Annotated in this window: 48 protein-coding genes and 3 pseudogenes (2 of these 51 cut by a window edge); 6 read left to right on the top strand and 45 right to left on the bottom strand. The window is 63.1% G+C overall.

Annotation, left to right across the window (positions count from 1 at the left end; translation table 11 throughout):
* From ABQJ48_RS28375 to ABQJ48_RS28330, 10 genes and pseudogenes are all read right to left on the bottom strand, one after another.
* A protein-coding gene (locus ABQJ48_RS28375) for a cytochrome P450 (RefSeq protein WP_367841275.1) crosses the window boundary here: on the bottom strand, positions 1-1,082 show its 5' portion. Its footprint begins 190 nt before the window's first position; the window shows 1,082 of its 1,272 coding nt (coding positions 1-1,082); the start codon lies at positions 1,080-1,082; the stop codon falls past the left edge of the window.
* Positions 1,079-2,083, bottom strand: a complete 1,005-nt coding sequence (gene bioB / locus ABQJ48_RS28370; protein ID WP_367841274.1) for a biotin synthase BioB — start codon at positions 2,081-2,083, stop codon at positions 1,079-1,081. Before bioB ends, ABQJ48_RS28375 begins: the two co-directional genes overlap by 4 nt.
* A gap of 22 nt (positions 2,084-2,105) precedes the next feature.
* Positions 2,106-3,005, bottom strand: coding sequence for a hydroxymethylglutaryl-CoA lyase (locus tag ABQJ48_RS28365; protein ID WP_367841273.1), 900 nt, complete (start codon positions 3,003-3,005; stop codon positions 2,106-2,108).
* Positions 3,002-5,002, bottom strand: a complete 2,001-nt coding sequence (locus ABQJ48_RS28360; RefSeq protein WP_367841272.1) for an acetyl/propionyl/methylcrotonyl-CoA carboxylase subunit alpha — start codon at positions 5,000-5,002, stop codon at positions 3,002-3,004. Before ABQJ48_RS28360 ends, ABQJ48_RS28365 begins: the two co-directional genes overlap by 4 nt.
* Positions 5,003-5,107: 105 nt before the next feature.
* Entirely contained in the window at positions 5,108-6,715 is a 1,608-nt protein-coding gene (locus tag ABQJ48_RS28355) for a carboxyl transferase domain-containing protein (RefSeq protein WP_367841271.1), read from the bottom strand.
* Between the two features lie 34 nt (positions 6,716-6,749).
* Positions 6,750-7,259 (bottom strand): annotated as a pseudogene (locus ABQJ48_RS28350) (carbonic anhydrase); the annotation flags it as partial.
* Positions 7,260-7,362: 103 nt separating this feature from the next.
* A complete protein-coding gene (locus tag ABQJ48_RS28345; RefSeq protein ID WP_367841270.1) occupies positions 7,363-7,785 on the bottom strand; it encodes a DoxX family protein in 423 nt (140 codons plus the stop codon).
* 212 nt (positions 7,786-7,997) lie between these two features.
* On the bottom strand, positions 7,998-8,441 hold the full coding sequence (locus tag ABQJ48_RS28340) for a BON domain-containing protein (RefSeq protein WP_367841269.1): 444 nt from the start codon (positions 8,439-8,441) through the stop codon (positions 7,998-8,000).
* 83 nt (positions 8,442-8,524) lie between these two features.
* Positions 8,525-8,827: a Dabb family protein gene (locus ABQJ48_RS28335; protein WP_367841295.1), complete on the bottom strand. Its 303-nt coding sequence runs from the start codon at positions 8,825-8,827 to the stop codon at positions 8,525-8,527.
* Positions 8,828-9,087: 260 nt separating this feature from the next.
* On the bottom strand, positions 9,088-10,062 hold the full coding sequence (locus tag ABQJ48_RS28330; protein WP_367841268.1) for a LysR family transcriptional regulator: 975 nt from the start codon (positions 10,060-10,062) through the stop codon (positions 9,088-9,090).
* A 132-nt stretch (positions 10,063-10,194) separates the two neighbouring features.
* Between ABQJ48_RS28330 and ABQJ48_RS28325 the strand changes: the two genes are divergently transcribed.
* Both ABQJ48_RS28325 and ABQJ48_RS28320 read left to right on the top strand, forming a co-directional pair.
* Positions 10,195-11,079 carry an intradiol ring-cleavage dioxygenase gene (locus tag ABQJ48_RS28325; RefSeq protein ID WP_367841267.1) on the top strand — a complete coding sequence of 295 codons (885 nt, stop codon included), beginning with the start codon at positions 10,195-10,197 and terminating at the stop codon, positions 11,077-11,079.
* 98 nt (positions 11,080-11,177) lie between these two features.
* A complete protein-coding gene (locus tag ABQJ48_RS28320; RefSeq protein ID WP_367841266.1) occupies positions 11,178-12,245 on the top strand; it encodes a maleylacetate reductase in 1,068 nt (355 codons plus the stop codon).
* Between the two features lie 52 nt (positions 12,246-12,297).
* On the opposite strand, the gene ABQJ48_RS28315 is transcribed toward ABQJ48_RS28320, so the two are convergent.
* The 7 genes from ABQJ48_RS28315 to ABQJ48_RS28285 all read right to left on the bottom strand — a co-directional run bounded on the left by ABQJ48_RS28315 (position 12,298) and on the right by ABQJ48_RS28285 (position 22,265).
* Positions 12,298-12,963 (bottom strand): TetR/AcrR family transcriptional regulator, encoded by a 666-nt coding sequence (locus tag ABQJ48_RS28315; protein WP_367841265.1) that lies wholly within the window; start codon positions 12,961-12,963, stop codon positions 12,298-12,300.
* A 223-nt stretch (positions 12,964-13,186) separates the two neighbouring features.
* On the bottom strand, positions 13,187-14,941 hold the full coding sequence (locus tag ABQJ48_RS28310; protein ID WP_367841264.1) for an FAD-dependent oxidoreductase: 1,755 nt from the start codon (positions 14,939-14,941) through the stop codon (positions 13,187-13,189).
* 119 nt (positions 14,942-15,060) lie between these two features.
* A complete protein-coding gene (locus ABQJ48_RS28305) occupies positions 15,061-16,782 on the bottom strand; it encodes an AMP-binding protein (RefSeq protein WP_367841263.1) in 1,722 nt (573 codons plus the stop codon).
* A 69-nt stretch (positions 16,783-16,851) separates the two neighbouring features.
* Positions 16,852-17,640, bottom strand: coding sequence for an enoyl-CoA hydratase/isomerase family protein (locus ABQJ48_RS28300; protein WP_367841262.1), 789 nt, complete (start codon positions 17,638-17,640; stop codon positions 16,852-16,854).
* Between the two features lie 71 nt (positions 17,641-17,711).
* Positions 17,712-19,445 carry a CocE/NonD family hydrolase gene (locus ABQJ48_RS28295; RefSeq protein WP_367841261.1) on the bottom strand — a complete coding sequence of 578 codons (1,734 nt, stop codon included), beginning with the start codon at positions 19,443-19,445 and terminating at the stop codon, positions 17,712-17,714.
* 257 nt (positions 19,446-19,702) lie between these two features.
* On the bottom strand, positions 19,703-21,106 hold the full coding sequence (locus ABQJ48_RS28290) for an MFS transporter (RefSeq protein WP_367841260.1): 1,404 nt from the start codon (positions 21,104-21,106) through the stop codon (positions 19,703-19,705).
* Positions 21,107-21,482: 376 nt separating this feature from the next.
* Entirely contained in the window at positions 21,483-22,265 is a 783-nt protein-coding gene (locus tag ABQJ48_RS28285; RefSeq protein WP_367841259.1) for an enoyl-CoA hydratase/isomerase family protein, read from the bottom strand.
* Between the two features lie 417 nt (positions 22,266-22,682).
* On the opposite strand from ABQJ48_RS28285, the gene ABQJ48_RS28280 reads away from it, so the two are divergent.
* On the top strand, positions 22,683-23,450 hold the full coding sequence (locus tag ABQJ48_RS28280; protein ID WP_367841258.1) for a TetR/AcrR family transcriptional regulator: 768 nt from the start codon (positions 22,683-22,685) through the stop codon (positions 23,448-23,450).
* Positions 23,451-23,679: 229 nt separating this feature from the next.
* On the opposite strand, the gene ABQJ48_RS28275 is transcribed toward ABQJ48_RS28280, so the two are convergent.
* Positions 23,680-24,774: a porin gene (locus ABQJ48_RS28275; RefSeq protein ID WP_367841257.1), complete on the bottom strand. Its 1,095-nt coding sequence runs from the start codon at positions 24,772-24,774 to the stop codon at positions 23,680-23,682.
* 341 nt (positions 24,775-25,115) lie between these two features.
* Between ABQJ48_RS28275 and ABQJ48_RS28270 the strand changes: the two genes are divergently transcribed.
* Positions 25,116-26,039, top strand: coding sequence for an amidohydrolase family protein (locus tag ABQJ48_RS28270; protein WP_367841256.1), 924 nt, complete (start codon positions 25,116-25,118; stop codon positions 26,037-26,039).
* 104 nt (positions 26,040-26,143) lie between these two features.
* On the opposite strand, the gene ABQJ48_RS28265 is transcribed toward ABQJ48_RS28270, so the two are convergent.
* The 9 genes and pseudogenes from ABQJ48_RS28265 to ABQJ48_RS28225 form a co-directional block, all read right to left on the bottom strand.
* On the bottom strand, positions 26,144-26,368 hold the full coding sequence (locus ABQJ48_RS28265) for an NAD(P)H-dependent oxidoreductase (RefSeq protein WP_367841255.1): 225 nt from the start codon (positions 26,366-26,368) through the stop codon (positions 26,144-26,146).
* A gap of 583 nt (positions 26,369-26,951) precedes the next feature.
* Positions 26,952-27,080 (bottom strand): hypothetical protein, encoded by a 129-nt coding sequence (locus tag ABQJ48_RS28260; protein ID WP_367841254.1) that lies wholly within the window; start codon positions 27,078-27,080, stop codon positions 26,952-26,954.
* A 35-nt stretch (positions 27,081-27,115) separates the two neighbouring features.
* Positions 27,116-27,196 (bottom strand): annotated as a pseudogene (locus ABQJ48_RS28255) (transposase); the annotation flags it as partial.
* A 279-nt stretch (positions 27,197-27,475) separates the two neighbouring features.
* Positions 27,476-28,729, bottom strand: a complete 1,254-nt coding sequence (locus ABQJ48_RS28250; protein ID WP_367841253.1) for an MFS transporter — start codon at positions 28,727-28,729, stop codon at positions 27,476-27,478.
* Between the two features lie 126 nt (positions 28,730-28,855).
* A complete protein-coding gene (gcvA, locus tag ABQJ48_RS28245; RefSeq protein ID WP_367841252.1) occupies positions 28,856-29,797 on the bottom strand; it encodes a transcriptional regulator GcvA in 942 nt (313 codons plus the stop codon).
* Positions 29,798-29,949: 152 nt separating this feature from the next.
* Positions 29,950-30,180, bottom strand: a complete 231-nt coding sequence (locus ABQJ48_RS28240) for an FmdB family zinc ribbon protein (RefSeq protein WP_367841251.1) — start codon at positions 30,178-30,180, stop codon at positions 29,950-29,952.
* 50 nt (positions 30,181-30,230) lie between these two features.
* Positions 30,231-30,551, bottom strand: a complete 321-nt coding sequence (locus ABQJ48_RS28235; RefSeq protein WP_367841250.1) for an HNH endonuclease — start codon at positions 30,549-30,551, stop codon at positions 30,231-30,233.
* Entirely contained in the window at positions 30,538-30,777 is a 240-nt protein-coding gene (locus ABQJ48_RS28230; RefSeq protein ID WP_367841249.1) for a hypothetical protein, read from the bottom strand. The genes ABQJ48_RS28235 and ABQJ48_RS28230 overlap by 14 nt, the downstream gene beginning before the upstream one ends.
* Positions 30,767-31,129 carry a hypothetical protein gene (locus ABQJ48_RS28225; RefSeq protein WP_367841248.1) on the bottom strand — a complete coding sequence of 121 codons (363 nt, stop codon included), beginning with the start codon at positions 31,127-31,129 and terminating at the stop codon, positions 30,767-30,769. The genes ABQJ48_RS28230 and ABQJ48_RS28225 overlap by 11 nt, the downstream gene beginning before the upstream one ends.
* A gap of 174 nt (positions 31,130-31,303) precedes the next feature.
* Between ABQJ48_RS28225 and ABQJ48_RS28220 the strand changes: the two are divergent.
* Positions 31,304-31,453: pseudogene (locus ABQJ48_RS28220) on the top strand (IS5/IS1182 family transposase); the annotation flags it as partial.
* Positions 31,454-32,035: 582 nt separating this feature from the next.
* Positions 32,036-33,016 carry a M12 family metallopeptidase gene (locus ABQJ48_RS28215; RefSeq protein WP_367841247.1) on the top strand — a complete coding sequence of 327 codons (981 nt, stop codon included), beginning with the start codon at positions 32,036-32,038 and terminating at the stop codon, positions 33,014-33,016.
* A gap of 591 nt (positions 33,017-33,607) precedes the next feature.
* Here the strand turns inward: ABQJ48_RS28215 and ABQJ48_RS28210 are convergent.
* The 18 genes from ABQJ48_RS28210 to ABQJ48_RS28125 form a co-directional block, all read right to left on the bottom strand.
* Complete coding sequence (locus tag ABQJ48_RS28210) at positions 33,608-35,017, bottom strand: serine/threonine-protein kinase (RefSeq protein WP_367841246.1); 1,410 nt, start codon at positions 35,015-35,017, stop codon at positions 33,608-33,610.
* Positions 35,018-35,050: 33 nt separating this feature from the next.
* A complete protein-coding gene (locus ABQJ48_RS28205) occupies positions 35,051-35,929 on the bottom strand; it encodes a c-type heme family protein (RefSeq protein WP_367841245.1) in 879 nt (292 codons plus the stop codon).
* 56 nt (positions 35,930-35,985) lie between these two features.
* Positions 35,986-36,999 carry a FecR family protein gene (locus ABQJ48_RS28200; protein WP_367841244.1) on the bottom strand — a complete coding sequence of 338 codons (1,014 nt, stop codon included), beginning with the start codon at positions 36,997-36,999 and terminating at the stop codon, positions 35,986-35,988.
* A gap of 306 nt (positions 37,000-37,305) precedes the next feature.
* Positions 37,306-37,857, bottom strand: coding sequence for a DNA/RNA non-specific endonuclease (locus ABQJ48_RS28195; RefSeq protein WP_367841243.1), 552 nt, complete (start codon positions 37,855-37,857; stop codon positions 37,306-37,308).
* Between the two features lie 39 nt (positions 37,858-37,896).
* Complete coding sequence (locus ABQJ48_RS28190) at positions 37,897-38,871, bottom strand: hypothetical protein (RefSeq protein ID WP_367841242.1); 975 nt, start codon at positions 38,869-38,871, stop codon at positions 37,897-37,899.
* 20 nt (positions 38,872-38,891) lie between these two features.
* Positions 38,892-39,461 (bottom strand): OmpA family protein, encoded by a 570-nt coding sequence (locus ABQJ48_RS28185; protein WP_367841241.1) that lies wholly within the window; start codon positions 39,459-39,461, stop codon positions 38,892-38,894.
* Positions 39,462-39,665: 204 nt separating this feature from the next.
* Positions 39,666-40,367 carry a type VI secretion system-associated protein TagF gene (tagF, locus tag ABQJ48_RS28180; protein WP_367841240.1) on the bottom strand — a complete coding sequence of 234 codons (702 nt, stop codon included), beginning with the start codon at positions 40,365-40,367 and terminating at the stop codon, positions 39,666-39,668.
* Positions 40,364-43,909: a type VI secretion system membrane subunit TssM gene (tssM, locus tag ABQJ48_RS28175; protein WP_367841239.1), complete on the bottom strand. Its 3,546-nt coding sequence runs from the start codon at positions 43,907-43,909 to the stop codon at positions 40,364-40,366. Before tssM ends, tagF begins: the two co-directional genes overlap by 4 nt.
* A 46-nt stretch (positions 43,910-43,955) precedes the next feature.
* Positions 43,956-45,254 (bottom strand): type VI secretion system protein TssL, long form, encoded by a 1,299-nt coding sequence (gene tssL, locus ABQJ48_RS28170; RefSeq protein ID WP_473094199.1) that lies wholly within the window; start codon positions 45,252-45,254, stop codon positions 43,956-43,958.
* A 15-nt stretch (positions 45,255-45,269) separates the two neighbouring features.
* Positions 45,270-46,604: a type VI secretion system baseplate subunit TssK gene (gene tssK, locus ABQJ48_RS28165; RefSeq protein ID WP_367841237.1), complete on the bottom strand. Its 1,335-nt coding sequence runs from the start codon at positions 46,602-46,604 to the stop codon at positions 45,270-45,272.
* A 20-nt stretch (positions 46,605-46,624) separates the two neighbouring features.
* On the bottom strand, positions 46,625-48,319 hold the full coding sequence (tagH, locus tag ABQJ48_RS28160) for a type VI secretion system-associated FHA domain protein TagH (protein ID WP_367841236.1): 1,695 nt from the start codon (positions 48,317-48,319) through the stop codon (positions 46,625-46,627).
* Between the two features lie 31 nt (positions 48,320-48,350).
* Positions 48,351-50,342: a type VI secretion system Vgr family protein gene (locus ABQJ48_RS28155; RefSeq protein WP_367841235.1), complete on the bottom strand. Its 1,992-nt coding sequence runs from the start codon at positions 50,340-50,342 to the stop codon at positions 48,351-48,353.
* A gap of 1 nt (position 50,343) precedes the next feature.
* Positions 50,344-50,733, bottom strand: a complete 390-nt coding sequence (locus tag ABQJ48_RS28150; protein ID WP_367841234.1) for a DUF4280 domain-containing protein — start codon at positions 50,731-50,733, stop codon at positions 50,344-50,346.
* 26 nt (positions 50,734-50,759) lie between these two features.
* Positions 50,760-53,516 carry a type VI secretion system ATPase TssH gene (tssH, locus tag ABQJ48_RS28145; protein WP_367841233.1) on the bottom strand — a complete coding sequence of 919 codons (2,757 nt, stop codon included), beginning with the start codon at positions 53,514-53,516 and terminating at the stop codon, positions 50,760-50,762.
* Between the two features lie 4 nt (positions 53,517-53,520).
* Entirely contained in the window at positions 53,521-54,594 is a 1,074-nt protein-coding gene (tssG, locus tag ABQJ48_RS28140; RefSeq protein ID WP_367841232.1) for a type VI secretion system baseplate subunit TssG, read from the bottom strand.
* Entirely contained in the window at positions 54,579-56,474 is a 1,896-nt protein-coding gene (gene tssF, locus ABQJ48_RS28135) for a type VI secretion system baseplate subunit TssF (protein ID WP_367841231.1), read from the bottom strand. Before tssF ends, tssG begins: the two co-directional genes overlap by 16 nt.
* Positions 56,475-56,478: 4 nt before the next feature.
* Positions 56,479-56,991 (bottom strand): type VI secretion system baseplate subunit TssE, encoded by a 513-nt coding sequence (tssE, locus tag ABQJ48_RS28130; RefSeq protein WP_367841230.1) that lies wholly within the window; start codon positions 56,989-56,991, stop codon positions 56,479-56,481.
* Positions 56,984-57,671, bottom strand: partial view of a type VI secretion system accessory protein TagJ gene (locus ABQJ48_RS28125; RefSeq protein WP_367841229.1) — the 3' portion only. 149 nt of this gene lie beyond the right edge of the window; only the last 688 of its 837 coding nucleotides appear in the window; the start codon falls outside the window, past its right edge; its stop codon occupies positions 56,984-56,986. The genes tssE and ABQJ48_RS28125 overlap by 8 nt, the downstream gene beginning before the upstream one ends.

The following is a 57,671-nucleotide window of genomic DNA, read 5'->3' as shown; positions in this document are numbered from 1 at the left end:
TGCGGACCGCTGCCGAAAGAGAGCGGCGCGAAGGCGCGGCGCGCGAGGTCGATCTGGTCAGGATGCTCGTAGCGGCGCGGATCGCGATTTGCCGATCCGATCAGCCCAAGCATCAGTTGCCCTTTGCGCAACGGCTGCCCGTGCCACACCAGATCGGTCGTCACGCGGCGCCCCGTGTATTGGACCGGACTGTCGAAGCGCAACAGTTCGCGCACCGCCCCGGTCAACCGCTGTGGCTCGCGTCGAAGCTCGCCCCAGAGCCCGGGCCGTGCCAGCAGGTGATACAAGCCATTGCCCAACAGATTGCGCGTGGTCTCGTGTCCGGCGAACAGCAACATCGCGCACTGCGCGAGCAGCTCCGCATCATCTGCGATCGTTCCATCGTCTTTCGCGCGCACGAAACACCCGACCATGCCCTCCTGCGCGCCGCCACTCGCGAGATATGACTCGAAGTACCGGCTCATGCCAAGCAGGCTCGTCTGGGCACGCCGGGCCTGCTCCAGCGTCGGCCTCGGCGTGCCGATGAATGCGGCGAGATCATCCGACCAGTCGACGAAATGATCGTCTGCGTCCATGGCGACGCCCATCAGCTTCGCAATGACTCGTGCCGGCAACGGCCTCGCAAGCCGCTGCATGAAGTCGAAGCCGCGCGCGGCGTCCACGCCGTCCAGCAGTTCGTCGACGAGGGATTTGACATACGGGCGCAACGCTTGCAGTGCGTCCGGCCGGAAACCCGCTTGCATTACGCGGCGTATCCTCGAATGGTCCGGCGCATCCAGGAACAGCATCGCCCGCGCGAACAGTTGCTGGAACCCCTTGAGTTCGTTTCGCGCACCTTCGCCAATGTTCATCACCCAGCCACCCGTTCGGCGCGCGGAGAAGCGCGGATCGCGCAACATGGCCTCGACGTCCTCATGCCGCGTGAGCAGCCACGCCCCGTCAAAGAACTCGTCGCTCCAGTGGATCGGCCCCGCATCACGCAGCACCTGGTACGTTGGATAGGGATCGTCCAGAAAGTCTTCGTCGATGATTTGTCGATCGAGCGGCGACGTGAATTGCGCCAATGATGGCAATGCGTTCATGCCGCACCCTCGCCCTGAACCCGCAAGTCCAAGCGACGGAGCAACACCCTATCTCGCGCGGCCTGCGGATTTGCCGTGGTCAGCAGCTTGTCGCCATAGAAAATCGAGTTCGCGCCCGCCAGAAAGCACAACGCCTGCACCGCGTCGTCCATCTGCTCACGTCCGGCCGAGAGTCGCACCATCGCCCGCCGCATCGTGATGCGCGCGACCGCGATGGTCCGCACGAATTCGAATCGATCGAGCGGCGCTGTACCGGCCATCGGCGTGCCCTTGACCTGCACCAGATTGTTGATCGGCACCGATTCCGGTTGCGGGTCGAGGTTCGCGAGTTGCGCGATCAGACCAGCCCGGTGCAAACGCGATTCGCCCATGCCGACGATGCCCCCTGAGCAAACATGAATGCCCGCGTCGCGCACATGGGCCAGCGTATCGAGACGATCCTGGTAGGTCCTGGTCCTGACGACGCTGCCATAGAATTCCGGCGCCGTATCGAGATTGTGGTTGTAGTAGTCGAGGCCGGCGTCTTTCAATGCCTCGGCCTGGTCCGCGTCCAGCATCCCGAGCGTCATGCAGGTTTCGAGCCCGAGTGCCTTCACCTGCCGGACCATCTCGGTCACGGCGGCCATGTCCCGTTGCTTGGGGCTGCGCCACGCGGCGCCCATGCAGAAGCGCGTCGCGCCTTGGCCTTGCGCCGTCCGCGCGGCCTCGACGACTTCCACCACCGGCATCAGCTTGCCCGCTTTCACGTCGGTGTCGAAATGCGCCGATTGCGGGCAATAGCCGCAGTCCTCGGCGCAACCGCCAGTCTTGATCGACAACAGCGTCGACAACTGGATCTCGTTCGGGTCGAAATTCTCGCGGTGTACCTGCTGCGCACGATGCAACAGATCCATCAGCGGCAACGCAAACAGTGCGCCGACGTCTTCGACGCTCCAGCGCGCAGCCGCCTGTACAACCGGTTTCCTCAGGGCCGACAGGGGGATGGTGGCGACGGTGCTCATACAGCAACTCCAGGGAAGAAATTCACGATCGTTTAGCCACTACCGCGCGACCCACCCGCGACCCGTTGTCCCGGCCAAGTTGCGCCGAGATCCATGCACCGCAATCGACGAGCGCGTCGAGATCGACGCCAGTGCTCGCCCCGAGCCCGTGCAGCAGATACACGATGTCCTCGGTCGCGACGTTGCCAGTCGCGCCCTTCGCGTACGGGCAGCCGCCCAGCCCGGCGACCGAACTGTCGAACACGCGCAGTCCGAACTCGTACGACGCATGGACATTGGCCGCCGCCATCCCGTAGGTATCGTGGTAATGCCCGGCCAGATGGTCGGCCGGCACCCTCGCTGCGACTGCCTCGAGCATCCGCATCACCGAGGCCGGCGTGCCGACGCCGATCGTGTCGCCGAGCGACACCTCGTGGCACCCGAGCTCGTGAAGCCGCGCGGCGACATGCGCGACCTGCTGTGGGGCGATGGCGCCGTCATACGGGCAGGCCACGACGCACGATACGTAGCCGCGGACCTTGACGCCCTGACGCCTCGCGGCATCGAGCACCGGAACGAAACGGTCGATCGATTCATCGATCGAGCAGTTGATGTTCTTCTGCGAGAACCCTTCCGACGCGGCCGCAAACACCGCCACCTGCTTTGCCCCTTCGGCCACGGCGGCTTCGAATCCCTTCAGATTCGGCGTCAGCACCGGATAGTTCACGTCTTGCCGGCGTTGCAGTCCCCGCATCACGTCGACATGGTCCGCCATCTGCGGGACCCACTTCGGCGACACGAACGAGGTGACCTCGATATCGCGCAGCCCCGCGGTCGCAAGACGCTCGATCAGTTCGAGCTTGACGGCCGTCGCAACGTTCTGCTTTTCGTTCTGCAACCCGTCGCGCGGGCCGACTTCGACAATGCGTACCTGTTCCATCATTCGGCTCCTTCGAAATCCACCAGCTCGGCGCCGTCGGTCACCTGATCGCCAGGCGCGAACCGGTACGCGTTGACCACGCCCTTGCGCGGCGCAACGATCGTGTGCTCCATCTTCATCGCCTCCAGGACGAGCAACGGCGCGCCCTTTTCCACCTGGGTGCCCGGCTCGACCGACAACGCGATGACCTTACCCGGCATCGGCGCGCGCAAGCCGCCCTCGACTTCGTGTCCGGCACCGCCAACGCGCAGCGTATTGACGACCACGAGCGGCCATGCGCGCCCCTCGAAAAACACATGTCGACGCTCGTCGCTGACGACCGTCGCGGCACGCAGCCGGCGCTCGCCGAGCTGCACATGCAATTCGCTCGCCGGGCCGAGCGATCCGCGCGCGGCGATCTGCAGCCCGCCGACGGTCAACCGGTAGCCGTCCGAGACGACCTCGATGTCGACCTCCTGCATCGTTTCACCGGCCCGGAACACCAACTGCCGCTCGGCGCGACCATTCAAGCGCCAGCCGTCGAGCGTGCGCCACGGCGAATCCGGATCGACCGATCGCGCGGCCTTCTTCTGCGCGAGGCTCCTCTCGTGCAACAGTTCGGCGAATGCCGCGATCTGCCACACCTCCGTTGGCACGTCGCTCGCGGCCGGAAACAGGAGCCCATGCTCGCGCTCGATCAAACCGGTATCCAGTTGCGCATTCGCGAATGAGGGCACCGCGACGAGGCGCGCCAGAAAATCGACGTTGTTCGAGACGCCGACGATCCGGTACTGCGCGAGCGCCTGGCGCATCCGGTCGAGTGCCTGGCGACGGTCGTTTCCCCAGACGATCAGCTTCGCGATCATGGGATCGTAGTGCGGCGAGATCTCGTCGCCCTGCTCGACGCCGCTGTCCACCCGGACGTAATCGGTCTCCGGCGGCGGCGACAAATGCAACAGCCGGCCCGTGGACGGCAGGAAACCCCGGTCCGGGTCTTCCGCGTAGATTCGCGCTTCCATGGCGTGGCCGTTGATCTCGAGTTGCTCCTGGCCAAGCGGCAGCGGCTCGCCGCTCGCCACGCGCAACTGCCACTCGACCAGATCGAGTCCGGTGATCATCTCCGTCACCGGATGCTCGACCTGCAGGCGCGTGTTCATCTCCATGAAGTAGAACTGGCCATCCTGCGTCGCAATGAACTCGACCGTACCCGCGCCGACATAGCCGACCGCCTTGGCTGCATCGACCGCCGCCTTGCCCATCGCCGCGCGGCGCTCGGGGGTCATACCCGGCGCAGGTGCTTCCTCCAGCACTTTCTGGTGCCGCCGCTGCACCGAACAGTCGCGCTCGAACAGGTAGACGCAGTTGCCGTGCGTATCGCCGAATACCTGAATCTCGATATGGCGTGGCTGCAGGATGTACTTCTCGACGAGCACGTCGTCGTCGCCAAACGCGTTGCGCGCCTCGCGCTTGCACGACACGAGTGCGGCTTCGAAATCGTCAGCGCAATCCACGCGCCGCATGCCCTTGCCACCACCCCCAGCACTCGCCTTGATCAGCACCGGGTAACCAATCGCGTCTGCCTGCGCCGCCAGAAAAGCCGGATCCTGATTGGCGCCGTGGTAGCCTGGTGTCAACGGGACGTTCGCTCGTTCCATCAACGCCTTCGACGCCGACTTCAGTCCCATTGCGCGGATCGCCGATGCGGGCGGCCCGATGAAGACGATGCCTGCGCGCTCGCAGGCCTCGGCAAATTCTTCGTTCTCCGACAAAAAGCCGTAGCCCGGATGAATCGCTTCGGCGCCGCACTTCTTCGCGGCCTCCAGGATGCGGCTGGCGACGAGATACGACTCGCCCGCGGCAGGCGGCCCGATCAGCACCGCTTCATCGGCCATGCGCACGTGCCGTGCGTTCACATCCGCTTCCGAGTAAACGGCGACGGTCGGGATGCCCATGCTGCGCGCGGTCTTGATGACACGGCATGCGATCTCGCCGCGGTTGGCGATCAGAATCTTCTTGAACATGTGTGGTCTCCTTCACGCCTTCTTTGCGCGGTTTGCGGCGATCCATGCCGCCGGTCGCTTCCCGATGTATGCACTGAGTCCCTGCGTTGCATCTTCATTGCGGCCTCACATCCGGAAGATGCCGAATTTCGTCGGCAGGATCGGCGCGTTCAGCGCCGCCGAGAGCGACAGGCCGAGTACGCGGCGCGCCTGCGCGGGATCGATCACGCCGTCGTCCCACAGTCGCGCAGTCGCGTAGTACGGGTGACCCTGCGTCTCGTACTGCGCACGGATGGGCGCCTTGAACGCCTCTTCTTCCGCCGCGCTCCATTGAGCGCCCTTCGCCTCGATGCCTTCGCGGCGCACGGTCGCGAGGACGCCCGCAGCCTGCTCGCCACCCATCACGCTGATCCGTGCGTTCGGCCACATCCAGAGGAAACGCGGCGAATATGCGCGCCCGCACATCCCGTAGTTGCCTGCGCCGAAACTGCCGCCGATCAGCATCGTGATCTTCGGCACCTGTGCGGTCGCCACCGCGGTCACCATCTTCGCGCCATGCTTGGCGATACCCTCGTTCTCGTATTTGCGACCGACCATGAAACCGGTGATGTTCTGCAGGAACACGAGTGGGATGCCGCGCTGCGAACACAGCTCGATGAAATGAGCGCCCTTGAGCGCCGATTCGCCGAACAGGATGCCGTTGTTCGCGACGATCCCGACCGGCATGCCGTAGAGCCGCGCGAAGCCGGTGACGAGTGTCGTGCCGTAGCGCGCCTTGAATTCGTCAAAGCGTGAGCCATCGACGACGCGCGCGATGATCTCGCGCACGTCGTAAGGCTTGCGCGTGTCCTGCGGAATCACGCCGTAGATCTCTTGCGGGTCGTAGAGCGGCTCCTCGCTGGATTCGAGCGTCACTGTTGACGGCTTGCGGCGGTTGAAGTTCGCGACGATGCGGCGTGCAATGAACAGTGCGTGCGTGTCGCTTTCGGCCAGATGATCTGCCACACCGGAGATGCGCGTATGCACGTCGCCGCCCCCAAGGTCCTCGGCGCTGACCACCTCGCCGGTCGCTGCTTTCACGAGCGGCGGCCCGCCGAGAAAAATCGTGCCTTGATTGCGTACGATCACGGTCTCGTCGCTCATCGCGGGCACGTAGGCGCCGCCCGCGGTGCACGAGCCCATCACCACCGCGATCTGCGGGATACCCTGTGCGCTCAGATTCGCCTGGTTGTAGAAGATGCGCCCAAAGTGATCGCGGTCGGGGAATACGTCATCCTGCTTCGGCAGGAATGCGCCGCCCGAGTCGACCAGGTAGATGCACGGCAGGCCGTTCTGCTGGGCGATCTCCTGCGCACGCAAGTGCTTCTTGACCGTCATCGGGTAGTAGGTACCGCCCTTCACGGTCGCATCATTGGCGACGATCATGCAGTCGACGCCTTGCACGCGGCCGATGCCGGCGATCACGCCGGCGCTCGGCGCATCGCCTTCGTACATGCCGTACGCAGCGAGCTGGCCGATCTCGAGAAACGGCGTACCCGGGTCGAGCAGTTGCGCGACCCGGTCGCGCGGCAGCAGTTTGCCGCGCGCGACATGCTTGTCGCGGGCAGCGGCACCGCCACCCTGTTCCACCTCCGCAGCCTTCGCGCGCAGGTCCTCGACCAGTGCACGCATCGCATCCGCATTGGCCCGAAACTCAGCCGATCTCGCTTTGACCTGCGTATCTAGCGCCTGCATATATGCCCCCGGTTTCTTGTGTCAAAGTTTCAGCTCAGTGTCTGCAACGATTCGCGATACCGCTCGTCCCACGCCTGCCCTGCCCTGCCCTGCCCTGCCCTGCGCTGACGCTCACGCTCACGCTCACGCTCACGCCGACCCGGCGAAGCAACCCGTCCGCGAGGTCATAGACGAGGCCGTGCACCTCGATGCGCTGGCCGCGAGACCATGCGCGCCGCAGGATCGTCGTGCGGCAGACATTGGCGACTTGCTCGACGACATTGAGCTCGACCAGCCGCCGGCCTCGATCAGTGTCGTCGCACGACTCGAGCCGTGCCTCATGCCTGTTCGCGATGTCTTCGATGTGGCGTAACCAGTTGTCGGCGAGCCCTGTCGAGCGGCGCTCCGCGACCGCCTGCACGCCGCCGCAGCCGTAATGGCCGACGACCATGATGTGCTCGACCTTCAGCGTTTCGACTGCGTACTGCAGCACCGAGAGGCAGTTCAAATCCGAATGCACGACCACGTTCGCGATATTCCGGTGCACGAACACCTCGATGCGTGGTGCGACCTCGCACGCCGGACCGATCGCTCCGGTTGCGGTCGCCACGCGAAGGAAGGCTCCCGGTGACGAGACGCAAGAGCGTTCGTCACCTGCATACCGTGCCTTAGCGCGCATCCAGCGATGACAGCTGCGTTTCGCGCCGTCCGAACAGCGCGTCCAGGCTGAACGCGCCGGCCCCGAAGTAGGCGGTTTGCAGAAGGCCGCCAGCCATCATCACGTTTTTGAAGAAGTTAATGGACTGGTTATGATCCGCGAAGTTGTGGTGGAAGATGATCGCCGTGACCAGGCAGAATACTGCCAACGCCAGCGACACGATACGGACCCTGTAGCCCGACAACAGTAGCAGGCCACCGCCCAGTTCGATCAGCACCGAAACGACAAACGCGAGTGGCGGTACCGGCAGGCCCATGGCCGCGATGTAGCCGACCGTCGCACCATATGCCACCAGCTTGCCCAACCCGCTGATCACAAACGGTCCCCCCATCAAGATGCGACCCAGCAGTGGAAGAAATTTGAAACCTTCCATCACGACCTCCTGAAATGAAACTTTGTTGGTGGAACAAAAGGAAGGAAGTTGGCTGGCGTCCACCGTCACCAGCGCTGAACCTTCTAAAGCAGGAAAGCTGCACCGTCGCGACCTCCGCCACGGCGTCGTTGCATTAGAACGGGTACGGAGTCAGTCTGGCCGCTACGCGAACCGATCCAGATGATGTTGTTGTTTGCGCCGCATTCCTGAAATCAGAGCTGGGGCCGCAACGTCAATTTGCTGCTGACCGATTTGACGCCCGGCACCTTCCTGGCGGCGTCACTTGCAATGTGTTCCTGGTCCTGCTCATCGATAAAACCGCCCAGAACTACCTCACCGGTTCGCGCATCGGCGAACACCGCGATTTCGGTCCCACCCAAGCCCTTCGTCCTGTTCAACGCCTGGTGCACTTTCTTCGCAAACGCGCGGTTCGCGGCACGTTCGGCCTTCTTCGAGACGCCGGGTTGCGACGCTTCACCGGCCATGGTGGCGCCGGTTTGTGCCGTCGCCGAGGACGCCGGCCCTTGCGCATAGGCAACGGTAGAAATCCATACCGCCAACGCCCACAACGCCGCTCTATATGTCGCTCTCATTGGCTTACCTTGATATTTTCGAAATTGAAATTGTTCGGCACATGGGTCGCGTTTCTTCGACACACGGCGTCCGCTCCGACTTCGTTGTTGCCCCCACCTCGAGGGCTCATCCTTTACTGCCGTGTGAATAGTTGAAGACAGCCGCCCTAGGCTGGATAGTAGTCAACCTGATGACGTGTCTCCCGCAAGCCAGCAAGTGCCTGGCGAACTCGAAGATGTTCAGGGTGGTTCGCATAGGCCTCCAAGGCGGCGTCCGATTCGAAATCGGCCACCAGGACGACGTCGCACGCGTAGTCGACCTCGCTGACGTCGAGTCCCACCACGAGTTCGAGCAAGCCAGGAATCAAGCCTCGAAGGCTCTCGAACTCACTCTTGACACGAGTAGCCGTTTGGCGGCGTCCGCTCTCGGTCCGGCCCGCAACCCGCCACATCACTATGTGCCTGATCATCGCTTCGTCCCACAAAATGGATTCAAATTGAAGTTATTATATTTTCCGATCGCCAAGTTTAGAACAAAGCATAAGCCGATCTTCGGCGAAAAAAAATGCGTGTGTTGGAAAATAGACTTCCAGAAAACGGAAGAATCCATCGAAGCGATCAGGCACAGTTCGGCTTCGCCCGGCTTTGGGGCGAGCGCTCTCTGTCGTGAGGGATAGGGCTTCAGCCCTTGGCTCATGCGAGCCTTGCGCGGCGCTGCGTTGGTGTCGCGCTACCGGGAATCGGAAACCCGGCTTTTCGGCGCGATCCGTGCAGCCACGGCAATTTTAGGCACCGCGTTCCAGCGATTCTCGAGGTCCAGCCCCCTGACATGTTCGCTCAACGCATCGGCAAATACCCGAATCTTCGCGGGCTGGTTCCGTCGGCTCTGGTAGGCGAGGTTGATCGTCAGCGGGGGAAGCTCCCAATCGCCCAGCAAGGGCACCAGCCGACCGGCGACGATATCGTCGTGAACGATGTACAGCGGCTGAACTACGATCCCCAGTCCTGCGCGGGCCGCGGCGCAGATAACCTGCCCTTCGTTGGACTCCAGCACCGCATTGATCGGAATGTTGCGCCGCTCCCTGCCTCGTTTGAATTGCAACAGATAGGGGTTCGTCGCGTAGCTATAAACGAGCACGTTCTGATGGGCAATATCTTCAGGCTTTTCCGGCACGCCATGCTTTGCCAGATACGCCGGTGACGCGGCCAGCACACGGCGAGTGTGCGCTAGCCGCCGGACGGTAATGCCAGAATCTCCCTCATGTTCGCGCGTGCGAATCGCACAATCGATTCCCGCCTCGATGAAATTTGGATACCGGTTCGCCGCCGTGATATGGACGGATAGCTCCGGATAGCGATGTCTGAATTCCGGAAGCCATGGCGCGATATGCAAGACTGCGAAAGACACGGAACTCGTTACACGCAGCACTCCCCGCGGTCGCCATGCCATGTCACTGACCGCCGTATCCGCTTCCGCGATGTCCGCGAGAATCGAAGCGCAACGCTGCCGATACTCACGGCCCGCATCCGTCAGCCACAGCCGGCGAGTCGTACGCTCGACCAGACGTGTCCCCAAACGATCCTCGAGCGCGCTCAACATCCGACTCGCCGCTGCATTCGAAATGCCGAGCCGTTCGGCGGCTTTGGACAGGCTGCCGAGTTCTGCCGTCAGCGCAAAGAACTCCATCTGCGTGTAACGATCCATCGAATGATTTTTCCGCTCTAAGGAAAATTCTTTTCACTATAGCGCATATTTTTTCTTCCTGAACCTCGCTAGAGTGCGGACATGGCCGCTCCTCCGGAGTGAGATCAGTCAGCACAGATGCGGAGACAGGCAATGCGCAACATCAACGAAGACACCATCACACAGGCAGTGATCGCAGCGATGTCGGACTGCGGCAATGACAGGCTGCGCACGGTCATGACGAGCCTGGTCCAGCATTTGCACTCTTTCGCAAGAGAGGTCAAGCTGACAGAAAGCGAGTGGCTCTACGCCATCAACTTCCTGACCGATGTCGGCCATATCACAGACGACAAGCGCCAGGAGTTTATCCTCCTGTCGGATACGCTCGGCCTGTCGATGCTGACGACCACGCAGAACAACCGCAAGCCCTCCGAATGCACGGAGGCCACGGTGCTGGGGCCTTTCTTCGTCGAAGGGGCGCCCGAATACCAGAACGGTGACGACATCTCCAACGGCGCCTCAGGCCTGCCGTGCTTCGTCACGGGCCAGGTCCGCGGTCTTCACGGCGAGCCGGTGTCCGGTGCGGCGCTCGAAGTCTGGCAATCGGATGAAGACGGCAACTACGACGTGCAATACGCCGCCCCGCAGCAAGGCGATGTCGAGCATCGCGGCCGGGGCCGCTTGCACACGCTTGCCGACGGACGCTTTCATTTTCGCTCGATCCTCGCAGAGGCTTATCCGATCCCGCACGACGGTCCGGTCGGCCACATGCTCGAGGCGCTCGGACGACACCCCTGGCGCCCGGCACACCTGCATTTCTGGATCAACGCGGCGGGGTACGAACCGTTGATCACGCATGTTTTCCGGAACGGTGACAAGTACCTCGAATCGGACGCCGTGTTCGGCGTGCGTTCGAGCCTGGTGGCCGACTGGGTCGAGCACCCGCCCGGTGTCGCGCCCGATGGTACGCGAATGGATACGCCGTTTTACACGCTCGACTACGACTTCGTTCTCAATCCAGCCGGCCATGCTGCGTGATCTACTGGGCGGCATGTCGCCCCATCCCTGAGCACCTCACCTTGACGGCGAGTCGCTCGGCGGCCCGTCAAGCGCATCTTTCGTCTTCGAGGTTCACCGTGCCCACATCAGACTTTGTCCACAACGGCCGTGCTGCCCGTGTCGTATTCGGCAATGGATCACGCGTTCATCTTGAACGCGAATTGCTGGCGCTTGGCGCGCAGCGCGCACTGGTGCTCTGCAGTCCGGAACAACATGCGCTCGGCGCATCGTTTTCCGCGCAGTTGGAAAGCCGCTCAGTGGGCCTCTTCGATCGCGCCGCCATGCACGTACCGCTCGAACTGGCTGTCGAAGCACGAACGGTCGCCATCTCGCTGGGCGCCGACTGCGTCATCGCGGTTGGTGGCGGTTCGGCGATCGGTCTCGCCAAAGCGATTGCACTCGAGTCAAGCCTGCCCGTCCTCGCGATTCCCACCACTTACGCCGGCAGCGAAATGACACCGATCTACGGGCTGACGGATGCTGGCCTCAAGAAAACGGGAACCGATATCCGTGTCCTGCCCAAAACGGTGATCTACGATCCGGATCTGACGCTGACGTTGCCGGTCGGCATGTCAGTCACTAGCGGCATCAACGCCATCGCGCACGCGGCAGAAGGTCTGTATTCACGCGACGCGAACCCGCTTACCAGCCTGATGGCCGAAGAGGGTATCGCGGCGCTCGCCCGCAGCTTGCCTTGCATCTTTGCCAACCCGAGCGACAGCTCCGCACGCGCGGATGCGCTGTATGGATCCTGGCTGTGCGGAGCCGTGCTCGGAAGTGTAGGCATGGCGCTGCATCACAAGCTCTGCCATACACTGGGCGGCAGCTTCAACTTGCCGCACGCCCCGACTCACACCATCGTGCTGCCCCATGCATTGGCCTACAACACGGAGGCTGCACCCGACGCGATGAAGCGCATTGCGAAAGCAGTGGGACATGAGAGCGCCGCCCAAGGCCTGTTCGAACTTGCGCGTGCAAACGGCGCGCCCATCGCATTGAAAGACGTCGGCTTGCGCGAAGACCAACTGGACCAGGCGGCCGACCTCGCGTGCAGCAACGCGTATTGGAATCCGCGACCGCTGGAACGCAACGAAATTCGCGCGTTGCTGCAGCGCGCATTCGAAGGGACTTCGCCAAAGCCGTGAATGCCCGCGGTATGACAACACCGGCAACCGTCGTTGCCGGCAGCTTCAGCATTCAAAAAACAAGCTGCTCGACAGTCTTCCAGCAAGCGTCGACCACCGCCGGATCCAACGGAGAAAGATTGCTGGTCGCCGAAATTTCCGGACCAAAGCCCGAGAGTGTCGACGTCAGACTGATCAGCATATAGTGGAAAATGATCGGCTCGACCCTCGGCAACTTCTGCTCATCCTGAGCGGCACGAATCTGCGGTAAAAGCCAATCGATCAGCGGCTTGAGCAGCGTATCCGCGGTCCATTGCAGCCTCGGACTGCATCCCAAGGCCTCTTGAAGCATGAAGCGATGAAACTCGGGGTACTCCACGGTAAAGTGAAATAGCGCCCGATACGCCAGTTTCACTCGTTCGACTGCGCTTCCCGAATCCGGCCCAGTCAGATTGGCATCGCGTTCCCGGCGGATACGCTCGAATACGTATTCGGCAACCGCCCGCCAAAGAATCTCCTTGGTTCGGAAATGGTACGTGATGAGAGGATGCTGCAAACCAATCCGATCTGCAATGCTGCGAATGCTTGCCGCGTCGAAATGTCTGGACGCGAACTCTGCCAACGCGGCGTCGAGAATTGCCGATCGGGTTTCCTGTGCCCGCCGCTGCTCGGCGCGTTTCGGTTCGACCGGGCGGCTCGTCTGGCCGGAATCTTCAGCAGTGAATTTATGTTGCATCATGCCGAGGTCCTGTTGCCAGACACGCGAAGTCTCTTCCTGCACGCAGCACAAGATCCCACAACACTCCCGGCTTGATGACCGGCGCAATGGAACGCGATATCAGTGCGCACGACGTATCAAATGATCTCGCCTTCGGGCGATCTAAAGTGCCAATCGATAGCAGAACTCGCGTCTTGCCCCGTACTTTTCCGACCAGCTGGGAGCAAGACGCGGCCGACTGCGATTATTTTGCAAGCACGCTCTTCATGACACGGCGAAGTTCGGCAACCGGATCGGCCACCCCTTTGAAGCTTCGCCAGGCGACATGATGGTCAGGGCGAATCAGCAGACAGCCCGTGTCGCTGATTTCCTTCACACGCCCCCACTCGCCAGCATGGTCCGCATAAGCCTGGCGCGGGCCGATGACACGCACATCGATGTCGATGCCCAATTCCTCGCCGACATGCCGGGCGGCTTCGACCCAGGCCTCGCCTCCGAGTCCGGTGAAAACCGTGAAGCGACCATGCCCGGCCAGGTCCAGCGTCGAGTGCTGCCGTCCGCGCTTGTCGAACACCCACGCGTGCGGCAGGCGAGCGCCAGGCCACGTCGTCGCCTGGTAATACAGCTCGGCGTCGCGCTCGAAAGGCGGCTGTTCCTGCCCGTCCGTCACGATTGCACTGGAGTGATAGCGCTGGTTCATCTCGACCCCATGGGCGTCCAGTTCATACTTCTTGAACACCAACGCATCGCGAATTTCGTCGCGCTGCTTTTCCGCTGCCGCGGTCGACTGGCTGCGAGCGTGCATGTTGGCCTGCATGACCGCGCCGTCCGTCGTTTCCGCAATTCCCAGCGCCTGATAGAGCGGCGCGAATTCGGCAATCGACTGGTTCGCGCGCGTGACGATCTGTTTCGCGACCGGAGCTCGCTCCAGCGTGTAGCTATCGAGCAGCGCTTCGCCCGCCTGCCCCTTGATCACCGCCGCGAGCTTCCATGCGAGATTGAACGCGTCCTGAATCGACGTATTGGAGCCCAGACCACCCGACGGCGGATGCCGATGCGTGGCGTCGCCCATGCAAAACACGCGTCCGTCCTGCATGCGCGTGGCGTACATGTTGTTGACGGTCCACGTGTTCGCCCCCAGCAATTTGATCTCGAGATCGGGCTTGCCGACGAGCTGGCGCGCGATTTCGGTGGCCTTGGCCTCGTCGATGACCGGCGCTGGCTCATTAATGTCGTAGCCCCACACGATCAGCCATTCATTCCACGGGCGCACCATGCGGATCAGGCCCATGCCGATGCCGCCAACTTCTGCGCCCGGCTGCATGATCGGGTACAGCACCGCGGGACGATGCGCGACGAGCTCGGAAAGGTCCGCGCGGAACCAGATGTTCATCGAGCCGCGTACCCCCATCTTCCCTTCGAAAGGCAGCCCTGCGTTCTTCGCGACCCTGGAGTTCCCGCCGTCCGCGCCGATCAGATACTTCGACTTGACCGTAAACTCCTCGCCGCTCAACCGGTCGCGGCAAACCGTGATTACGCCATCGTCCGTCTGCGTGTGGCTCAGGTATTCGGTGCTCATGCGCGCCTCGGTGCCGCGCGAGCAAGCCGTCTTGAACAGCAGCGGTTCCATGAAGGTCTGCGGCAGGTCGTTCATTTTCGTGGGACTCGCCAACCGGCGCTCCCCTCGTGACGTGGGATGCAAGCCCCAGCTCGGCGCCCTGCCGATCTCTTCGCCGGTCAGACTTTCACAGAAGACCGTTCCGCCCATCAGATCGTCGCTGGTCGCGTGCAGGTAGGCCTCATGCTCCACTTCCTGCCCGAGATCGCGAAGCACCTCCATCGTTCGCTGGTTCGTGATATGCGCCCGCGGCGTGTTGGCCAACCAGCGGTACATGTTGACCACCATGTTCTCGACACCGTAGGTCGAGAGCAGCGCGGCACACGCGGAGCCTGCCGGGCCCGTTCCCACGATGAGCACATCTGTCGTAAATTCAGCCATGTCGAATCTCCTAATATATAGCGCCCGTCAATCAGTGACGTCTAGCATTCGTCTGCATGCCTAATTGATTTTGAAGTCCGAACGCCCTGTTTCAAGGGTCTCTCCGGCTGCCGCGCGTATCAGGCGGTCTTGGTCTTGCTCAACTCTAGGACGCGAATCATCTCCTCGCGCATCGCGAATTTCTGCACCTTCCCTGTGACGGTCATCGGCATGTCATCGACGAAGCGAATGTATTTGGGCACTTTGTAATGAGCGATCCGTTCCTGGCAAAATTCGCGGATGTCCTCCTCGCTGGCATACTCCCCCTGCCGAAGCACGATCCACGCGCAGAGCTCCTCGCCGGTCTTTTCATCGGGCACGCCGAACACCTGGACATTCTGAATCTTTGGGTGCCTGAACAGGTATTCCTCGATCTCGCGGGGATAGATGTTCTCCCCACCGCGAATCACCATGTCCTTGAGCCTGCCGACAATATTGCAGTAGCCGTCGGCGTCGATCGTGGCGAGATCGCCGGTATGCATCCATCCGTCGACGATGCTCTCGCGTGTCTTTTCCTCATCGCCCCAATACCCCAGCATCACAGAGTAGCCCTTCGTGCAGAGTTCCCCCGTTGCGCCGACCGGCACGATGTTGCCGAACAGATCGACGATCTTCACTTCGACGTGAGGGTGAATCCGGCCGACCGTGGTCGTGCGCTTGTCCAGCGGGTCCGTAGTGCTACTCTGGAACGACAGGGGGCTCGTCTCGGTCATTCCATATCCGATCGTGACCTCCTGCATGTGCATTCTGGCCACGACCTGCTTCATCGTTTCGATCGGGCACGGCGATCCGGCCATCATGCCGGTTCGAAGACTGCTCAGGTCGAACGTCGCAAATGCCGGATGCTCCAGTTCCGCGATGAACATCGTCGGCACCCCGTGAAGCGCCGTGCAGCGCTCTTCCGCAATCGCCGCAAGCGTCGCGCCGGCGTCGAATCCTTCGCCCGGGAAAACCATTTGCGCGCCGACCGATACGCAGGCGAGGACGCCGAGCACCATCCCGAAGCAGTGATAGAGCGGCACGGGAATACAGAGCGAATCCGCTTCGGTCAGCTTCATCGCCATCGCCACGAAACGCCCGTTATTGACGATGTTTCGATGCGTCAGCGTGGCGCCCTTCGGGCTGCCGGTCGTGCCGCTCGTGAACTGGACGTTGATCGGATCGCGGGCGGACAGCACGATCGTTGCCGGTCCTTCGGTGCTCAGGATTCCCTCGCCTTGCTCCATCAAGGCGGAAAACGGCATGATGCCCGGCACGCCCGGGTCGCCGACCGAAATCACGGCGCGCAGGTCCGGCAAGCGCGCGCAATTCAGTTCGCCGGCTCGTTGGGTCGCGAGTTCCGGCGCAATGTCGAGCAGCATGGAGGTGTAGTTCGACTTCTTGAATTGCTCGGCCGTCACGAGTGCCTTGCATGCCACCTTGCGTAACGCGTATTCGATCTCCGACACGCGGTAGGCCGGGTTGATGTTGACCAGCACCGCGCCGATGCGGGCGGTGGCGAACTGAGTGAGCAGCCATTCGGCTCGATTCGGCGACCAGATGGCGACGCGGTCGCCCTTTGCCAGCCTCAAGGACAGGAGGCCCGCGGCAAGCCGATCGACCTCATGGTCGAACTGCTTCCATGTCCAACGCACCCCCTGTTCGCGGAACACCACGGCCGGCCGGTCCGGAAAACGCAACGCGGTATCTCTCAGGAACTGGCCGATGGTGGCTTCGCTCAACGGAACATCCGTCGCGCCGCGCACGTAGGCAAGGCCGCCGGCAGGTTCGATAAGCACAAAGGATTCGGGTAGGGTCTGCATAAAGCCATTCTCCAACGCTGCTGTGGATGCCTGGTCAGGCCCGCACTGATCCAGGGTCATGTCGAGCCATCACTTGCCGTAAAACACCAGGTCGCTCGGCTCCTCGTCACGGTCGAACGCTTCGGCCGTGTGGGCGAAGCCGCGCGTGGCATCTTCCGTGAGATAAAGGGGCATGGTGATATCGAGCAGGGCGATGTCGGCACCCGCCACGCCGCCGCTCGACCACGTCTTGAGCAGCGTGCGCGTCGCCGCGTACGAGAGCGTCGGGCCGTCCGCCAGCTTCGTCACCAGTTCCTTCGCCACTTTTTCGAGCTCGCCCGGTTCGGCCACGTGCGTGGCGATGCCAAGCTCGCCAGCGAGGGTGCCCGGAATCGGCTCGCCCAACATCGCGAAGCGCGACGCGCGGCTGCGCCCGACGCGCTCAGCGAGCCGCTGAAGCGCACCCGCGATCGGCAACATCCCCGTCGTGACCTCGACGCAGCGGAACACGGCATCGCTCGCCGCCACGACGAAGTCACAAGCCAGCGCGAGCTCGAGGCCGCCGCCGAACGCGAGACCCTGCACCACCGCCACTGTCGGAATACGCAAAGCCTCGATCGCGCGATAAGACGTGTTGACCTCCGCGACGAACGTGCGGAACCAGTTCAGGTCCTTGCCCGGCCATTCGCGAACCTCGCCGCCGAGGCTGAAGTGCGGCCCCTCTGCGCGAACGACGAGCACCCGGATATCAGCTTCGCTGGCCTCGTGAACGGCGTCGCTCAGGCATTGGGCAAAGCGCTTGTCGAGCCGGTTGTACGGCGGATTCGCCAGGACGATATGCCCGACGTTCCCATCGCGTTCAAAACGAATACTTTTCATTGGCTAACCTCATGTTGTCGATCGAATTCACCGGGCGCGCCCGGCACCCGTCAACGATTCACGATTCAGGACTACTGCCCATTCAGTGGAATGATGGGAAGCCGCAGATGTGAGGGGCGTTCGGCGTCGCGATAGATCCGGTGCGTGACGGTATTGCTACTGCAGACGTGGTACGGAATGTATTCGACGTCGGTCATCGCGCCCGTTCCCGTCGGCACGTCGAGACTGCAGATCTCGACACAGATGCGATGTCCAGCCTTGAACTGGTTGGCGGTCGCAAGAATCTGGATTTCGTACTTGACGACCTCGCCCGGCGTGACCGGCTCGATCGAGTCCTTCGTCAGCTTGTAGAACGGCTCGGCCGGCGTGGAGCGGTCCGGGTCCAAGGCCCGGTACGAGGCCTTCAGCCAACCGCGAGTCAGTTCGCGCTCCGGCAAATTCTCGGGAACATCGCGTTCGCCCACGCGCGCAGTCACGACCGACACGTCCGGTCCCACGTCCTTGAGCACGACGATCCAGTTCGTGTCGGGCTGATCGATCTCGGCATAGAGGGTGAGTGAGATCGGGCCCGCCACGAGGACATCATGCGGCAGCGGGTCGGTCATATAGCGCAGGCGTTCGACCTTGCTCGTCTTCTTGAGCGGCATTTGCGTGAAAACGTCCGGCTCGCGCAGCGCATTGCCGACTTCCGCCGCGGGGCGAGGCGCGTCGGTGGACAGCCGCTCCCAACCACCGAGGTAGTACTTGACGTATTGCGCCTCGGGCAGCGGCCAGTCGCTGCCCGTGCGCCATTCGTTGGCGCCCATGACCCAGTAGCGGACCGGCGGCTCGTTCATGATGCCGGTGTCGATACCCTTGAGCCAATAGTCGTACCAGCGAATGACCTCGTCGTGGTACTGGTGGAACGGTCTTTCCAGGTGCGCCGGGCCGGTAAACACCAGCTTGCGCGGCTGCTTGACGTTCGCGAAGTAGTGCTGGGCACCCAGCCAGTGCAGCTTGTATGTGTAGGCGTAGGCGCCGGAGCCCGTGTAGAACGGCACCTTGATCTTCCTGAAAGTTTCCTCGGCGCGCTCGACGGTCCCGTCCGGCTCCCAGGGATTCGTCATGATGTGGTACATCACCCCCGTACGCTGACCTTTCTGCGTCAGAATGTTGTAGAGGTTGATGTACATCTTGTAGTCGGGATTGCGCATGGCCTCGCGCCAAAGCGCTTCCTGCTCGTCGGGTAGCGGCCCCGGCACGCCGCGCGATTCATGCACCGTGCTGAAAACGTCGAGCAGGTACGGAAACGTGTGGATGACGCCACCAGGATTGAAATCCCGAAACCCGAACATGCTGCCGTACGCGCTGCAGGCGTCGTAAGGAAAGATCGCCTTTAGCGCGGGATGCCCTTGCGCGGCCGCGCGCCATTGTTCTCCCGCAAAGCCCGAAATACCGACCATCCCGACTTTGCCGTTCGACCACGGCTGTTGCGTGATCCACTCGATCATGTCGTAGTGGTCGGTATTCTCGTGGCCGTAGTGGCCTTCCGACTTCGCCGAACCCCGTGGCTGGGCAATGACGTGCACGTAGCCGTTCGCAATGAAGCGACGTGTGTCACCGGCTTCCACCGGTCCGAACCACAGCGGCGCATGCGCGGGTTGCGGGGGCAACACGTCGGCAATGTCCGGGCCCTGAAGGTCCTTGTTGTGCAGCGCCGACGCGTAGAGCACCGGATACGGTCCATTCCCCTCGGGGCGATAGACGTCAACGGCGAGACGAGTGCCGTCCCGCATCGTTACGTAGACGTCGCGTTCTTCAATCATGTCCCCTCCATATTCCGTGGTAGGTTGGGCTTAAAAAGGTGGGCGCTGCCGAATTCGAATGGCGGCCCCTGACTCCCGGACGTCGGACATCGCTTGCGCTTCGGCACGTCCCACGACGATACGATTCCTGTCACTCACTATACTTAACGAACGTAAAGTTTGCAAGACATGCGGCACCCCAACAGAAAGATTTGGAGCTTTGAGTGGGTGATCATCCGGCGCGCCAAAATGGTTGGCGCGCCCAGATTTGAAAACGATCAATGCACAGGGCTATCCGGCAGCGCGTTCTCAGGCGTTGGCGCCGCACTGCTCGCTTCCATCGACTCCCCTGACAGCCGCTGCTGTGCCGTGAGAACACGGGCCATGACGGCCATGCAGCCACTGGCTATCACGAGCGGTATGGACATAAGTGCGCATACGACCACAAAGGAGTAGCCGGAAATCACGATGAGCCCGATCAACGACGATCCGATGATCGAACCCACACGCCCAATGGCAACCGTCCACCCGGCTCCGGATGCACGAAGCGCCGTGGGATAGAAAATGCCGGGAATGGCATTGATGCAGGTGAGTGGTCCTCCGGTGGCCAATCCGGCCAGGAAGACGACCCCCGCAAGCCACGATGTCGCTTCGGACAGGCCTAGCACGACGACGAGCAACGCCCCTACGGCGAACGACCCGCAAATGACAGTCGCAACGTTGATGCGGCGTACCAGAAATACGAAGATCACTGCCCCCGCAAGCGCGCCGAACTGAAACATCGACGATACTTGTGAAGCTTCATGCATCGACAGACCAGCCTGCTTCAGATGTGTCGGCAACCAGTATCCGACGAGAAAGAACACCAGATAGCCGGCAAATTCCGTTGTCCAGGTCAGCGTAGTCCCGAGCCGATAGTCCTTTCCTACCAGAGCGAGGGTTCCTTTCTTTGAACCGCGTGGCGCCCCGATGACGAAATGGAAGCTTGAACTGTCGACCTTCGGGAATATTCTGGCCAGTGCTGCCTTGACCACTTCGTTTGACTTACGGCTCGACACAAGGTAAAGCGGCGACTCCGGCACTTGCCAGAAAAACAGACCCGCCACGCAGAGCGGCAGGACACCACTCAAGGCCAGCATGCCCCTCCACCCCAAGATATCTATTCCGTATGAAGTAACGAAACCCGCAGCAGCGGAGCCGAACAGAATTCCACACATGACGGTGGCGATCATCGCGGCGCGCGAGCGATCAGGGCTATATTCAGCGACGAACGCCGACGTCGCGGGCATTGCGGCGCCGATCCCGACACCGGTAACGAATCGCAGCAAGATCAGTTGCACCATCGATTGGGCGCCGCCAGAAACGATCGCCGCGACGCCGAACCATGCAATCGCCGCGATGACCACTGCCCTGCGACCTACCCGATCGGCAATCGCCCCACCCAGGATCGAGCCGATCAATAACCCCACCAGCCCCATTGCGGTCAAAGGCGCCACGGCTGCCGGAGGAAGGTGCCAATCGTGACTGACCGCTGGCGCGATAAACGCCATGACGATCGTGTCGAATCCCTCTGTCGTCGTAGCCGCAAAGCAGAGGAAAAACACGATCCACTGCGTCTTCCCGATCGGGAGGTCATTGAGGAATTTGCGTATGTCGCGATGAACGGACTCTCTGGGTTCCATTACTTGTCCTTGAAGCGTGCGAGGCAGGTTCAGTGGAAATTCACTCGATTGCTCGCGCCGTGAAACCTGCGACATACGTCGTTAGCGCTCGCGTCGGACGACCGTATACTTTCCGTTCGTGCAGTTTTATATTAATCGTAAACTTTCCGGACGTACAGTAGTAAAGGATCGGGACTATCCCTATGCGCCGGGGTCTTCCGAACGGAGCGGCGTTACTCGAGATATGACGGGAAGTATCATGGGGGATTGAAACGCCCGGAACTTGCGGTGGTTATGCGTCGCAGAAGTCCCGTTTCCACATGCGTCGAGGCACCTCGCGGCATGTGCGAGGTGCTTAGGCGACGTGTGATCTGCTATTGGCTCTTCGCCTTCACGTTCAAGATTTCCTCGACGAATTCGATCGTCCGACGAATCCAGCGACCCGCCGATGGAACGCTTCGGTCGACGCACATCTCAGGAACGCCCGCTTTTCTTCTTCGAGATGTTGAGCGAGTCCGTTCCCGGACGCCGTGCCGACCAGCGCTTTCAACTCCCTGACTGCTGCCGGAGGCACTTCCATTACGCGTTGTGCCAAAGCAAGCGCGGCATCTTCCAGCGCACTCGGATCGACGACAGCCTGCACGATCCCCAATGAATTCGCTTCGTCCGCATTCAGCGCGTCTTTCACCAGCAGCAAATCGAGTGCGCGCGCCGGCCCCAACCGACGCGCCAGATGGAAGGAAAGCCCCCCGTCGGTCGAAGTGCCCAGCTTGCCGTACCCGACAACGAATTGAGCATCACGGGAGGCGACAACGAGGTCGCACGCCATTGCCAGCGAGAAACCTGCGCCTGCCGCCGCCCCTTGAACACTCGCTATGATGGGTATCGGCAGTCGCCGTAACTTCAGGACCAGGTCGTTCAGCGCACTGATCAAGCGTTCGAGACGGTCGTTGGATTTTTGCAGCCCTTCGAGAATCTGGACGAGATCGCCCCCGGCTGAAAATATCCGCCCAGTAGCGCGCAGAACGACCGCCCGATACCGGCCTTGTGCCTCGATATCACCGAGGACGCTCGATAGACCATTGCAGAACTCGAGATCGATCGTGTTTGCCCGCGCTTCGTTTACCAAAGTGATGACAGCGATATCTCCATGGGAGGTCAAGGTGATGTTGGTCTGCATGTAGCGACGCCTGCGTTCGAAGTCCTCTGGTGATAGGACTTGGTTGGGTTCAGGTACGTACCCCGGCCCGGGGTCGCTCGAGTGGGCGCCTCCACCTGAAGACCGGCTGAACCAGGCTCCGGATTCATTGCGCCAATGTGGGTCACACCCGGCGTTTATTATACTTTACCATCGTTAAATGTAAACGTGGGAACGCCCCGAAGGCAGAGGATTGCGAACGCGATTCAGGTGCGAAGACTCATATCGCAAAGGCAGGACGTGCGATCCCATGTATTATACTTTCGTACAGTTTCTACGGCCGGGCTTGCGGCATGGGCGCTGACGAGAGGCAGCCCGAAACTGCAACGAATGCCATTCGTCTTGCCAGGCGTGTGAAAAAGTGCGCTCCGATAACGATATTCCTGTTCGAGAAGCCATATGGTGCAACGTAAAGTTTCCAGCAAAGAAGCGAATCGAAAGGGCCGTCCGACAGAGCTTCGGCGTGCGGAACAGCAACGTGCGCAGGACACCCGTGCCGCCATCATGAATGCCGCGCTTTCGGAGTTCGCCGCGAAAGGCTTCGAGGCTGCGAGCATACGCAGTATCGCGGATCGGGTCGGAGTGCAGCACCCGCTCATCACTTACCATTTCCGTTCCAAAGATATTCTTTGGCAGGCAGTGGCCGAATACGTGTTCGAGCGTATCCGTCACGAGTGGGACGCTTACCTGTCGGAGACGCCCGCCGTCAGCGCCGCAGACCACGTCAAAGGAATGTACAAGGCCCTGTTCAGATTCACGGTCGACTATCCAGAATTCCATCGCTTCATGCTCCAGGAATTCCTGTGTTATAGCCCGCGACTGCAATGGCTCGCTGACACAGTCCTCAAACCGCTGATCGATTGGGTGCTGCCACAGATTCGTTCCGCACAGGAAGATGGCGCGTTGCCCCAATGTGACCCCGTCATCTTTCACTACCTGTTGATCAGTCTGACTTCGACCCTTTCCGGCTTTGGTCCGGAGATGCAAGCAACCGCCAATATCTCCCCGTCCGACCCGACCGTGGTAGATACGTACTGGCAAACGGTCGAGGAACTCGTTTTCAATAGGCAGAAGCGTCCGGAGCAGTCCTTAACGACTGATCTGCGTCCGCAACATACCAGCAAAAAACAGCCGCGTGCATCCAGTCGCTCGAAGAACGCCGACTGAATCGGCGGGCGGACTAGCGGGGAATATTTGTTTCCGTATTTTTAGAGTTGCGAAGCTACGGCATCTGGCGTACCTACGCCTTCCGATACCGGCCAACGACGGGAGAGCTCGCAGAGCGAAACCGTCTCTCCCGTCGCACGCTCCGAACAGTCCAAGCGACTGTTTTCGGCGATACCAGTAGTCTTCCAGGCGATCGTGATTTCCCGTCCTTTCAAGCGCACGAGGCACACTAGAACTTGTGACGCAATCCAATGTGCACGATGGCTTGCGTCTTTCCGCTTGATGGGGCCGAGATATTTGTAATTTGCACCTGGGTTGCCGAACCGCCCGCTTTCTGCACCTCCGCAACGGCGTAGATGTCTGTGCGCTTCGAAAGGATGTAGTCTGAAAACAGACCCAACGCGCGATAGATCGGAGACTGGTCCGTTGCGTCGAGCTTACCGTGGGTATAGATGAACGCGACCCCGACAAGCACGTCGGGGCGGAACTGGTAGCCCAGATTTGCCTCGTAATTGTCGAAGCGAACATCGGCCCCTCCGAAGGCATTCCCGAATCGGGTAGAGGTGTACATGAGCCCAAGCGTTGCCGTGCCGAAATTGTAGCGGGCTCCCGCCCCCCAGATTTTCTGATTTTCCGCCTTTGGCACGTACGCAGAGAATGCAATCGCGTTCGGCACTACGCTGCCAAACACCGCAGTGTACGGATTCTTGATGTCGGTATAGGCCGCGGCGGCATACAGTGGTCCACCGGTGTAACTCAGACCGAACGACTTCACGCTGTTCGAGGAAAACTGCCCTGCCACTCCACCGAAGCTATAAAGACCTTCCAGAGCGAATCCGGCGAACGTAGGACTGGCGTATCTGACAGCATTGTTGATCCGATTGACCCCGGACGTGTTGTCAACATCGTTCAGGTGAGCCAGATAGACGGACCAGTTCAAGCCGGCGCCGACCTTTGACAGCAGGTTGGCCATCTCGTCATATTGACGCCCGAGGGTCACCGTTCCATATTGGCTTGCGATGCCGACGTACGCCGAGCGGCCAAAAAGTGCTCCGTTGTTGCCGATATTGCCCGTAGAAGGGTCGAAGCCATTCTCGAGAACGAAGATTGTCTGCAGACCGCCGCCTAGATCCTCTACCCCCCTTAGCCCCCATCGCGAAACCGAGGCTCCGCCACTCTGCAACTGCCAGTTCGAGTGGCCCTTCTGGTTGCTGGTGTACGTGATGCCTTCATCGACGATCCCGTACAAGGTCACGCTGCTTTGCGCGTACGCGGATGCAGACGATGCACATAGCAAAGCGACGACGCACGATACTCCTTTCATCTGCAGTCTCCTCTCACGTTTTGAATCGATTCGATCCGAGCATTGCCGTTGGCAAATGAAGCCAGCTTTTAACCTTACCGTTTGTGCAGTATTAGGCTACTCGACAATTTACCGAGCGTAAAGCTTTGTGAGACTGGTGCTATCCCTTACGGAACACGTGTCCAGAACTGAGGAATGCGAGTCGAGCGCCGGAGCGAAGCGAACGAGTCGAAGCGATGCACTTCGAAGGGCGCACTATACTTTTCATTCGTAAAATATAGTGTATAGTGGGATCGAGCAGAGCAACGCGTGAAGCGATCTTCGCGCTGCCAGCCCGGAAACCGAAACAGGAGACGATAGACATGTCATTGCGAAAGATTGACACCCATCAGCATTTCCTTCCAAAGCTGTATGTCGACGCTGTCGGCCTCGACATACTGCACGCCGCGATGCCAAACGGGGTTGCCCCTAAGTGGACCGAACAAGCAGCCATCGCGATAATGGACGAAAACGGCATTGACGAGGGCATACTTTCCATCTCGTCCGGCCCCAGGATTCCGGATGCCGCCACCTTGCTCCGCAAATGCAATGACTACGCGGCCGACCTCGGGGCGCGATATCCCGGCCGGTTCGGTTCCTTTGCCAGCTTGCCCCTACCTGATATCGACGCGGCGTTGAACGAGGTCAGTCATAGTCTTGATGAACTGAAGGTCGACGGATTCATTCTTTTCACGAACTACGACGGCATGTATCTGGGGGACCCTCATTTCACGCCGCTACTGGAAGAGCTGGATCGCCGGCGCGCCGTTGTCTTCGTACACCCGAATCAGCCGCCTCATGAAGTGCCGCGCGTTGCTCCGGCGTCTGTTCTCGAGTATCCGTTCGAAACGACCCGCACCGCCGCGAGCCTCCTCATTTCGGGTGCGGTAAGCCGCTTCAAGAATGTGCGATTCATCCTGTCGCACGCGGGGGGCACCATGCCGTTCCTCGTGCCGCGTCTCGCGCTCTCCATTTCCATGATGCCGGGGGCGATCGAGCGTGTGGGCGATCCACTGGAAGCTATCAGATCTTTGTATTTCGACACGGCTCTATCGGGCGGCGCGGCGCCATTGAGCGCCCTCGCGCAAATCACGACCTCCGATCACATCCTGTTCGGGACGGACTTTCCGTTTGCACCGACAACCGCGATCCGACAATTCGGCGCCGTACTCGACGACATCCAGATTCCCGGGATTGAGATGAATAGGGTGTATGGGGAGAATGCCGCTCGATTGCTTGGTCGGTAAGCCGAATCGCAAACGGCCTGAGCTCGGGATCGCCGAAGAATTCGGCGATCGACGCCCTGCGTTCAAGATGGACGCGACGCACCGTTGACTGATGGGCTCACCCATCAAACTGCAATGGTGGCGATCTCGGACAACGCCTTCCTGATGGCGGGCCCGTTGACGTGCGGACCAAACGCAAGCCCTTCGGTGCGCACGATCGTCACATCAAGCAGTCCGAGAAACGCGAACACGGTTCTCAAATAACTTTCATGGTGTTCGGGCCCACTGGTTGTCGTCCCAGGCAGGGAAACGTTCCCGCGCGTCGAAGCAATGACGACCTTCTTGTTCATTCCCAAGGCCTTCGCTTATTCAGTGGCATCGCATCATGGGCCCCCGAATCGCAGGGGGAAAAATCTGCCATGTTCCGTCGGTGTGTCTAAAGAACAGGAACGAAACCGATCGTTGCACCATCTCGACCCGGACGAATCGGGTTCCACCAACGGCTGTTCGACTGAAGACGGTCACGCGAGCGGGTTCGGCCTGAGTGGGCCAAAGCCATTTAGCCACCATGGAACGGAGCGATCCCTCCGCGAACGTCACTCGCTCTTGCACGGTATTCATTGCACGTGAGCTCATTTGGCCTGCCTCCATACCAACAGATCGTCTCGGGCCCCCGAACCAGGAATCGGAGAGGTCACTCCCGCGGCCTCCGAATCCCACCGGTCGACGTGTTTCTCGCTGCAACGCATCATGGTTGACTGCGGCAGGGTCGCTATTATGTTGTCCGACTGTACAGTTTTAGTCTAGGCGACAATTTTCCGTGTGTAAAGTTTTATTGTTTGCGACTGACCACCGTGGCCGGCACCCCTCACGCCCGGCTTTCCCGTATCACGCGACGCGCTGCCGGTGTGGACTGCGCGTCACGCGAGGTGCTTAGAAGTAGTGCAAGATGCCGAAGTAGCCGCCCTGCTGGTTGTGCCCCGGCAGCGGGTGGGTATCGGCCGTCTCCACCGGGAAGGCCGCGTTCTTGCCGTTGAACATCGCCCCGACTGTCAGATACACGAAGGTTTGTTTCGACAGGTTGCAGGTCGTGCCGAGATTGGCTCAAAGCTGCCGTTACGATCGCGCGGGATGTTCAGGCGTAATGGACCGTCTTCGGTGAGCACCGTCTTGTCGCTGTGGCGACCCTGATCTTTCTGTCTGTCTGGCGTCGAGCCGCCAGACATGCGATGCCGCACGCGCTGCCGGGTTTCGCGCCGCTCCTGCCTGAGGCGAATCAGGCGCCGCGGCAGGCGGCGATGTTCGTCAGGCGCTGCTACGCGACGCGCAAGCACGAGGCTGCAACTGCCGCCATTGCATGAGAGCGGGATGACAAAAGACAAAGAAACGGACGGCACGAGCCGTCCGCGTCAATGGCCAATACTGAACACTCGCCTCTGGGAACGCCTCTCCGAAGGTCAGGCGCGCGCCGGTTCGACGGGTGCGTGGACGGTGTCGTCGATTGGGAAATGCAGCAGCGCGGCGAACAGTCCCGCCAATGCCGTCGCGGCCCAGATTAACGTGTACGAGCCCGTCGCGTCGAACACGTAGCCGCCGAGCCACGCGCCGAGGAACGAACCCAGCTGGTGGCTGAGAAACACGACGCCGAACAGCGTGCCGAGATGCCGCGTGCCGAACACCTTGGCGATCAGGCCGCTCGTGAGCGGCACGGTGCCGAGCCACGTCAGGCCCATCACGGCGGCGAACAGCACGACAGAAACCGTCGACTTCGGCAGCAGGAAGAACGCCGCAATCGTCGCCCCGCGAATCAGATACAGCCAGCCGAGCACATGCTGCTGACGGAAGCGCCCGCCAAGCCAGCCGCACGCCCAGCTGCCCGCCATGTTGAATAGCCCGATCAGCGCGAGCGCGGTGGCGCCGAGCCCCATCGGCATGTGGCACAAGGTCAGATAGCCGGGCAGGTGCGTGGCGATGAACGCAAGCTGGAAGCCGCAGGTGAAGAAGCCGAGCGTCAGCAGCCGGTAGCCGCGATGGCGCATGGCGTGCGCGAGCGTCTCGCGCAGCGGCGGGGCAGTGGCCGCTGCGGGTGATGCAGCCAAATGCGGCGCGCCGACTTCCCTACGACGGTCGAGCAACATGCCGAAGGGCGCGGCGACCAGCATGAGGAAGGCGAGCGCGTAGAGCGACGTCGATATGCCCGACGTTTCTCGCACCAGTTGTGCGAACGGCACCATCAGCACCTGTCCCAGCGAGCCGCCCGCGCTTGCGATGCCCATCGCCATGCTGCGCTGCTCAGGCGTCGCGGCGCGCCCGACGGCCGTTAAGACGACGCCAAACGTCGTGCAGCTCACGCCGATGCCGACCAGCAGCCCAAGCCCCGCAATCAGCGCGATGCCGGACGGCGAACCGGCCGCGAGCGCGAGACCCGCAGCGAAGGCAGTAGCGCCGAACGCGACGACGGGCGCGGCACCGTAGCGGTCGGCGGCGGCGCCTGCGAACGGCTGCGCGAAGCCCCACACGAGATTGTGCAGCGCGATCGCAAAGGCCACGAGCGTGACGGGCAGGCCGCGATCGTACGAAAACGGCCCGATGAAGAGACCGAAGGTCTGCCGGATGCCCATGGCCGCGCTGATGATCAGCGCGGCGGCGAAGATCACGTAAAAGGTGGGGTTTTTAAGGGGGGCTGCGTAAGCGGGTTTGGCCGTTGACATGTTTCGTTTCCTCCTGGCGGCATCCTCGCAGCAGCCAGCAGGCGCGACAAACGAAAAGTTTTCGGCGACAGATGAAGAAAATTCACTCGCAGGGGGAGCGGGTGGCGAGTATTTGCTAGCGGGTCTCTAGCGGGCTGCCGTTGTGAAGTGCGTGGCTTCGGCTATTGAAGCAGCGTCGTCGAACGCGTGCGCTTCGTGGAGCAGCCAGCGCTTGAATGCCTGCAGATCGGGCCGCTCGTCCGTGCCTTCCGCGCTGACCAGCCAGTACGCCGTCTTCGCATCGACGGTCGGCGTGCTGGCTTCGACGAGCGTGCCGGCGTCCAGCTCGCGGTTGACCAGCGGCCGTCTGCCGATCGCAACGCCCATGCCCGTCGTGGCCGCTTCGAGCGCCAGCTGGACCGTGTCGAAACGCACGCCGCCCGACGCGTCGATATCGTCGACACCCGCGCCGTCCAGCCACGCCTGCCAGTCTTCGCTCGCGGTGTCGACATGAATCAGTGTCGCGCGGCGCAAGTCGATGTCGCCGTGTGCGTCGCGTAGCTCGTCGCGATATGCAGGGCTGCAAACCGGCACGAGCCGCTCGCCAAACAGCCGGCTCCAGTCGCTGCCCGCCACCGGGCCACGGCTCAGACGGATGCCGAAGTCGAAGCCATCGATGGGAAAGCCCACCTGGCGGCGCGACGTATCGACGGAAACGTTGATGTTCGGCCACTGCGCGCGAAACTCGAACAGGCGCGGCACGAGCCAGCGCATCGCGAGCGTCGGCGCGCAGCTCACCGTCACCGTGCGATGCGTGCGGTTGTCGGGCAGCCGCTGCGTGCCGAGCGCGATCAGCGAAAACGCCTCGGCGATGTAGGGGAAATACTGCTCGCCCGCTGGTGTCAGCGACAGCTTGCGCGGCTCCCGCACGAACAGCGCGACCCCAAGCGCTTCTTCGAGCGCGACGATGCCGTGACTGACGGCGCTCGGCGTCACGTTCAGTTCGGCGGCGGCGAGCTTGAAACTGCCATGCCGCGCCGCCGCCTCGAAGAAGCGCAGCGAGTTCAGCGGAGGCAGGCGAAGCGGCATGGCGCAACCTTTGGGGGTCGTGGGTGAGAGGAAGTGCTTTCGCGCGAGGCAATCGGCGCAGCCCGCATGGCGCGGCTATAGACTAGCGGCGCGCCGCGCGTGCCGCAAGCGGTGAACGTTGCGCGAGGGCATGCCGCGCCGTTCGCACGCGCTCAAGGGCAGCACGAGCAGCCGCGATGCCGCATGCCATATCCGCCTTCACTTTCGGATGCGCCTGCCGACGAACCGCCCGACGCACTGCCCAGCAACGCCGGCGCGCCAACCCGCACGCGTTCCGCGGACGTGCCGCAGCGGGGACAACTGGCAGGTTCGTCGCGTTCGGCGATGCGCCGCGCTGCTTCAAACGTGCCGCATTCGGCGCACTCGTAGTCGTACACAGGCATGACTTGTTCCGTTGTTGTCGGTACCACGCGCCCGATGCGCGCGATACCTTTCAGCGCTTGCGCCGGCTGCTGCGCGTACGCTCGTAAAACCCATCGGGCTTCGTGCGCACCCAGCTCATGAAAGCTCCGACTTGTTCGTTTTCGAGCAGGCGATCGACGGATGCGTAGGTGGTCGCCAGCTCGCGCTCCGAAAAGAGCGCATGCAATTGCCTATGGCAGATCCGGTGCAGCGCGACCGTTTCGCGGCCGCCTTCGGCCTTCGCAACCAAATGATGCTCGTCGCGCTGATCGGCTGGAATCGCGCGGCCACAGAACGGACACGCTTCTTCCGCCGGCGGCCGATACCATGATTCCACTTCAGGCTTTGCCATCGATGCCCCTACCCATCATCGGGATTCTACGGCGTACTTCTGTCTCGAAGCCGAGCATGTGGCGTTCCCGAAACCGATCGGCGTTCGCCACCTTCCCCCGTAGCATGGTCGTCCAGAGCACCGTGCGCCGGTCGGCCGGTATGTGGTCCCACTCGACGGGCACGATGCCCGCCTTCGTGTAATCCCCTTTGGCGCGCATCGCCGAGTAGTTTTCCTCAATCGTCACGATATGGAGAGCCTCGAAGTGGATTGAGCGTGCTGACGGACTCGTCCGCGTCGTTGATCCGCTTACGACGATGCCGTTCGACCAGCTCTGTCAGGGTCGTCTGGATGCGCTTGTAGTGCTCTAGCCGCAGCCCCGTGCCGTCATTCGCGATCGCAACAGTAGAGACCCGTCCCCTGAACTGCCGGATGCGCCTCTTTACGCTCTCGGCCATGATGTGCGTGTACCAGGCGCGCGCCCGGCCCGCAGTGACATTCGAGCGCGCGGCGAGCCACATGATTTCTTCGTAGATCGAGATCAGCGCTGCGCGAAGATCCGCTGCGATATCTGCGTCGGTCGATTCAACAGATCCCATGCTTGCCTCTACCGTTCAACTTCGCATGGGACGGGCGGCGAGCGCAGCGACTGGCGCATCAAGCGCCGCACCGATTCGGTCCGGCACCTTGCGACCACAGCCGTGCCTGCCAGTCTCAATCAGAGTGGAATGTTGGGTATCCTGGTAGACATCGAACGTGGGGAGTGAATCGTCATGATGGGTCGATTGGACAGCGGACAGGACAAACTCTTCTACTCGTTCAACCTCGACAACCACGTCCCGCAATCACACCTGTTGAGAGGCATTGATCGCTTCCTTGATCTGCGAGATCTGCGTCAGCACCTCGCATCGTTTTACAGCCCGACCAAGCCGCGCATTTCCGGTCCGTGCAGCAGCCCCAAAGACTCCACAGTCGGCACAATCGCGCGGCTCAGGCGGAAAATTCCTTCTGACGTCATTGGTCGGCCGCGAGGGCAAAGTCTGATGAAGCTGGGGTCATCATGGGGGCGATTTTTGGCAAGAAAATTCGTTTCTGACATTTCGGGGAAAGTAAGCGCGCTTCACGGCGGCCACCGTTCTTACTTTTTTCGCCGATGAGGCGGATGTCATCACCCACCACCGCGCACTGAAATCCAATCGTGCACCCGAGTCCGGGCAGTGTCATAAAAACCGCCCCAGTCTCACTAGTTCCGTTTCCCTGCAGCCCCCTTTGCGCAGATCCAGGGCTTCGGCGAATACGGCTTTCCGGAGAGCCACGCAGCGAGCTTCGCGCTGCTCGTCTACGCCAGCTGCTGGCTCAAGCGCCATGAACCGGCCGCATTCCTGTGCGCGATAGAAAGCGTCACGTATAGAGCATGATTTTTGTCAAAGGCGAGAGCAAAATCAAAAAGGGGAAAATGAAAGGTCCCCGTCCGAGGGCAAATGATCGCCAACAGGAGGCGCCAAATGAGCGTAATTGTCAGGAACAATCGCTGGCCGTCAAATCGTGTTCCCTATGAGATCGTCGGAAAGCCGGAGGCAGCCGAATGGTTTAAGCAACTAAATGATTGCGTCGGGCATCAACTGCTCGTACCGAGGCTCGCTTCCGATACCAACTATGTTCGGTATACGGCGGGCGATTATTCAAAATCTGAGGCGATAGGGTTCAAAGGTGGCATGCAGACGATAGGCGGCAGCGTTAAACATACCGTCATGCATGAGCTGCTTCATGCGCTCGGCTTTCATCATGAGCAACTGCACAAAGGATTCCCGTGGGACGATAACGATCCAAAGCGCACGGACAACGGTAAAAATCGTATGTTCTCCTACAAAGGGAAAATCAGCAGTTCGGGAAAAAATCTGGCTCTGTACGAACAAATAATGCGACTGGGAGCGAAAGGGAAGACGCCAGAAGATAAAGAGAAATCGGGGATGTTCTATGCCGATAATAATCTCGCGAGCCGATGTGCCATGGTGAACGACCCTACCATCGAACATTTCGGTCAGTACGATATGGACTCGGTAATGAACTACGGCGACTTCCCCACAGCGGTCAGAAACGCAGGCCTCGAACACGCGGCCATGGTTGTTTCCTCGGGGAAAAGTGGCGTGTGCGACGTTCTTAGCAACCAGGACGTACTGGCGCTGGTACACATGTATCCGCCGCCACCTTCGCCGGTCCGGGTACCTTATCGACCGTTTGAAGTCTTATTTGAAGGCTCGGTGAACGACAGCCTCATGCTCAGGTTTTCGGTCCGGGCGGCGCATAATTCCAGCCAGGAAGAGCAGTTCACTGCAGATGCCGAAGGGACGGCGCTTGTGCGCGGCTTCGATCCGCGAAATGCCGAAATTCGAGTCCATCCGTGGCCATACTGGTCCCGGTTGAAGTTCGAGGCGCCTTCGGCACTACCCGGTGGCCGTTACATGTATTCGGTCCGTTTGCTATAGACCTGCTGCCTCCGGGCTTCCTGGCTGGGATCTATCGATACGACACATCCGCTGGCCTGACGTGCATGCATCGGCGACTCTTAACGGATACGGGCGACCGTAGTCGTTTAGGGTTGGTCGATGCCTGCCAACGGCCGCAGGAATGTGAGTGCGCCAGCCCGGTTCGCTGGCAGGCGTCGAACGAGCCTCGATGGAGGAAACGGCGGAGTATCCGATACGGTCGAAGTCCTGGGCTATGGCGATTGATAGGCGGGGATGGCCTGCAAAGATTGGGCCTGTGGCGAACTCGCGTTCAATCTGCGCCGCCGCCCCGACCGCTTCGGGCGAAGTCACGTCGAAAGGACGCGCACGCACGTTCGCGCCCGCGTCGCGCAAGCGGCTCAACCCTTCCACTAGCGGCGCTTCGTCGCGGCCGTTCTGAACGCCTTCGGCGCCGGCGCCCGCGAGCCCCCTTGCGCCAACGCGTGACCCGATCCCCGTACTCGATCCGGTAAGAAGCGCACGATGCCCGCTCCGGTCGAACATCGACGAACCGTGGTCCAGGTCTATTTCGCTTTTGAATTCGATGTACCCCGCATTCAATTCGCGAAGCTACCGCGATGAATCGAGATCGTGCCTGAACTGGCGGCGCTGCGCGGGATCGGTGATGCAGTCTTCGACCCGCTGAACGAACTCGTCGAAATTCGCGGCATGCCTCGCCTCGCGACTGGCGACCATCCTCGCGATCGGGCCCAGATAGACGGTCAGTTTAACGGCGACGGCATCGATGCTGACCTGATCGACTGCACTGGCCGGTGGCGCGCTTTTCGGAACACGTGGGCCCGGCGCGGACCACGTCGCTATCGACGGGTCCTGCAAGCCAGCTGTCAGCCGCGCGAAAGCCTGCTCGAATTGGCTGCGCTCCGCGTCCGGCAACACCGCCGCCAGTTGCGCGCCGAGCGCCGGCAGGTCGTTCGCCAGCGCGGACGCGCGTCGCACCAGAAGACTCGCGAGCGGGCCGATGTGCGCCGCGAGTAGCCGTTCGATCCGCTCGAGCAGCTCCGGCGGCCAATTTTGCGGCGCCGCAGGCACTCGCACGGGCAGGTTGGCGCCGCCGCTCGCAGACGTTCGCGAGGACGCCGACAAATAAGCGTGCGGCGTCACGACAGTGCGGTCATCGCAGACTAGAGCCGGATCAATGGACAACGACCTCAAGCTCGCGAGCCATTGCGCGGCCGAAGCGAAGCGCTCTTCCGGCCGTCTCGCAAGCGCTCTCGCGAGCATCGCGTCAATTGCAGGCGGCAAGGCGGGGACGATCTCCGACGGCGGGCGCGGCGTGTCCTTCATGACCCGCTGCCTGATGGTATCGGGCGAGCCCGCGAACGGCTGACGACCGGTCAGCATCCGATACAGCACAACGCCGGCCGAGAACAGGTCCGAGCGGGCATCGACCGCTTTGCCCTCGAACTGCTCGGGAGACATGTAGCTCGGCGTGCCGATCATCCAGCCGACCGAAGTCGCGGATGAGCCGATGCGCGCGACGCCGAAATCGGCCACTTTCAGAAGCCCCGCCGCCGTGACGAGCAGATTCGCAGGCTTGATATCGCGATGCACGACGCCGACCTCGTGCGCATAGGCGAGCGCGGCAAGCAGTTGCGTGAGCCAATGGAGCGCATCGGACAACGGCAGCGCGTGACCGCGCAACAGCAACGTATCGAGGCCATGCCCGGCGACGTACTCCATCACGATATAGGCCGTGCCGCCGTCCGCGCCGAAATCGTGGACCGTGACGATGTTCGGATGCGCAAGCCGCCCGGCGGCACGCGCCTCGTTGCGAAAACGCTGCAGCAGGTCGCCGCTACGGTCCTCGCTGGCGAGCAGTTCGCGACGCACGGTTTTCAGCGCCACCGCTCTTTCGAGGTGCGGGTCGAATGCGAGATAGACGACGCCCATCGCGCCCGTGCCCAGCACGCGGTCGATGCGGTATTTGCCGATATGCGTAGGCGTTGCTTCGTTGCTCATTCGATTTCCGATCGACGGGAGCGTGGAGGGTCATTATGTCCCGAGCATCCTTAACGCTTCGACGAGACTGGTTTTCATCCGGTTGAACGAGACGGCGAGCGAGGCGATTTCGTCGCCGCCGCGCGTCGAAAACGCCGCGGCGTCGAGCTTGCCGAGGCTGATTTCGTCGGCCGCGCGCGACAGCGCCTTGAGCCGCTTCGTCACGAGGAAATGGACCATCAAGTTCAGCGCGATCAGCACGCATGCGAACACCGCGGCGAACGACACCATGAACGTGCGCCAGACGTTGTGCGCCTGTTCGAGCGGCATCGACATCGGAACGGACACCACCTGCGCGCCGATCGTTTCGTGTAGAGGCCAGTTGAACCCGTTGGCCGGTCCATACTTGTCGAGCATCGTGTGCGGCGCCGCGGCCGGCGTGCTGTGACATTCGAGACATGCGGCCGAGTCGATGCGGGTGGGCCGCGCGATGTAAAGACTGCGGCCGGACGGCGTCGCGCGTTCGCCGATCAATTGCTGCAGTTCGGGGTGGTCATGGAGTCGCCGGATCACATCGTTCTCCCAATCCGTGGCGCGGTCGCGCGGGTTCGTCGGATCGAGCATCGCGTGCTTGTATGAGTACCCCGGAAAACTTTTCTGAATCGCGAGCAGACTCTCGACGGCGGAATACTGAGGAATCGACTGCGGGACGAACGCGTATTTGATCTGGGTGGCCAGCAGCGGCGTCACCTGTTCAGCCGTGTAGTTGTGCACTGCGGAAGCGGCCGCGATCATCAAGTTCGCGTCGCGCACGGTCGTCTGAACTGCGTTTTGCTGCAACACCCGGTCAGCCACGACACCTGTCGCGGCGAATCCCGCGGCGAACACGACGAGAAAGGCGAGATTGAACTTCAGGGTCAACGACAGGTTCATGGCGGCTCCACGCGAATGGTGTGCAAGGGCGTCGACGCTTGATGGTGCATGGCACGTCAATGCGCATCCGTCTCGTCGGACGTCGGTTTGTCCCGGTATAGCGTGCCGGCGTCGGGTTCAGGTCGCGCTGTCGGCGGCGCTTGCGCGGGCCTTTTGCGTGGCTCTCTCGACGGGCGCGGCGGCGGATGTAGAATCGGACGCCATTCCGGCAAAACGTCCAGATGAGCGTCGACCTGCGCGCGGAAGGCCGCGGCTTTCAGGCGCGGCACGAAGCGTTTGACGAAGGTCACGCGCTCGCTGACGCTGCTCGTGAGCCAGTCCGAGACGTCGGCGTAATCGACTGGACGCAGCGCAGCCGCAAGCTCGTGCGTGTTCGCGAGGTGCGCCGCCACCCCGACCAGAGCATCCCGGAAGCCTGGCGGCATCGCGCCAAGGAACTCCTCGGATGGGCGGGCTTGCGCGCGCAGCGGCTCGTCGGCGTGTCGCTCCAGGTACTGCCCGGCGTGCAAGCTTTGCTTGGGCGCCTGGGCAGGCGCGCGAGCGAGGACGATCGCGTCATCGCCAGACTCCGCGAAGAGTCCGACGCGCTCCGCGGTGGCCATCGTGACGACCGACCACGGGCCATTGCTTGACGGTGTGATGTCAAGGCCGCGCAGCTCGATCGAGAGGGGTGGCTGCACGGCGGCGCTCACGGGGCAGGCGACCTTGAGCCAGCCGCTCAGCATTGTGATTCGCACCGGTCCGGCCGCGGTGGATGGCGGCGCCGCAGGTGTTTTGAGCAGCACCTGCGTTTGCGGTCCGAGCGCGATCAGCGTGCCCACACTGTCTTCGATCTGGGCGGATTTGCCGGCGTCGGTCTCGATGATGTCGTCGTCGCGCAGCTTCGCGCCCACCCCCGTCCGATACAGTGAAGCACCGCGGATCACTGTCACCGCACCTTCGGCGAACGAGATGACAGCGTCCGCATGGGCGAGCGGCACCGCCGACGCAAACAGCGCCAACGCGCCGCCAGCGCGTGCGCGCAGGAACGCTGACGCCAGAATAGCGAGGAAACGGCGGTCGGATGGCATCGTCACGGTCCGTTACGTCGGTGTCTGCTGCGCGGTCCGTCGCAGACGGTCCGATTCGTCGAGTGTCTCACTGACAATAACCGATTCACAGCGTATTTGCCCGAGTTACGGGGCGCCGCGCACCTCGTCGAGCGTGGAGCGCAATGTCGGGTCAAGTTCATCAAGTGCGAATTCGACGCCGTCAACCATCAGTGCAGTGCGAGCATCGATCGTGGCGCCGGGCGGGTCGGGCGGCATATCGTCGCAAATTGATTCGCCTTACGAGTATCCGGCTTGCCGCCCAATACGCGGACCGTCGCGCGTGCCTCAATTCGCGAACGTCGCCAGCTTGAACGTGCACGCGGCCGCCCCCGGCATCAGAAGCCCCTGCTCCACGCCAATGGGCACCTGACTCTCGCCCGGCCCGTACAACCAGTACGTGAAATACAGCGCTCCCGCATGACTGACCGCGAGTCGTTCCAACGCCTGGAACGGACCTGAATTGATTTTGCCCAATTGCGGCACGAGGTTGATATCGGTCGAGCCGCCGAGCGTGTGCGGAATCGCATGCCCGCGATGGTAGGTCCCGCCATTACTGAGCGGATGTCCGCGCATCCGGGTTGCGATTTCCTTGCGCGGCACCGTACTTTTTCCCTGACTGATTCCCCACGCCGCGACGAGGCGCTCGGTGGACAGGTCGAACAGATAGGAAAACCCGCCAACCGAGGTTTCCAGCAGTTCGCACGTCGAGAGGCGCTGGGCATAGTCGTCGGCCCACAGCGCGACCAGCAGCGGGGCGATGTCATCGCCCCATGCGGCGGCGGCCTGCGCGTGGGACAGGCGCGGCAAAATGCGGTTGAGTTCGGCGTAGTTCGTCATGCGTCACCTCGAAATCCCGGTTCGCGCTGCTTGCGCGGATTACTTCGTGTGCCCTTCTCCGCCGGCCCTCGCGACCGCCTCCTGCAAGCGCCGCCGCACCTTGCCGACATCGATTCCGCCCGGCCCCGGCGTGTCGATGATCGGCACATACCGTGCGGGCGTATGCAGCAGATAGGCCTGCATCTCATCGATCACGATCCGGTCGCTCGGGTCGTAACCGAGGTTCTCCAGTTGCCGGGTCAACTCCGCACGTTCCTCATAGCTCAATGCCTGCCACCAGAATGCACGGCACGCGTGTGCATATGCGCTATTCGAGAAGTACTGCCAATGGCCCAATTCGTGACTGAGGATCGCGGCCCTGACCGTGGCGTCGATCGTCTCGCCGCCCGGCGCGCGACCGAGCCCGGGAATGGTGATCAGAAAGTCGTGTGCGCTCGCCGCTTGCCAGACTCCCTGCTCCTCGCGAATCAAACGCCATCGCACGAGAATCGTCTGCAACGTGCGCTCGCCCTCGTTCAGCACCACGCCCTGCTCACGTGCGAGTTCGAAAAAGTGCGTCAACTCGACCGTGCTGAAGTTGTTGCCGGCCGTGAGCCCGGCCGGATCGGTGCCGAAGCGTCGCGCGTACGCCGCGATGGCCGCCGCCGACACGACGCGATCGCGCGGCATATCGCGCCGTTCGAACAGAGCCACCACGCGCGAGAACATCGCGCCCTGTTGCGCGAGGCTCGCTGCCTGCATCGCATGCAGCCCGGGCTGGTCCGTCACGGTGAACAGTTGCAAACGCGGGTCGGGCGCCAATGCGTCCGCGAGCCGCGCAAGCGGCAAGCGTATGGCGCCGGTGTCTTCATCGACGGCGGCGGGCACGGGTCGCGCCCCAGCGCCTGATCCGCCCGGTGCATTGGCGGCGCGGTTCGCCGCCTGTGGGTCCGCGGCCACGGCGATCGTGCTTAGCCACGCGAACAGCATCACCGCCCTCACCGCCTCGGCGCAACACCCGCGATAACGTGTCATCGGCGGCAACTCGAAAGCGCCTAATCCGTGACCGTGACGATCGTCACTCGACGGTTCTCCGGCGCGGTCGGATTGCGCCTGTTCAACGGATCGGAAGAACCTTTGCCAAGCGACGATAGCCGCTCGGCCGCAATGCCGTCTTTCCGCGTCAGGTATTCGACTACCGCGGCGGCACGGTCCTCCGAGAGCTTCATGTTGGCATCGGCCGAACCGCGAGGATCGGCGTGCCCCTCCACGCGAAACCGGTAGGCCGCGAGTTTCTCCGACTGCAATGCATCGGCGACCTTGTCGAGCGCGGCTTTGGCGCTGTCAGTGAGGGTGGCCGAATTCGTCGCGAAGGTGATGAGGATTTGCGCGGACGGTTTCCTCGCGGGCGCGGGGCGCGGCGCGGCGGACGGCGGCTTGTTCGACAGCACGAAGCCGCGCGTCACGACGTTCTCGCCGGACTCGCTCGACTCGTCGGGCTGGAGCGCTCGCGTCACCGACTGCTCGTTGATGTCCTTCTCGTTCAGGACCGGTTCGGCTGCGCGCGCGGCGGTGCACAGCAAGGCAAAGAAGCACAGCGCGGTAGACAGAACAGCGCGTGGCAAGCGCCGTCCGGAACACGAATGGGTCAGGCGTGACATACGGCGATCTCCGCGGAATGGATATGCCGTGAGGCCGCCAGCGCCGCGTCACAGACCGTCGGCGAACACCGGCGGCAACCGGTGCATGACAGCCTCATCCTCTAAAGACGAACGATGGGAAGTCAATTTGAAACCGTTGCGCAGCGCGGTGCGGCAGGGATGCCGTTGCTATGCGCCCGCGTTCGAAATCACGTCGATCACCGACTCCCATTCTTCGGTGCCGACGTCGAGGAGACTAGCAAGCTGCAAACCGGTTACCGTGCCCGCGGAAATTCTGACCGAAGCCGGCACGGCTGGCGATCCGTCGCTCCACCAGATCGCGTGTCCCGTCGCGGCGTTCCGTTCGAGCAAGGCGGCGAATCCGCCGTCGGCTGCCCCAGTTAAGGCGAGCCGCCACGGCGTCGCTGCGCGATCGTCGTTGAACAGGCTCTCGCCTTGCAAGGTCGCGTCGAATGCATCGAGGGCGAATTCGGGCATCAGTGTCTCCAATGCCAGCGCCACGAGCCGGTCGTACCATCCTTGCGCATCGGCCAGTCTGCGCACAAGTTCGACACCGTCGATCGCCTGAGCAATCGTGAACGGAAAATAACGCCCGACACGGTCCACGCCCGGCGTCAGAACGCCCGCCCACGCGCTCGGGCCATACAGTCCCGCGCCCAGCGCGAAACACCACACAGGTGCATTCAGATACAACTCGAGCCACTGCGCGCCAAAGCGCTGCCGCGCCAGCAACATGCCTTGCTGCAAGCCCTCATCCCAACGCGTGACGAACTCGACCGGCAAGCGCCGCGCGACGAAGTCGCCATGCGTGCGGACCTTCCCGAAGAAACCGGGCGCGCTTGTCGGCTCCGGTGCAAACCCAGCGCTCATAGCCGATCCGGACAGCGGAACTGCTCGAGCATGGCGCGACGAAACGGGTTCACGATGCTGCTCGCCGCGAGTTCGAATTCCGCGCGCCGGCCATCCGATTCGAAGCGCAGGCGAAAGCGGTCCGGTTGCGAGGTAGGTTGCAGATGCGCGTCGTCCATCAGATGCAGCAGTGCCCACGGGCCGTCGGCGCGCGCCGCCGGCGCGTTGCCCGCCGGCGTGAACTCGATGTGCGCCTGACCGGTACCCTTGCCGCTCGGCCACTGGAACACCATCGATTGCAACGTGTCGGGTTTGACGACCATTTGCTGCCCATCGATGTCGAGCGTGAACTGTGTGACCGAGGGATCGATGGTGAGCGGCTTCACGGTGAAGCGCACCGACACGTCGCGGCCACCGGCCCGGAAGAACGCGTCGCGGATCTGCGCCGCGCGCTGGAACTGGCCGAGCACGTCGACCGGGATGCCGAGCGTATCGACACCGCTGCGCCAGCGCCATTGCGGCCCTGACATGTCCACCATCGTCGCCAGGTTCTTCTGGAAGAAATCGTCGATCAAACCGCCCGGGCTCAGCAGCCTGCCGAAGTCGTCGGGCGCGACGTCGCGCGTGGAGCCGCGCACGAGCGGGTAGCGGCCGTCGAGCGCCTGCCGGCACAGCTGCGCCACATTCGCCTGCCACAACGCGTTCAGGCGCGCCCGCTCCCCGCCAACCATGAGCGACCCCGCCCCGCCGGCGACGTCGGTGGCCACCGCCGCGAGCGGTGGCGGCGATCCTTGCGCGACCAGCTTGAGCTTGTTCAACGCATCGCCGGGCGGCGGCGGCAAGCCCTGACGGCGCGCCGAATCGGCGGCCTCGAGATAGGTCGCCGCGTCCTTCAGCGCGGCCAGTTGCGCGTCCAGCGGAGCCGGGCCCGTTGCGCCCGGTTTGCCGGCGAGCTCATGCAGCGCCTGGAAATGCGCGTCGACCGGATTGGGTTCGGCCGGCGCGGGCGCGGGCGCCTCTTCCGGCTGATTGCCGAGGGCGCTCTCGAGGCGCTTTTTCGCTGCATCGAGTTTGTTGGTCAACGCGGCAACGCCCTGCTCCGCCATCGATGCGCCGGTTTTCGTGTTGCCCAGCGCGGTTTCCTGCGCGGCTGCAAGCATCAGCGAGCGCAGCGGCGAGTCGGGTCCCGCGAGCACGTTGGCCACGCGCGCACCTTGCTCCACGCCGTCGAACGGCACAACGTCGATATCATTGAGCAACGCGTCCCATTGGCGGATGTACTCGTCGTAGTAGAGCCGCGTGATACCCGTCTTCAGATCCTCGACACCCGTCGGCGTCAACACCGACTCCTGATGGCCAAGTACCCAATCGTCCTTGGCGATGTCGATCACCGCTGCGTCGCGCAACTGGCCGAACTTCTGATAGCCAGCGCGGGTGTATGCGCCGGAAACACCGCGCGTCAACGGCGCGCCGCTCTTGCGCACGAGCACCAGCGCGGCGTTGCGCCCCGCCGCGTTGGCGACGCTGAACTCCGGCAGTCCGCTCTGTTCGAGATCGCGTTTGACGCGGTTGAACACGCGCTGAGTCAGCGGCATTTTGGCGAGCGTCGCACGCGCCTGCGCGATCAGATCCTTGTCAAGCGGCAGCGAGGCATCAAAGCGCGACGGCTGGAACAGCGCGGCCAGATGGCCGTCGATATCGTTGCGCTGATCGTCGCTCGCATCACGCAACGGCCCGCGGCGCCAATCGACATCCGCCCACAAGCGCACCGAGTCGGCATCGAAGTGCAGCGAATCGCCGAGCATCAGATACGCGCGCAGGACTTCGTACTGGAAGTCCGGATTGTTCGCGTCCCCGCGCCGCAATTCTTCTTCCATGCGGCTCACCACCAGAGGCAGCAGAGCTTGCCGCAACAATCGACGATAGCTCGTCTGTGCTTCGAGGCCGAGCTTGTCGCCCTGATAAAGGCCGAGGCGCGACAGCCACGGCACGCTCTTGTCGCGCTCCGCATAACCGCCGGGCAGCCCGCGCGCGGCATTGAGCAGCGGCAGGAGCGCAAGCGGGTTGTCGCCCGGCTGGGTCGTCTGCGTGAGCTTCTGCAACTCGGCGACATGCCGTTGAACATCGGCGACGTAGGCGCTGTTGCGTTGATAGCTGACGAAGAAAAGAACCAGCGCGAGCACCGTGACGATGCCGATCGCCGCCAGCGCGGCGCGCTGCAACCATGCGCGGCGCCGCTCCACCTTCTGGTTCACGCCCGCGAGCCCGGCCTCCTCGAAGATCACGTCGCGCAACAGCCGCGTGATGAAGTACGCGCGCCCGCTCGCCGGATCGGGCAGGACGGCCTGTTGCTGGAAGCCGAGTGCCGAGGCTACCGCGCTCATCACGCGATCGATCGGCCGGCCTTCCTGGGTGCCGCTCGTGAAATACACGCCACGTAGCAGCGCGGACTGCTCGAAGCGCGAGGTACTGAAAGTTTCGTCGAGAAAGCCTTTCAGCACGGCTTGCAGACCCGCGAACTGCTGCGGAAACCCATACACCAGCGCACGCCGGCGCACATCGGTCTCGCGCTGCATGCGGTTCAGCACGCGGGCTTGCAGTTGCTTTTCCAGCGCGGCGAATTCGGCGGGAAATGCGGCCAGTGCGTCGTCGGGCGAGCCTCGCTCGGTGTAGGGGAACGTCATGCCCCAGACCTGTTCGCGCTCGTCGCGGCCGAGATCGTCGAAAAACTCGGTGAAGCCCGCGAGCAGGTCGCATTTGGTCACGACTACGTAGACCGGGAAACGCATGCCGAGCTGGCCATATAGTTCCCTGAGCCGGTCGCGCACGGCTTGCGCCTGCTGCGCGCGCTGCGTCTCCGAGAATTGCAGCAGGTCGCGCGTCGACAAGGCCACGATGACGCCATTCAGCGGCCGGCGCGGACGATACTTGCGCAGCAGTTGGAGGAAGCCGGCCCACGCGGCCTGATCGGCTTCGGCGAAACTATCCTGGGTGGTGAAGCGGCCCGCCGTGTCGAGCAGCACCGCATCGTCGGTGAACCACCAGTCGCAATTGCGCGTGCCGCCCACGCCGCCGATAGACTGCTTGCCGAGCCGGTCAGCGAGCGGAAACTTGAGCCCGGAGTTCAACAGCGCCGTGGTCTTGCCCGTGCCGGGCGCGCCCACGAACATGTACCACGGCAACTGATAAACATACTGACTGCCGAAACGCCCCTTGACGCGCGCCTTGCGCAAGGTCGCCATGGCGGCTTCGAAACGCTGCTTCAATGCGGCGATGTCGGCCTCGGATTCCTTCTTGCCGGGCGCGGGTTCGGCCGGCCCCTGGGCGACCACGCGCGTGAACTGGATGTTGGCGAGGCGCACCGCGATCCAGCGCACGCTCCAGTACACTGCCCACACCAGCAGCAACACGATGATCACGGTCCAGCGGCTACCGGCGCTCTCGAGTGGCTCATGACCCGCGTACGCGACGAGCGGCCCCTCGACCCAGACGATCAGCGACAGCGCGAGCACGCCGAGCAACGACAGCACGACGGTGCGTCTCAGCCAGCCAAAGAGTTTCATACCCAACTTCCCTCCGCCTCGCGACCATCACTCGTCAGCCGCGCCTTCACGATGCCGCTCCCGGTGCCAGCACCGTGATATCGACGCGGCGGTTGCGCGCGCGATTCGCCGCGGTGTCGTTGGGGGCGATCGGCTCGGTGTCGCCGCGCCCTTCGGCGCTGAAGCGTCCGGGGCTGCCGGCCCGCGACGCGAGCATGTCGCGCACCGCTTCGGCGCGCGCCTGTGACAGGTGCCAGTTCGACGGGAAGCGCGCGGAGAGAACTTTCTGGTTGTCCGTGTGGCCCGCGACCACCACGTTGCCCGGCACTTCCTTCAAGGCGTCGCCGATACGCTGGATCAGCGGCACGAAACCCGCGGCCAGATCGGCACTGCCCGACGCGAACAGGCCGTCGCCATTGATCGTGACGACGGTGCGATCGGGCAACTCCGAAACCTGCACGAGACCGCGGGCGATTTCAGGCGCGAGAAACTGCGACAGCTTCGGCGCGGATTTGGGCGCCGCCGCCAGTTTCGACGCCAGCACCGGAGCCGGCGCGACCCGGATCGCGTGCAGCGCTTCGAACACGCGGTCGGACATGTCGTTCAGCCTGAAGCTCAGCACCAGATGGACGATCACCAGCACGAGGCAGGCGATCGCCGCAGCCACCCACAGCGGCACCAGTTGCAGCAATGGCTTGCGCTCGACCTTGACCGGCAGCCAGTGCGGCGACAGATCGCGTTCGGCCGCGCTGCGCTGGCCACGAATCATCTGTTCGAGGCGCTCTCGGATCGTGTCGAGCTGCGTGCGGCCACCGTCGATCAGACGGTAGCGTCCTTCGAAACCGAGGCCGAGAATCACGTAGATCAATTCGAGCACGTCGATATTGCCCACGGGGTTCTGCGCAAGACGTTGCAGGATCAGGAAAAACCGCTCGCCACCCGAAGCCTCGTTGTGGAACGTCACCAGCAGGCTGCGGCTGCCCCACAAGCCCGCCCCCCACGGCGTGCTGGCGATCGCTTCGTCGAGGAACGTGCACAGGCAGTAGCGCGAAGCGCCGAGCTTCTCGTCGTCGATGCCGTTGGCGCGGCCCTGCACCTCGAAGTTGCGCACCATTTGCATCAACTGGTTGCGCAGGTCCTCGACATTCGGATGAGTCGGCAATTGCCGCAACGGCAGCGCCAGTTCGATCAGCGGGTTGGCCGCGCGCAACAGCGGATTGAGACCGCCGCCCGCGGGCAACATCGGCGCGGGCGTCGCCGCGGCCGCCGTGAATGCCGCGCGTGCACCGCCCGGTGTCGGAATCAGAATCGTCGCGCCGGGATCGTCGGCGGGGCCACGCGGTTCGTCAGGAGTCACGATCAACATCCCCTAGTCCATGCATCAGCGGCGAATCGCCCAGAACTCCATCGTCAGCCCGGGAAACTCACCGGCTACATGCAGCGCCATGCCGGCGGAGTTCGCGAACTGCTTCCACAGTTCGTTGCCGCGATCGAGTTCGAAGTAGGTAAAGCCGGCATGGAACGGCAACTGCCGTGGTGCCACGGGCAACGCGCGCAGGCCCACGCCCGGCAATTGCAGATTGACGAGATCGCGGATGCGTTCGACCGGCCCGATCTTCACCTGAGGCGCGAAGCCGGTCAGGATGTGCTCGGCCGGCATCTGCGCACGCACCGCGAGCACGAAGGTGGCGCCGGCAAACAGCGTCTTGTCCGGCACGATCGCCACGCGCAGGCCGAACTTGCGCTCTTCGAGCGGGATCGCCACGGCGTGCGGGTCCATCACCATGCTCAGCGACGCGCGAATGTCGTCGATCACCGGCGCGAAGGTTTCGCGCAACCATTCATGGCGATACACCGGATACGCCGGCGGCCGCTTCGACGCCTGGCTGAAGGTCGCCAGTTCGCCAGCCAGCTGGACCGCCACCTCGTAGAGCGCTTCGGGATGCAGACCGGTCATCGTCGATAGATGCGCGGCCAGTGGCTCGTGGCGGTTGATCAGTTGCAGCAACAGGAAATCGGCCACCTCCGCGACGCCCGTCACGCCTGGCTGGGCAAGGCGTGCGGCCAGCGCTTCGCCACGCTGATGCAGAAGGCCCACGAGGTCGTCGACGAACGCCGCGAGACGCCGCGCCACCCGGTAGTCGAGACACGGCGGGCTGTAGTCGTTTCCGAGCACGACCCGGTTGTCGGGCAGACGTTCGAGCACGCGCGCGACGCCGAGCGCCGTGTAGGCATTCGCCACGTCTGGAGCGAGCGCGAGACGCACCCGCAGTTTGCCGATCTGGAGCAAGGCCGCGCCGGCATTCGGATCATTGCTGTCATTGACGTCGAACTCGGCGATACGGTGACGCGCGAAGTTCTCCTCGCTGGCTTCGTTGCCGGTTTCGGCGACGCCCGGCCTGCGCACCGGCAAGGCCAGTTGGACGAGCATGTTGCGGGTGCTCTCGGGGACCTCGAGCGGCTCGGGCAAGTCATCGTCGGCGGGCAGATCGAACGGTGTGCCATCCGGCATCACGCCGGAGCAGGACAGCAGCGCGAGCTTGCCGAGCTTGAGCAGCGACTCGTCGATCTCCAGCGCGGTAAAGCCCCAACTGTACGGACGCAGGCCGGCTGCGCGCGTCTCCAGTTGCCGCTGCAGATAGCGATCGTGCTGCTGCAGATGCTGGGGCTGAAGAAACATCCCCTCCGACCAGATAACTTTGCTGTTCCAGGACATGTTGTCTCGTTCAAAAGAATCTAGTTGGGATCGGCGGGATGCTTCGGCCGACGCTCGCGGGACGCGCGCAGTTCGTCGATCTGGGCCTCGTACGCGTCATTGAACGCCTGACCGAAGAGCTTCTGAAAGTCGTCGTCGGCTTCGCGCGCGACGGCCGCCTGCAATCCGACGAACAGATCCCACAGCTTCGCCTTGCGATTGGACAGCACTCTTTCAAGGGCGCCGGGGTCTCCCAGCTGCGCTTCCATCGAGGCGGGATCGAAGCGTCCCAGCACGTGCGCGAGCGCCGCGCGCATGCCGGCGAGGACCGCCAGCTCGTGCGCCTCGATATCGTCGAAGGCGCGTCTGAGCGCCTCGTCCGGCGGCATGTAACCCGCCGAGCGGCCGGTCAGCATCTGCGCGAGCGCGCTGTCGACGTCGGGGAAAAACTTGAGCGGGTTGTTGTCGCGCGCGACGATCATTGTCGTGTCGAGGCGGGCTTCGCGTTTGGTCATCGCGCGTGCGCGCAGCACGCCCATGGTGCCGCGCAACGCTTCGCGCAGCATTGCGCCGATCAGCCGCGCGAACTCCGGCTCGGGCAGGTTCGGCGCGCGTGTCGGGTCGAGGCCGAGACCTTCGAGCAGCGCCTGGAAGGTGACGGCATTCGGGCTCGCGGCGACGGCGGGGTCGTGGTGAGCCGGGGCCTGCTGCGCGAGCGGAGATGGTGCACAAGGGGGTGCTGCAAACGGAGTCGAGTGCGCTTCAGGCTGCGGGGCCGGCTGCGGAGCGGGCGACGGCTCCGGCGCCGCAGCAGGCACGGCGACCCGCGCGGTCGCCGCCTGCGGCGCGACCACGGGTACGACCACCGGCACCACCGGGGCCGCAGGGGTCGATGGCGCGAACGACGTCGACGGCGTCGCGAACAGATCATCGAACGGCGTCGCTTCCGAGCCTGCCGCGCCGGGATCGAGCAATCCGCGCGGCAAGCCGGTCGGACCACCCAACGGCGCGGTGGGCCATCCCGGCAGCTCGTGCGACGCAGGATGCGCTGCGCCAGGCGATGCACTGCCCGCCTGCCCGGGCGTTTCCCACTGCGCCAACGCATCCGCGAGCGGATCGTAGTCGGCGGGAATGCCGCCCGCGAACGTCGCCGGCCGGCCCGGGTCCGGCCTGGGCGGTTGCGGCGCCGAAAACGCCTCCAGCTCCGGCGACACGTGATCGCTTTCCGAGCCCGCAAAGCCGGGCCGCGACAAGTTCCGCTGCGGTACGCCAAAGCCTGGTTGCCCAAGCGGATCGAGCGCGCCGAGCTGCAGCACGTCGCCTTGCGAATCGGCCGGCAACGGACCACTCAGAACCTGCGCGGCACTGAGCGGATCATGGCCGCCCGTCAGGCCGCGCACACCCGCCGCCTGCTCGCCGATCGACACTTCGAGCAGATACGGACCGATCAACAGACGGTCGCCATCCGCGAGTCTTGCCTCGCGCGTGCCGCCCAGCGCGCGCTGATTCAGCACGCTAGGATTGCTGCCGAGATCGCACAGCAGATAATCGCCGCCGCGGAACTCGACGCGCGCATGCACGCGCGAGATCGCGCGCTGTTGATCGGGCAGCACCAGCGTGCAGTCGTTGGCCCGCCCAATCGTGCCTCCCGCGGGGCCGAACGCGATCGCGATCGGCTCGGCCAGCGTCTCATCGTTGAATCGCACAACCCGCAGTGAAAGAATCGGATAGTTCACTTGGCTCCCCACAACCGGTCAGGTGCAGCACTCACGATTTGATTTTTTTGGTTCCGTCGTCGGCGTCTTTGGGCGCGGTGGGCGCGGTAGGCGACGAGCCGCTGCCGGAGCCCGCCGAGCCGCCCGAATTGAGCAGGATCGGCGTGCCCGACACCGCCACGCTGACCGGACCGATCACCACGAAGGCGCCGCCTGCCTTTAGCGTAATACTCGCGCCCGCTTCGATCACGATATTCATGCCCGCCTTGATGTGGATGTTCATGCCGGCGTCGATCGCATAGTCCATCCCGACTTTTTCCTGCAGCTTCTGCCCGACCTTCAGCGATGCGTTGCCGTCGACCTGGGCGTTCTGGTCGCCCGTCACGGCGTCGTGGCGTGCACCGGTTATGGCTACGAACTCGTTGCCGGTCACTTTCAGATGCCGGTCGTTGCCGACATTGCCCAACATGTCGTTCTTTACCCACGTTTCGTGATCCTTCTCCGCGTGGAAGAACAATTGCTCCCTGCCTTTGTCGTCGTCGAAACGCATTTCGTTGAAACCGCCCCCGCTCTTGGTCGAATTACTTTTCAGCGTCGTGAGCGTCTGATTCGCCGGCAGCGCGTAGGGCGGCATCGTGTTCGCGTTATAGACGCAGCCGGTCACGAGCGGCCGGTTCGGATCGCCCTCGACGAACTCGACGATCACTTCCTGACCGATCCGCGGCAAGAAGAACGCGCCCCAGCTTTTGCCGGCCCAGCTCTGTGACACGCGCACCCAGCAGCGCTTCCTGCGCGCATCCGAGTTGGTCGGCGGGTCGAACTGCTCCCAATGAAACTGCACCTTGATGCGGCCATATTTATCCGTGAGGATTTCTTCGCCGTCCGGGCCGACCACCATCGCCGTCTGCGGGCCCGCCACGGCCGGCTGGGGCGTGAGCCGCTCCGAGCGGAAGTGATTTTCCTTGCGCAGCGCCGTGAACGCGCAATCGAAAAACGCCAGCGAAGTATCGTGGCGCACCGTGGATACATAGACATCTGAATTGATTTCGTACGCAGCGCTGACCACGAGATAATCGTGGTTCTGAGCGTCACACGCGTGATGTTCGAGCTTGAACTGACCGCCCGGCCAGATGCCGCGCGCGCTCGATCGACCCGAAATGCTGTCGTTGCGCGCCTGACGGATCTCGACACCGACCTTCGCATACCGGTCGCCATCGCTGGACTGAACGTGGCCGCTCAGATGTTCCTGCATCGTGTATACGGGCGGATCGTAGACTTTCGGCCGCGTCGCGCGCGACAGCAGGCCTTGCTGGTTGCTCAACGTAGGCTTTTCGAAGTCATAATCATTGACTTCGTACTTGCCGGTCTGCAGTTCCGCGCCCGAGCTCCACGCATAAACGCATTCCTTCTCGGTCGAGGGCTCGAACCACGCGTCGTACGGAATCGACTCATAGTGCTCGATCGGTCCGTGCACGTCGCTCGAATCGGTCAACACCAGTGTGTGCTTGCCCGCCTTGTGCTCGAAATAGTAGTAAATGCCCTCGTGCTCCATCAGGCGGCTCACGAAAGCGAAATCGGTCTCCCGGTATTGCGCGCAGTGCTGCAGCGGCGAATAGGTCGCCTGGCATTTATTGCTGAGGTCGATGCTGTAGTCCTGCAGCACGCCGGTCACGATCTCGAGCACGCTCTTTTCGTGAAAAAAGCGGCTGTGCGACGCGCGCGTGAGCAGCCACAGCCGCGGACGCACCACGGCATCGTAGCGCGCCATCCGGTTGCGGGTGCTGTCGCCCGGCGCGACGATCCTGAACGCCGTGACGATCCCGTTGAATTGCCGCTCGCCTTCGCCCGGCAAGGACAGCGCAATCGAGATGTCATGCCCGAGCAGATCGGCTGCTTGCAGGTCGTTGCGCTCACTCAGCAGATCGAGCCGCCATTCGCTGAGCCGCCCCAACTCCTCCATGCCGCTTAGATGCAGAAACAGCAGATCCTGGCCGGCAGGCGAGCAACTGACGGTGACGTGTCGGTTCGGGTTTTGGGTGGTCATGTCACGGAATCATTGTCTTGACTGTCGCCGGATTGACGATCGTGACCACGCCACCCCAGTTGCACATGCAGGCCGAGACGTTGTCGAGCGAAGGCTGGTTTCCAAGCAGCACGGTCGGCGCGCCCGATGTCCATGGCGTCATGGTGGCCGGAATGCACGGCATCGGCGTCAGCACGCCCAATGCCGCTGCCGTCCCGGCGGCGACCGTCGGATTGGCGGGCGAGCTGCACATGCCGAACGGCATGATGTTGACGAGCGGAATGTGATCCATGATGTTGGCCGCGGGCGGCCCTTCGCCCATCACCCGATTGAGCGGCAGCACCACGAGCGACGAAGGCGCCGCACCGAACGAACATTGCAGCGTCGCGCCCATGCTGACTTGTTGCGGCATATGAAGGCATCCTCCGGTCGGATCGATCAATCGAACGTATAGAGAAATTCACCGTCGCGAGCCCCAATCTGCACTTTAGTGACCGGGGTCCCGTCCATCATGCGCGTCAGAAACTCCGTGCTGATGCGCGGCAACAGCGTGTTCGTCAGGATCGCGTCGATCATGCGGCCGCCGCTTTCGAGTTCCGTGCAGCGGCTGCCGATCAGCTTCACGACGTCGTCGTCGTAACTGAACGGAATCTTGTGCGACGCGCGGATGCGTTTCTCGATGCGGCCGAGCTGGAGCCGGATGATTGCGCCAAGCATCTCGTCTGAGAGCGGAAAATACGGAATCACCACGACGCGCCCAAGCAAGGCTGGCGGAAACACCTTCAGCAACGGCTCGCGCAACGCTTTAGCAATGCCTTCCGGCTCCGGCATCAGCTCCGGATCCTTGCACAGGCTCGTGATCAGATCGGTGCCGACATTGGTGGTCAACAGGATCAGCGTGTTCTTGAAGTCGATCACGCGGCCCTCGCCGTCTTCCATCCAGCCCTTGTCGAACACCTGGAAGAACAGCTCGTGAACGTCGGGATGGGCCTTCTCGACTTCGTCGAGCAGCACCACGCTGTACGGACGGCGGCGCACCGCTTCGGTCAGCACCCCGCCTTCGCCGTAGCCGACGTAGCCCGGCGGCGCGCCCTTCAGTGAAGACACCGTATGCGCTTCCTGGTACTCGCTCATGTTGATCGTGATGACGTTTTGCTCGCCGCCATACAGCACCTCGGCGAGCGCCAGCGCGGTCTCGGTCTTGCCGACCCCCGAGGTCCCCGCGAGCATGAACACGCCGATCGGCCTGTTCGGATTGTCGAGACCGGCGCGCGAGGTCTGAATGCGCCGCGCGATCATCTCCGTCGCATGAGCCTGGCCGATGATGCGCCGGTTCAGGTTCTCCGCGAGCTTGAGGACGTTTTCGATTTCGTTGCGAACCATCCGGCCCACTGGTATGCCGGTCCAGTCCTGCACGACGGAGGCGACCGCCTGCTGGTCGACGGTCGGCAGGATCAGCGGGTCTTCGCCTTGATGCTGTGCGAGCTGCGCCTGCAGGTCGCGCAGTTCGGCGAGTCGCGTTTCGCGCGTCGCGGTGTCGCTCGCGGGATCCTGAGTCGCGGCGGTTGCCGCTGTTTCCTTCGCTGCGTTGGCCGCTTCGTTCACGTGCGCGGCGCCCTCGACCTTGCCGGTCTCGCCGCGCAGTTGCGCGCGCAGCGCGAGAATCCGCGTCACCAGTTCTTTTTCCCTCTGCCAACGGGCGTCGAGCGTGGCGAGGCGCGCCTGCTCGGCAACGAGCTTTTCCGCTGCCGCGGCTCGACGCTCCTCCGTGTCGACGCCCACCGCGCTTTCGCGGCCGATGATCGCCAGCTCGGTTTCGAGCGCCGCGATACGCTTACGCGAATCGTCGACCGACGCCGGCGTCGCATGTTGGCTGACCGCCACGCGCGCGCAGGCGGTATCGAGCAGGCTCACTGACTTGTCGGGCAACTGCCGGGCCGGAATGTAGCGATGCGACAGCCGTACCGCGGCTTCGAGCGCTTCGTCGAGCACCTGCACCTTGTGGTGCTGCTCCATCGTCGAGGTGACGCCGCGCATCATCAGGATCGCGCGGGCTTCATCCGGTTCTTGGACCTGCACGACCTGGAAGCGCCGCGTGAGCGCCGGGTCTTTCTCGATGTGCTTCTTGTACTCGGCCCATGTGGTCGCGGCCACCGTGCGCAGCGTGCCGCGCGCGAGCGCGGGCTTGAGCAGATTCGCCGCGTCGCCGGTGCCGGCCGCACCGCCCGCGCCGACCAGCGTGTGCGCTTCGTCGATGAACAGGATGATCGGCTTCTCCGAGGCCTGGACCTCCTCGATCACCTGCCGCAAGCGGTGCTCGAACTCGCCCTTCATGCTCGCACCGGCCTGCAGCAGACCGACGTCGAGCGTGCGCAACTGCACGTCGCGCAGCGACGGCGGCACGTCACCCGCCGCGATGCGGTGGGCGAAGCCTTCCACTACCGCGGTTTTACCGACGCCGGCCTCGCCGGTCAGGATCGGATTGTTCTGGCGACGGCGCATCAGGATATCGACCACCTGGCGAATTTCCTCGTCGCGCCCGACAATCGGGTCGAGCTTGCCGTTACGCGCCTGCTCCGTCAGATCGGTGGTGAAGCGCCGCAGTGCTTCCTGCTTGCCCAGCGCGGCGGCCGGCACGGGACCGCCCACGCCATCCCCGTCGCCGCCCTCGCGCTGCGCGCCGGCAGCCTGGAAACCATCGCTCGCGCTCATTGCCGCCTCCGGCGACTCGCGCAGCAGGCTGTGGAACTCGTCGACGAGCGAGTCGAGCTTGATGCGCTCAAACTGCCGCGAGATACCATACAGCCCGTTGCGCAGCGACGGCGTCTTGAGCAGCCCGACCACCAGGTGACCGGTGCGCACCTGCGACTCGCCGAACATCAGCGAGCCGAACACCCAGCCGCGTTCGACCGCTTCCTCGACCTGCGACGAAATATCGGTCACCGAACCCGACCCGCGCGGCAGGCGGTCGAGCGCTTCGGTCAGATCGCGCGCCAACGCGGATGGCTCGAGCCCGTAGTGTTTGATGATGCGGTGCAGGTCGGAGTCCTGCAATTGCAGGATCTGATGGAACCAGTGCGACAGTTCGATATAAGGGTTGCCACGCAACTTGCAAAACACGTTCGCGCTCTCGATTGCGCGAAACCCGAGCTTGTTCAGCTTGCCAAACAACGCTGCCCGTTTGATCTCGGCCATTTTGCTATTCCCTCGATGTCGGCGGCGCCGCCGCGCACGCTTCGCGCGCCGTCGCCGCAATCCGCGAGCGGCCATCCGGACCGGTCGGACGCAGCACCAGCTGGCGCTGATCGCCGCGCGCCGGGTGGCCGAGCGCCCAGATGGTGTAGCCGAGCCGCGCGTGGCGCCCAAGCTTCAGGCATGGCACGTCCTCCTGCTTGAGCACCAGCCGCAGATCCCAATCGAGCCCGTCGCGCGCGTAGTTGCGCACCCAGTCGACGAGGCGATTCAGACTCTCGCCGCCGGGCAGGAAGCGCTCGTAGTCGGCGCGGCTCACCGGTCCGATGACGATGCGAAATTTATGCTGGCAATCCCAGACGCGCGCGCCGAGCAGCGTCGAGACACCGAGCGAGGCGGAGCCGTCCGCTGCGCCCAGCCGCAACAACGAGTTGGCCGGCAGCGTCAGCCAATGGCCCACCCACTGTTCGATCTCGACCGGCAGGTCGAAAAAGCGCGCCAGCACGAGTTTCAAACCAGCGGCCGGGCGGGTCGGCCCGCCCAGCAAACCGGCGAAGTGCAGTTTGGCGAAATCGGGTACCGCGTCCCGTTCGCGCAGCGTCGGCTCGGCAAGCCCGAACACGCTGCCGACATAAAAAGAAAAACGATCGCGCCCCGGACGGTCGAGACTGACAGCCGGTTGCGCATTGGCCCACGCGCGGTAGAACAGCGACACCATCCGGTGATGGAACACATCGAGAAAACGCGCGAAGGTCGGATCGTTCGCGTTGCGGGCGCGGTCGCGCGCGTACTCCGTCAGATGCGTGGGCAATGGGCCGTGCGGCCCGAGCAGACCGAAGAACTTGACCGCGAGGCGCGCGGCACGATCTTCTCCAGCCGGCGTGAAGGCGCCGAGCGTGGTCGGATGGAACACCAGTTCGGGTTCCTGAACGAAACGGATCGCATCGTCACGCGGCTGCATCGACTCGCCGATGCGCGGTTTGTCCGCATACGCGTTCTCCAGCAGCCGCACGACCTGGAAGAAGTCGAAGCGGTGCGCGTGGTCGTCGAGCCGGCGCAGCAGTGTCAGAGCGTCCGGCATTGTCCGATCCTCGCTGGCCAGCGCATGATCTCGCCGCGCGAGAGCGTCTTTACGACGGTCTCGGTAAACGAGTTGATCGATACGTATTGCGCGAAATAATGCGCGAGCACGGCACCGAGCAGAAAAGCGCCGGCGCCTTCGAACGCGGTTTCATCGAGCGTCAGAGTCACTTCGAGGCCGCGGCCGAATACGATTGGTCCAGCGCACGGCAAGCGTCGCGTCACCGAGCGGGAATCGATCGAACGCACGCCTTCGATCAGCCGCTGACTCGCGATGTCGTCGGCGGGACAGTAGAGACTCAGCAGATCGCGCAACGCGCGGGCGCCCTCCTGCGCGTCGTTATCGAGCAGCGACAAGTAATTCAACGACAGGTGGCTCAAGAGCCGCCATGCCACGGCCCCGTGCGCATACGAGGGCAGCGGCCGGCTCGGGCCGCTCACGCAGCGCACGCTCTGCACGGGCGCTTCGACATCGAGTGTGAAATCGGCGGGGCCGACGCCGACCGGCATCGTCAATGGCAAGTCGCGATTCGTGCATAGCACCTGCAAACCAAGCTGCCGCAGGTCGTCGCGAAACGGCGCATTGCTCGCGTCCACCAGCGCGATGAACATTTCGCTGCCGAGGTAACTGGTGCGCAGGCCGCGCTCGTGCTGACGCGCCGATGGCAGACGTTTTTCGCGACGCACCTGGTAGTACGCGCCGGCGCGATACGTGGCGCCGAGATCACGCGCGTGATAGAACGGCTCGAAGCGCTGCTCGCCGCCGGCGCCCGCGCTATAGCCCGTCGCGGTCTCGATCTGATAGATCTCGAAGTCCATCGGCCGGGTACGATCGGCCACCACGTGATATTCGAACTGCTCGTCCGACAGTGCGATGCGATCCGTTCGTCGCGAAAAGAGATTGATCGCGGGCGTGCAATGCAGCGAGAAATTAGTGGCGTCGAGCGATTGTTCGAGCACCGGATCACTACGCTTGAGCAGCACGATGACTTCGATCTCGCTATCCGCGCAACGCCGCAACGCCGCCTGCAAGCCGTCGATGGCGAGAAACATGAAGCGCTGCGGAAAGGCAAAGTACTCCTGCAACAGCCGGTAACCCTGGAACGACTGCCGGCTGATCGGCAGCAACGCCTCGTCCTCGGCAAAGCCAAGTGGGCGCAGCGCGCTCGCCGGCAACTGCACATGCCAGGCCGCCGGACGTTTCGCCGGCATCACGACGATGCCGCTTACCGAACCGAGCAAACGCTCGTGGATACGCGTGGCCATCCCGTCCGTGCCGCGCAGATACAGCGTCAGCCGGTCGAGTTTGAGCTGGTTGATCTTCAGACCGCCGGTGGCGCGCAGGCGCAGTCTGAGGCCGGCCTTGATCCCGGCGCCGGCCGCCATGCTCGCCGGCAGCGCGCTATCCATGCCGCCGAGCGAGCCCGAATGCGTAAAGAACCGCGCCTCGGCGATTTCGAGCGGCCAAAGCGTCAGTTCGTGCGCGCTGCGGTATTCGCATCGCGTCGAGCCGTTCTTGTCGAGCACACTGCGCAGCGCGCTGCCGCGCGGGACCCGCACGCCCTCGGCGAGATTGGAACTGGCCAGGTCGGGCTGGATTTGCACCACGGCCATCGACGGCGTCGGCGCGAGGTAATGCGGGTACACCAGTTCCGCGAGGTGCTGGGTGAAGCGCGGAAACTCGTCGTCGATTTTCAGTTGCACCCGCGCCGCGAGAAAACTGAAGCCTTCGAGCAGACGTTCCACGTAGGGGTCCGCGCATTCGAGGTTTTCCAGCCCGAGCCGGCCTGCGATCTTCGGAAATTCGCGCGCGAACTCGCCGCCCATCTCCCGAAGATGCTGCAGTTCCTGGCTGTAGTACTTGATCAAGTCTGGATTCATGACGTCAGCGCGGTCCGCCCTGGTCGATCACCCGAATTTCGCCGACATCCAGATCCAGTTCGGTCCTGAAGTAGAGCCGCTCCGGATACGGCTGCGCCCACAGATCGCCTTCCACGAGAAACGACACGGTGTTGTGGCGCCCGGTCGTCTCTTCGAGCCGTATTGAACTGACCCGCACGGTATCGCGCAGAATGCGCGGCTCGAACGCCCAGATCGCATCGCGCACGAGCCGCTCGAGTCGCAACGGATCGATGCCGGAAGCGGTCTTGCCGGCAATGTCCGGCAAGCCGAAATTGATCACGGATGCGGCGACATGCGGATAGCCGCTCAGATCCTGCACCGACGCGAGGCCATTCGCGTTGAGCAGCCAGCCGAGGTCGCGCTGCACGCTCTCGCGCAGCGCGCGCATCGACAGGACGCGGCGCTCGCGCGCTTCCTGCTTCACCTCCGGTTCGAGATCGGTGAGCCGATCCAGCAACGACGGTTGCAGGCGCTCGCGCGCAGTCAGCTCAGCCATGGTCCGGCACGGCCGCGCCGTCCTCTTCGGGATGCGCGTCACCGCTCGTCAGTTCGATGGTGCGCACGTCGAAGAGCGCGTAGTCGTTCGCATCCGTGGCGAACATGCGCTGTCCCACGGGCCGCGCAGGCGCGGCATCGCCACCGATCCATTCGGTCATGCGCGCGAGCCACAACGCGCGATTGTGCTCGCCGAGCGTGCCCGGATAGCGCACCGGAATCAGACCGGCAGCCTGGCCGTCGTTGGCCCATGTGAAGACCGCCGGCATCCAGACCCGGTCGCGCAGGTCGGATGGCGGCTCGATTTCGATCCGTTTGATGCGCGAAAAAGGAATCCAGTAATAGCGGCCGTTGACCACGGTTTCGAGTGTCGGGCCGAACCTGTTGTCGGCGTCGGCGAGCCACGCGAACGGCTCGCCGTTCAACGCGCCAGCGGTGGCGGGCGCCTCGTCGAGCGCCTGGGCGCGCGCGGCCGCCGCCGCGTCGCCATCGCCGGCGGCATCGAGCCGTAATGCTTCGAGCAGTAACGCGAGCCAGCCGGTCGGCTCGCCGAAAATCAGCGGCGCGCGCTCGCCTTTGAACACCGCTTCACGCAGCGCCTCGCATTGCAATGCTTCACGATAGGTTTGCACCATCGGCAACGCGGCGGCGTCGAGTTCGCCGACGACGTTCAGTTGCGTC

Origin of the sequence: Paraburkholderia suaedae (assembly GCF_040812055.1) — a bacterium.
In the GTDB taxonomy this organism is placed as follows: domain Bacteria; phylum Pseudomonadota; class Gammaproteobacteria; order Burkholderiales; family Burkholderiaceae; genus Paraburkholderia.
The sequence above is the reverse complement of the archived record's forward strand: the minus strand, read 5'-3'. Positions and strand labels throughout refer to the sequence as shown.

Coding starts and splice junctions, on each gene's coding strand:
- bioB (WP_367841274.1), bottom strand. CDS start 2,083: ATGAGCACCGTCGCCACCATCCCCCTGTCGGCCCTGAGGAAACCGGTT.
- ABQJ48_RS28365 (WP_367841273.1), bottom strand. CDS start 3,005: ATGATGGAACAGGTACGCATTGTCGAAGTCGGCCCGCGCGACGGGTTG.
- ABQJ48_RS28360 (WP_367841272.1), bottom strand. CDS start 5,002: ATGTTCAAGAAGATTCTGATCGCCAACCGCGGCGAGATCGCATGCCGT.
- ABQJ48_RS28355 (WP_367841271.1), bottom strand. CDS start 6,715: ATGCAGGCGCTAGATACGCAGGTCAAAGCGAGATCGGCTGAGTTTCGG.
- ABQJ48_RS28345 (WP_367841270.1), bottom strand. CDS start 7,785: ATGGAAGGTTTCAAATTTCTTCCACTGCTGGGTCGCATCTTGATGGGG.
- ABQJ48_RS28335 (WP_367841295.1), bottom strand. CDS start 8,827: ATGATCAGGCACATAGTGATGTGGCGGGTTGCGGGCCGGACCGAGAGC.
- ABQJ48_RS28330 (WP_367841268.1), bottom strand. CDS start 10,062: ATGGATCGTTACACGCAGATGGAGTTCTTTGCGCTGACGGCAGAACTC.
- ABQJ48_RS28325 (WP_367841267.1), top strand. CDS start 10,195: ATGCGCAACATCAACGAAGACACCATCACACAGGCAGTGATCGCAGCG.
- ABQJ48_RS28315 (WP_367841265.1), bottom strand. CDS start 12,963: ATGATGCAACATAAATTCACTGCTGAAGATTCCGGCCAGACGAGCCGC.
- ABQJ48_RS28310 (WP_367841264.1), bottom strand. CDS start 14,941: ATGGCTGAATTTACGACAGATGTGCTCATCGTGGGAACGGGCCCGGCA.
- ABQJ48_RS28305 (WP_367841263.1), bottom strand. CDS start 16,782: ATGCAGACCCTACCCGAATCCTTTGTGCTTATCGAACCTGCCGGCGGC.
- ABQJ48_RS28300 (WP_367841262.1), bottom strand. CDS start 17,640: ATGAAAAGTATTCGTTTTGAACGCGATGGGAACGTCGGGCATATCGTC.
- ABQJ48_RS28295 (WP_367841261.1), bottom strand. CDS start 19,445: ATGATTGAAGAACGCGACGTCTACGTAACGATGCGGGACGGCACTCGT.
- ABQJ48_RS28290 (WP_367841260.1), bottom strand. CDS start 21,106: ATGGAACCCAGAGAGTCCGTTCATCGCGACATACGCAAATTCCTCAAT.
- ABQJ48_RS28285 (WP_367841259.1), bottom strand. CDS start 22,265: ATGCAGACCAACATCACCTTGACCTCCCATGGAGATATCGCTGTCATC.
- ABQJ48_RS28280 (WP_367841258.1), top strand. CDS start 22,683: ATGGTGCAACGTAAAGTTTCCAGCAAAGAAGCGAATCGAAAGGGCCGT.
- ABQJ48_RS28275 (WP_367841257.1), bottom strand. CDS start 24,774: ATGAAAGGAGTATCGTGCGTCGTCGCTTTGCTATGTGCATCGTCTGCA.
- ABQJ48_RS28270 (WP_367841256.1), top strand. CDS start 25,116: ATGTCATTGCGAAAGATTGACACCCATCAGCATTTCCTTCCAAAGCTG.
- ABQJ48_RS28265 (WP_367841255.1), bottom strand. CDS start 26,368: ATGAACAAGAAGGTCGTCATTGCTTCGACGCGCGGGAACGTTTCCCTG.
- ABQJ48_RS28250 (WP_367841253.1), bottom strand. CDS start 28,729: ATGTCAACGGCCAAACCCGCTTACGCAGCCCCCCTTAAAAACCCCACC.
- gcvA (WP_367841252.1), bottom strand. CDS start 29,797: ATGCCGCTTCGCCTGCCTCCGCTGAACTCGCTGCGCTTCTTCGAGGCG.
- ABQJ48_RS28240 (WP_367841251.1), bottom strand. CDS start 30,180: ATGCCTGTGTACGACTACGAGTGCGCCGAATGCGGCACGTTTGAAGCA.
- ABQJ48_RS28235 (WP_367841250.1), bottom strand. CDS start 30,551: ATGGCAAAGCCTGAAGTGGAATCATGGTATCGGCCGCCGGCGGAAGAA.
- ABQJ48_RS28225 (WP_367841248.1), bottom strand. CDS start 31,129: ATGGGATCTGTTGAATCGACCGACGCAGATATCGCAGCGGATCTTCGC.
- ABQJ48_RS28215 (WP_367841247.1), top strand. CDS start 32,036: ATGAGCGTAATTGTCAGGAACAATCGCTGGCCGTCAAATCGTGTTCCC.
- ABQJ48_RS28210 (WP_367841246.1), bottom strand. CDS start 35,017: ATGAGCAACGAAGCAACGCCTACGCATATCGGCAAATACCGCATCGAC.
- ABQJ48_RS28205 (WP_367841245.1), bottom strand. CDS start 35,929: ATGAACCTGTCGTTGACCCTGAAGTTCAATCTCGCCTTTCTCGTCGTG.
- ABQJ48_RS28200 (WP_367841244.1), bottom strand. CDS start 36,999: ATGCCATCCGACCGCCGTTTCCTCGCTATTCTGGCGTCAGCGTTCCTG.
- ABQJ48_RS28195 (WP_367841243.1), bottom strand. CDS start 37,857: ATGACGAACTACGCCGAACTCAACCGCATTTTGCCGCGCCTGTCCCAC.
- ABQJ48_RS28190 (WP_367841242.1), bottom strand. CDS start 38,871: ATGACACGTTATCGCGGGTGTTGCGCCGAGGCGGTGAGGGCGGTGATG.
- tagF (WP_367841240.1), bottom strand. CDS start 40,367: ATGAGCGCTGGGTTTGCACCGGAGCCGACAAGCGCGCCCGGTTTCTTC.
- tssM (WP_367841239.1), bottom strand. CDS start 43,909: ATGAAACTCTTTGGCTGGCTGAGACGCACCGTCGTGCTGTCGTTGCTC.
- tssL (WP_473094199.1), bottom strand. CDS start 45,254: ATGTTGATCGTGACTCCTGACGAACCGCGTGGCCCCGCCGACGATCCC.
- tssK (WP_367841237.1), bottom strand. CDS start 46,604: ATGTCCTGGAACAGCAAAGTTATCTGGTCGGAGGGGATGTTTCTTCAG.
- ABQJ48_RS28155 (WP_367841235.1), bottom strand. CDS start 50,342: ATGACCACCCAAAACCCGAACCGACACGTCACCGTCAGTTGCTCGCCT.
- ABQJ48_RS28150 (WP_367841234.1), bottom strand. CDS start 50,733: ATGCCGCAACAAGTCAGCATGGGCGCGACGCTGCAATGTTCGTTCGGT.
- tssH (WP_367841233.1), bottom strand. CDS start 53,516: ATGGCCGAGATCAAACGGGCAGCGTTGTTTGGCAAGCTGAACAAGCTC.
- tssG (WP_367841232.1), bottom strand. CDS start 54,594: ATGCCGGACGCTCTGACACTGCTGCGCCGGCTCGACGACCACGCGCAC.
- tssF (WP_367841231.1), bottom strand. CDS start 56,474: ATGAATCCAGACTTGATCAAGTACTACAGCCAGGAACTGCAGCATCTT.
- tssE (WP_367841230.1), bottom strand. CDS start 56,991: ATGGCTGAGCTGACTGCGCGCGAGCGCCTGCAACCGTCGTTGCTGGAT.